This window comes from Caballeronia jiangsuensis, from assembly GCF_046030135.1.
Taxonomy (GTDB): domain Bacteria; phylum Pseudomonadota; class Gammaproteobacteria; order Burkholderiales; family Burkholderiaceae; genus Caballeronia; species Caballeronia jiangsuensis.
In genome coordinates this window covers 1-57,671 of the sequence record NZ_JAQQDB010000044.1, presented here as the reverse complement: position 1 = coordinate 57,671, position 57,671 = coordinate 1, and the positions used below count along the sequence as shown (strand labels likewise).

The following is a 57,671-nucleotide window of genomic DNA, read 5'->3' as shown; positions in this document are numbered from 1 at the left end:
GATCGGCGCCTTGCGGATCGCGGAATCGCGGTCGCGGAAGATCGCGAAGGTGGCGAGCGCCGCCGCGATACCGACCGGGATGTTCACGTAGAAGATCCACGGCCACGAGATGTTGTCGGAGATCCAGCCGCCGAGCACCGGGCCCGCGACCGGCGCGATGAGCGTGGTCATCGACCACATCGAGAGCGCCATCGGCGCTTTTTCGCGCGGATAGCTCGCGAGCAGGAGCGTCTGCGACAGCGGGATCATCGGGCCAGCGACGGCGCCTTGCAGCACGCGCGCGGCGAGCAGGAACGGCAGCGTCGGCGCGAGGCCGCAGAGCCACGACGCGAGCACGAAAAGGATGATCGAGCCGAGGAACAGCCGCACCTGGCCGATGCGCTGCGTAAGCCAGCCGGTGAGCGGTACCGAGATCGCATTCGCTACCGCGAACGACGTGATGACCCACGTGCCCTGATCCGACGACACGCCGAGGTCGCCGGAGATCGACGGAATCGAGACGTTCGCGATCGACGTGTCGAGCACGTTCATGAACACGGCGAGCGATACGGCAATCGTCCCGATGACGAGCTTTCCGCCCGACAGCGGCGGGTGAACGACGTTTTGCGAAGACATGAGGCGAATCCGCTTACATCAGCTTGGCGGCGGATGCGGACTTCGTCGCCTTACCGCGCGCCGACGACGGCGTGTTCTGCGCCGACGAACCCGCGCCCGTGCCCGCGTTCTGCTGGATGATGCGCGCGATTTCCTGATCGGCCTGCGCGCCGTAGTTGTCGAACACGTTGGTCTGGTAGACCGTGTTCTGCGCGTTGCCGAGCTGGCCGCCTTCCTCGTTCTTGATCGTCACGTCGACGTTCATCGAAAGGCCGATGCGCAGCGGATGCTGTTCCAGTTCCTTCGGATCGAGCTGGATACGCACCGGCAGACGCTGGACGACCTTGATCCAGTTACCCGTCGCGTTCTGCGCGGGCAGCAGCGAGAACGCCGAGCCCGTGCCGGCCGAGAAGCCGATGACCTTGCCGTGATACACGACGCTCGAACCGTACAGGTCGGCCGTCAGTTCCACGGGTTGCCCGAGGCGCATGTGCTTCAACTGCACTTCCTTGAAGTTCGCGTCGACCCACACGCCGTTGAGCGGCACGATCGCCATCAGCGGATTGCCCGGCGAGACGCGCTGGCCGACCTGCACCGAGCGCTTCGCCACATAGCCCGTCACCGGCGCCGGCAGCGTGTTGCGCGCGAAGTTGATGTACGAGTCGCGCACCTTGGCGGCGGCGGCGAGCACGTTCGGATGATCGGCGATCGTCGTGTTGGCCGTGAGCGAACGGTTCGACGCGAGTTCCTGCTCGGCGGAGTCGAGCGCGGCCTGCGCGCCACGGACCGCATCGCGGGCGTGCGAGATTTCTTCCTGCGACACCGCGCCCGTCTGCGCGACCTGCATGCGGCGCTTCAGATCGTCCTGCGCGCGCGACAGATCCGAGCGGCGCAACGCGATCTGCGCTTCGTACTGGTTGTTGTTCACGAAGAACGTGCGTACCTGACGCACGGTCTGCGCGAGATTCGCCTCGGCCTGATCGAGCGCGACCTTGGAGTCGGCCGGATCGAGCGCGACGAGCGGATCGCCGACCTTCACGGTCTGCGTGTCGTCCGCGTTCACCGAGATCACCGTGCCGACGACCTGCGGCGTGATCTGCACGACGTTGCCGTTGACATAGGCGTCGTCGGTGGCTTCGTGGAAGCGCGCGACGAGGAAGTAATACAGCCCGTACGCGACGGCGGCGATGATGATGACGAGCACGATCAGCGTCATCAGCCGGCGGCGTTTGCCGTTGCTTTGCTTCGGCGCGGGCGCGGCGGCGGTTTGTTGAGGGTCGCTCATGAAAGACTCCGAATAATCCGTATTGGTCTTGATGCGTGTTCTTGTGCGCGGCTTACTTCGACGGCGCGGCCTGATTTGCCGCTTGCGTGCTCGCCGGATTCTGCCCGTTACCGCCGATCGCGAGATTCGTGCTCGTCGCGTCGAAGCCACCGCCGAGCGATTTGATCAGCGCGATTTGCAGATCGGTGCGCTTCAGGCGCAGATTCGTCACGGTCTGCTCGTTGGCGAGGCGGTTTTCGTCGGCGTTGAGCACCTGCAACTGCGGCGACAGGCCGGCCTTGTAGCGGATCACCGCGAGCTGATAGGCGCTCGATGCCGCCGCGAGTGCGCGCTGGGCGTCGGCCATCTGCTTGTCGAGCGAGCGGATCGCGGAAATATTGGTCGCGACGTCGTTCATCGCATTGATGAGCGTCTGATTGTAGTTCGCGACGTCGCCCTCGAAGTCGGCGTAACGGCCCTTCAACTGGCCGCGCAGGGCGCCTGCATCGAAGATCGGCAGATGAATCGCCGGCCCGATCTGGATCTGGCGGCTGCTCGCCTGCAGGAAGCGGCCCCAGCCGAAAGCGTCGAAACCGAAGCCTGCCGCGAGGTTGATGTCCGGGAAGAACTCGGCCTTCGCTTCCTTGATATTGTGCGTCGCGGCTTCGACCTGCCAGCGCGCGGCGACGATATCCGGGCGGCGCGCGACGAGGTCGGCGGGGACGTTGTCGGGCAGCGCCACGTTGACGTCCGGATTGATCACGGGCTTGGCGATCTGCAGGCCGCGGTCCGGACCCTTGCCGAGCAGCGCGGCGAGCTGATAGCGGACGGTTTCGATCTGTCCGTCGAGCTCGGTCGAGTTCGTCTGGCTCGTCGCGACGTTGCCTTCCGCGGTGCGTCGCTCGACGTTGGTGTCGAGCCCGGCCGCGACGCGCCCGTTCGTGATGCGCCCGACGTCCTGGCGGTTCGCGATCTCGCGCTGGGCGACGTCGCGCAATGCGTAGAGCAGCGCAAGCTGGTTATACGTGCGCGCGACCGATGTCGCCAGCGTCACGCGCGCCTGCTGCATGTCCGCCTCGGCGGCTTTTTGCTGCGACACCGCCATGTTCAGCCGCGAGCGGTTCTTGCCCCACAGATCGAGTTCCCACGACGCGCTCGCGAGCACGTTGTTCTCGCTGTACCAGGTGCCGCCGTAGGGAGGCGGGAAGAGCGCGTTGGCCGAATACAGCTCGCGCGTCCACGAATACGATCCGTTGACCTTCGGATAGAGCGCCGAGCGCGACGTCTCGATATACGCCGACGCCTTCGCAATGCGCGACTGCGCCTGCGCGATGGTCGGATTGTCCGCGAGCGCCTCGTCGATCAGTTGCGGCAACTGCGGATCGCCAAACTGCTTCGCCCAGTCGAGCGCCGGCCACTGGCCGCCTTGTCCCGGCAGGCTCTGCGTGGCATCGAAGTTTTCAGGCGAGGCAATCTGCTTGTCGCTCGAAATGCCCGCGTAGTTCGCGCAACCCGCGAGCGCGAGCGCAGCCATCGCGGCAGCCACGGCGCTCTTCACGCGACGCTCGCCGGGCAGCGCGGACAAGGAAAGGTGGTTCATATCTCGTCTCTTGAGAAGAGAATTAAAGATGGACGTTGCAATCATTTTGTAGGCTCGCGATGACAAATTTGCTTGTCATCGCAATGACGTACCAGGCTTATCGTTGGCATGAAGCAGCGACGCGACGGAAGGATCGCAGGAATTTGCCAGAATCCGCCGCAGCATACTTTTCAGGAAGCCCACTTCTTCGGGCGTGAAGCCCGCGAGCAGGTTATCCAGCACGCGCGTAAAGATGGCGGGAATCTTCTCGGCCGTTGCCTGGCCTTCGTCCGTCAGCGCGAGGCGCACGACGCGCCGGTCTTCCTCGCTGCGTACGCGCGAGAGCAGGCCGCGCTTTTCCAGCCGGTCGATGAGGCGCGTCACGGCGCTCGCGTCGATCCCGTATTCGCGAGCGATGTCCGCGGCCGTCAGGCACTTGCCGACTGCCAGCATGAAGAGGATGCTTGCCTGTGTGCTCGTGATGCCGAGTTCGGATGTCGTGTGTTGCGTGACCATGTTCCACATGGTCGAGCGCACCCGGCCTATCAGGTAGCCGACGCTCTCGGCGAACACATAGTCGCCGATGGCCGCAGATTTCGGAGCGTCGCTCATGGAAATAATTGTGCGATTGCAATAGTTGACTAGGCAGGATTATAGGCAAGCGTTTCAGTCGCTGCAAGACTCTTTTCTGAAACCGCTTAACAATCGACCCTGCGCGGCTGCGACGCGCAGGGTCGAGACCCAAGACTTACGGGTTGAGTCCTATTGCAAGGGAACGACATCCATGCGTGCTATAATTTACGGTTCTCACCGCGCCGGGCCCGCATAGTCATGCTTGCATGACGGTTTCAAGGGGGGTTTGCCGAGCCATGAAGTCTCGCTGAAGAGACTCGCTCCGACGGCGCACAACCAAGACATCTCTATATGACTCGCGCCCTCCGCAATATCGCCATCATTGCCCACGTCGACCACGGCAAGACCACGCTCGTCGACCAGTTGCTCCGCCAGTCGGGCACGTTCCGGGAAAACCAGCAGGTCGCCGAGCGCGTCATGGACTCGAACGACATCGAAAAGGAACGTGGCATCACGATTCTTGCGAAGAACTGCGCCGTCGAATACGAAGGCACGCACATCAATATCGTCGATACGCCGGGCCACGCCGACTTCGGCGGTGAAGTGGAGCGCGTGCTGTCGATGGTCGATTCCGTGCTGCTGCTCGTCGACGCCGTCGAAGGCCCGATGCCGCAGACGCGCTTCGTCACGAAGAAGGCGCTCGCGCTGGGTCTGAAGCCGATCGTCGTCATCAACAAGGTGGACCGTCCGGGCGCGCGTATCGACTGGGTGATCAACCAGACTTTCGATCTCTTCGACAAGCTCGGCGCGACCGAAGAGCAGCTCGACTTCCCGATCGTTTATGCGTCGGGTCTGAACGGCTACGCGGGCCTCTCGCCCGAAGTGCGCGAAGGCACGATGCGTCCGCTCTTCGAAGCCATTCTCGAACACGTGCCGGTTCGTCCGGCCGATCCGGACGGCCCGCTGCAACTGCAAATCACGTCGCTCGACTACAACTCGTACGTCGGACGTATCGGCGTGGGCCGTGTCGCGCGTGGCCGCATTCGCCCCGGCATGCAGGTGGCGGTGCGTTCGGGGCCGGACGGCGCGATCATCAATCGCAAGATCAATCAGGTGCTGTCGTTCCACGGTCTCGAGCGCGTGCAGGTCGAAGAAGCGCAGGCCGGCGATATCGTGCTGATCAACGGCATCGAGGAAATCGGCATCGGCGTGACGATCTGCTCGCCGGACAATCCCGAAGCGCTGCCGATGATCACCGTCGACGAACCGACGCTCACGATGAACTTCCTCGTGAATTCGTCGCCGCTCGCGGGCAAGGAAGGCAAGTTCGTGACGAGCCGCCAGATTCGCGACCGTCTCACGAAGGAACTGAACCACAACGTGGCGCTGCGCGTGAAAGACACCGGCGACGAAACCACGTTCGAAGTGTCGGGCCGCGGTGAACTGCATCTGACGATTCTCGTCGAGAACATGCGCCGTGAAGGCTACGAACTCGCGGTGTCGCGTCCGCGCGTCGTGCTGCAGGAAATCGACGGCGTGAAGTGCGAGCCGTATGAAAACCTGACGGTCGATATCGAAGACCAGCATCAGGGCGGCGTGATGGAAGAACTCGGCCGCCGCAAGGGCGAAATGCTCGACATGACCTCCGACGGCCGCGGCCGCACGCGTCTCGAGTACAAGATTTCGGCGCGCGGTCTGATCGGCTTCCAGAGCGAGTTCCTGACGCTCACGCGCGGCACGGGTCTGATGAGCCACACGTTCGATTCGTACGCGCCGGTGAAGGAAGGCTCGGTCGGCGAGCGTCGTAACGGCGTGCTGATCTCGCAGGACGACGGCGCCGCCGTCGCCTATGCACTGTGGAAGCTGCAGGATCGCGGCCGCATGTTCGTGTCGCCGGGCGATGCGCTCTATGAAGGCATGATCATCGGCATTCACAGCCGCGACAACGACCTCGTCGTGAACCCGATCAAGGGCAAGCAGCTGACCAACGTGCGCGCGTCGGGCACCGACGAAGCCGTGCGCCTCGTGCCGCCGATCCAGCTTTCGCTGGAATACGCGGTCGAGTTCATCGACGATGACGAGCTCGTCGAAGTGACGCCGCAGTCGATCCGTCTGCGCAAGCGTCATCTGAAGGAGCACGAGCGCCGTCGCGCGAGCCGTGAAGCGAACGCCGAGTAAGTTTCAGGCGTCGGTCGCATCGGCAGAACAAAAGCCGCCTTCGGGCGGCTTTTGCTTTTTTCGTCGGCATGCAAGAGACCCTTGCGTATCTCATAAAAGCCCGCACATGCTTGTTGCGTAAAGGATGACGACGGCAGGCACATGCGGCGATCCGTCATATGACTATTCGTTCTGTGCTATGCTTCTTCGATTAGCTGTCGCTTTTTAGGTCCTTCCAAGCAGACTTGATTCGCGCAATCCGCTAAACGGTCAGGCCGTGGCGCGGAAGGTTTCTTAACCCGCACTTCCTCGAGAAACTCGAAGAAAGGTGAGCGTAAAATGATGAAGCAATTCCAGTCGAACTCTTATCTGTTCGGCGGTAATGCTCCGTACGTCGAAGAGTTGTACGAGCAATATCTCGATAATCCCGCGTCAGTGCCCGAGACCTGGCGAGCCTACTTCGATGCGTTGCAGAACGTGCCCGCATCGGACGGCACGGCTCATAACGACGTGGCCCACGGCCCCATCGTCGAGTCGTTTGCTCAGCGCGCAAAGGCGAACGCCTTCCTGCCGCGCGAAAGCACAGGCGACCTCACCACCGCGCGCAAGCAGGTCTACGTCCAATCGCTGATCGGCGCGTACCGCTTCCTCGGCACGCAATGGGCGAACCTCGATCCGCTCAAGCGCCGCGAGCGTCCCGCGATCCCCGAACTCGAACCCGGCTTTTACGACTTCACCGAAGCCGACATGGATCAGGTGTTCAACGCGAACAACCTGTACTTCGGTTTCGAGCAGGCATCGCTGCGCGACATCGTCAAGGCGCTGCGCGACACGTACTGCGGCACGATCGGCGCCGAATTCATGTACATCAGCGATCCGGAGCAGAAGCGCTGGTGGAAGGAGAAGCTCGAGTCGATCCGCTCGACGCCGAACTTCACGAACGAAAAGAAAAAGCACATCCTGAACCGCCTGACGGCCGCCGAAGGCCTCGAGCGTTTCCTGCACACCAAGTATGTCGGCCAGAAGCGCTTCTCGCTGGAAGGCGGCGAGAGCTTCATCGCGTCGATGGACGAAGTCGTCCGTCACGCGGGCAAGAGCGGCGTGCAGGAAATCGTCATCGGCATGGCGCACCGTGGGCGTCTGAACGTGCTGGTCAATACGCTCGGCAAGATGCCGGCGGACCTGTTCGCCGAATTCGAAGGCAAGCACGTCGATGACCTGCCGGCCGGCGACGTGAAGTATCACAAGGGCTTCTCGTCGGATGTCGCCACCGAAGGCGGCCCGGTTCACCTGTCGCTCGCGTTCAACCCGTCGCACCTGGAAATCGTGAATCCGGTGGTCGAAGGTTCGGCCAAGGCGCGTATGGATCGCCGCGGCGACGAAGAAGGTCTGCAAGTGCTGCCGGTGCAAGTGCACGGCGACGCGGCCTTCGCGGGCCAGGGCGTCGTGATGGAAACGCTGAACCTCGCGCAGACGCGCGGCTACGGCACGCACGGCACGCTTCACATCGTCATCAACAACCAGATCGGCTTCACCACGTCAGACCCGCGCGATGCGCGCTCGACGCTGTACTGCTCGGACGTCGTCAAGATGATCGAGGCGCCGGTGCTGCACGTGAACGGTGACGATCCCGAAGCCGTCGTGCTCGCCACGCAGCTCGCAATCGACTTCCGCATGAAGTTCCACAAGGACGTGGTCGTCGACATCATCTGCTTCCGCAAGCTGGGCCACAACGAGCAGGACACGCCGGCGGTCACGCAGCCGCTGATGTATAAGACCATCGCCAAGCATCCGGGCACGCGCGCCGTCTACGCGGAAAAGCTCGTGCAGCAAGGCGTGATCACGGCCGACGACGCCGACCGGTTCATCAAGGAATATCGTCAGGCGATGGACGAAGGCCATCACACGATCGATCCCGTGCTCTCGAACTACAAGAGCAAGTACGCGGTCGACTGGGTGCCGTTCCTGAACCGCAAGTGGACCGACGCGGCTGACACGGCGGTTCCGCTCGCCGAACTGAAGCGTCTCGCCGAGCGCATCACGACGATTCCCGAGAACTTCAAGGTTCACCCGCTCGTCGAGCGCGTGATCAACGACCGCCGCGCGATGGGTCTCGGCGAAGCCAAGCTCGACTGGGGCATGGGCGAGCATCTCGCGTTCGCGTCGCTGGTCGCATCGGGCTACGCCGTGCGTCTGACGGGCCAGGACTCCGGTCGCGGCACGTTCACGCATCGTCACGCGGTGCTGCACGATCAGAACCGCGAGCGCTGGAACGACGGCACCTACATTCCGCTGCAGAACATCGCGGAAGGCCAGGCCAAGTTCACGGTGATCGACTCCGTGCTGTCCGAAGAAGCGGTGCTCGGCTTCGAGTACGGTTATTCGACGGCCGAACCGAACACGTTCGTCGCGTGGGAAGCGCAGTTCGGCGACTTCGTGAACGGCGCGCAGGTCGTGATCGACCAGTTCATCTCGTCGGGCGAAGTGAAGTGGGGCCGCGTTTCGGGTCTCACGATGATGCTCCCGCACGGCTACGAAGGTCAGGGTCCGGAGCACTCGTCGGCGCGTATCGAACGCTTCCTGCAACTGTGCGCGGACCACAACATGCAGGTGGTCCAGCCGACGACGCCGGCGCAGGTCTTCCACCTGCTGCGCCGTCAGATGATCCGCCTGTTCCGCAAGCCGCTCATCATCTTCACGCCGAAGTCGCTGCTGCGTCACAAGGAAGCCGTGTCGGATCTGACGGAACTGTCGAAGGGCTCGTTCCAGCCGGTCATCGGTGAAGTCGAACAAGGCATCGAGCCGAAGAAGGTCAAGCGCGTGGTCGTGTGTTCGGGCCGCGTGTACTACGACCTCGTCGCGCATCGCCGCGAAGCGAAGAGCAACGATGTCGCCATCGTGCGTATCGAGCAGCTGTATCCGTTCGCGCACAAGCAGTTCGACGCGGAAATCAAGAAGTACGAGAACGCGACGGAAGTGGTCTGGGTGCAGGACGAGCCGCAGAACCAGGGCGCCTGGTTCTACGTCGAGCACCATCTGCGCGAAGGCATGCGCGACGGCATGAAGCTGGCCTACAGCGGCCGTCCGGCTTCGGCGTCGCCGGCAGTCGGCTACTACGCGAAGCACTACGAGCAGCAGAAGGCGCTCGTGGAAGGCGCGTTCGGCCGCCTGAAGGGCGCGCAGATCATCGCGAAGTAAGCAACGCTCGAGAGACCGGGCGCGCACGCCGCAGCCCGGTCCCGACGCTCGAACACACAGACACGCATTAGGACAATACAGAAATGGCTATCGTAGAAGTCAAGGTTCCCCAGCTTTCCGAGTCGGTCTCGGAAGCGACCATGCTGCAATGGAAGAAGAAGCCGGGTGAGGCTGTCGCCCAGGACGAAATCCTCATCGAAATCGAGACCGACAAGGTCGTGCTGGAAGTGCCTGCGCCGTCCGCGGGCGTTCTGGCGCAAGTGATCAAGCACGACGGCGATATCGTCACCGCCGATGAACTCATCGCGAAGATCGACACCGAAGCGAAAGCGGGCGAAGCGCCTGCCGCCGTCGCCGCTGCCGGCGACGCCGAAGTGAAACCCGCGCCGGTCGCGGAAACGACCGCCGCCGCTGCCCCGGCTGCTGCGCAAGCGTCGGCGGGCGGCGCTGCTTCGCCTGCCGCGACGAAGATTCTGGCCGAGAAGGGCGTTTCGGCGGATCAGGTTTCCGGCTCGGGCCGCGACGGCCGCATCACGAAGGGCGACGCGCTCGCCGCTTCGGCATCGGCTCCGGCGCCTGCCAAGGCCGCTGCTCCGGCTCCGGCCGCCGCCCCCGCGCGCGCCGCCAAGCCCGCGCTGCCGCAAGTGTCGGCGCCGGCATCGGCCGATCAATGGCTCAAGGACCGTCCGGAACAACGCGTGCCGATGTCGCGTCTGCGTGCGCGTATCGCCGAGCGTCTGCTCGAATCGCAGCAAACCAACGCCATTCTGACGACGTTCAACGAAGTCAACATGGCGCCGGTCATGGATCTGCGCAACAAGTACAAGGATCGCTTCGAGAAGGAACATGGCGTGAAGCTCGGCTTCATGTCGTTCTTCGTGAAGGCCGCCGTGCATGCGCTGAAGAAGTTCCCGCTCGTGAACGCGTCGATCGACGGTAACGACATCGTCTATCACGGCTATTTCGACATCGGTATCGCGGTCGGTTCGCCGCGCGGTCTGGTGGTGCCGATCCTGCGCAACGCGGATCAAATGAGCCTCGCCGACATCGAGAAGAAGATCGCCGAATTCGGCCAGAAGGCGAAGGACGGCAAGCTGTCGATCGAGGACATGACCGGCGGCACGTTCTCCATCTCGAATGGCGGCGTGTTCGGTTCCATGCTGTCGACGCCGATCATCAACCCGCCGCAGTCCGCGATTCTCGGCGTGCACGCGACGAAGGAACGCGCCGTGGTGGAAAACGGCCAGATCGTGATCCGCCCGATGAACTACCTCGCGCTGTCGTACGACCACCGCATCATCGACGGCCGCGAAGCCGTGCTGTCGCTGGTCGCGATGAAGGACGCGCTGGAAGATCCGGCCCGTCTGCTGCTGGACCTGTAAGAAAAAGCAATTCGCCTCGATGCGCGCGATAGGCTCGCGCGCATCGCACGAGGCTGCTCTGCATGAGCGGAGCCAGACCAAAGGAAAGTCATGTCCAAGGAATTTGATGTCGTCGTGATCGGCGCGGGCCCCGGCGGCTATATCGCGGCGATTCGCGCAGCGCAGCTCGGCAAGACGGTTGCGTGTATAGAGAAATGGAAGAATCCGGCGGGCGCGTTGAAGCTCGGCGGCACGTGCCTGAATGTGGGCTGCATTCCGTCGAAGGCGCTGCTCGCGTCGTCGGAAGAATTCGAAAATGCGTCGAAGCATCTGGCCGATCACGGCATCAGCGTGTCGGACGTGAAGCTCGACGTGTCGAAGATGCTGGCGCGCAAGGACGGCATCGTCGAGAAGATGACGAAGGGCATCGAGTTCCTGTTCCGCAAGAACAAGATCACGTGGCTCAAGGGTCATGGCAAGTTCACCGGCAAGAATGCTGCCGGCGTGCAGATCGAAGTGTCGGGCGAAGGCGAGACGGAAGTCGTCACGGCGAAGAACGTGATCATCGCGACGGGCTCGAAGGCGCGTCATCTGCCGAACATTCCGGTCGATAACAAGATCGTCGCGGACAACGAAGGCGCGCTGTCGTTCGACGCCGTGCCGAAGAAGCTCGCCGTGATCGGCGCGGGCGTTATCGGTCTGGAACTCGGCTCGGTGTGGCGGCGTCTCGGCGCGGACGTGACCGTGCTCGAAGCGCTGCCGCAGTTCCTCGGCGCGGCGGACGAATCGCTCGCGAAGGAAGCCGCGAAACAGTTCAAGAAGCAGGGTCTCGATATTCACCTCGGCGTGAAGATCGGCGAAGTGAAGACGTCGGACAATGGCGTTTCGATCGCTTACACGGACAACGCGGGCAACGCGCAGACGCTGGAAGCGGATCGCCTGATCGTGTCGATCGGCCGCGTGCCGAACACCGATAACCTCGGCCTGGAAGCGATCGGCCTGAAGGCGAACGAGCGCGGTTTCATCGACGTCGACGACCATTGCGCGACGAGCGTGCCGAACGTGTACGCAATCGGCGACGTGGTGCGCGGCCCGATGCTCGCGCACAAGGCGGAAGACGAAGGCGTGGCGGTGGCGGAGATCATCGATGGTCAGAAGCCGCATATCGACTACAACTGCGTGCCGTGGGTCATCTACACGGAACCGGAAATCGCGTGGGTCGGCAAGACGGAACAGCAGCTCAAGGCCGAAGGCCGCGAGATCAAGACCGGCCAGTTCCCGATGATGGCCAACGGCCGCGCGCTCGGCATCGGCAAGGCTGAAGGCTTCGTCAAGATGATCGCCGACGCGAAGACCGACGAGATCCTCGGCGTGCACGTGATCGCGGCGGACGCATCGGATCTGATCGCGGAAGCCGTTGTCGCGATGGAGTTCAAGGCGGCGTCGGAAGATATCGGCCGCATTTGCCATCCGCATCCGTCGCTGTCGGAAGTGATGCGTGAAGCGGCGCTGGCCGTCGACAAGCGCGCGTTGAACATGTAATCGAGCTCGGCTTCGGGCAGTCAGGCATCGCACACGAAGGCGAGCGGATCAAACCGCTCGCCTTCGTCACTTCAAACGGCAGAAGATGAACGTCACCGAATACTACGAAAGCGAACTGCGCACGCGGGGTTATCAATCGGACGAGGCGCAGCTCGCGGCGGTCGCGCGCCTGCAGCAGTGCTACGAAGAGTGGGTCGCATACAAGTCGCGCCGCTCCAACGCGCTCAAGAAGTTTCTCGTGCGTCCGGACCTGCCGCGCGGTGTCTACATGTGGGGTGGCGTCGGACGCGGCAAGAGCTTCCTGATGGACAGCTTCTATGCCGTCGTGCCGGTGCAGCGCAAGACGCGGCTGCATTTTCACGAGTTCATGCGCGAAGTGCATCGCGAGCTGGAAGAGCTGAAAGGGCAGGCCGATCCGCTCGACGAACTGGCGAAACGCATCGCCAAACGATACAGGCTGATCTGCTTCGACGAATTCCACGTCTCGGATATCGCCGACGCGATGATTCTCTATCGTCTGCTCGACCGCCTCTTCAAGAACGGCGTGCAGTTCGTGATGACGTCCAATTACGAGCCGGACACGCTGTATCCGGAAGGGCTGCATCGCGATCGTCTTCTGCCCGCGATCGAACTCATCAAGGAGCATCTCGACGTGCTCAACGTCGATGCCGGCACCGACTACCGCAAGCGCACGCTCTCGCAGGTGAAGGCGTATCACACGCCGCTCGGTGCGGCGGCGAGCGAAGCGTTGCGCGCGGACTACGCGAAACTCGCGGCCGTGCCCGACGAGAGCCCGATCCTGCACATCGAAAAGCGCGAGATCAAGGCGCTGCGTAAGGCCGACGGCGTCGTGTGGTTCGACTTCGCGACGCTCTGCGGCGGCCCGCGCTCGCAGAACGACTATCTCGAGCTGTCGAACCGGTTCCATGCGGTGATCCTGTCGGACGTGCCGCAGATGACGCCGCGCATGGCGTCCGAAGCGCGCCGCTTCACGTGGCTCATCGATGTCTTCTACGACCACAAGGTGAAGCTGCTGATGTCGGCGGCCGTTCCCGCGGAAGAGCTGTACGTGGAAGGACCGATGGCCAACGAATTCGCGCGCACGGTTTCGCGCATTATCGAGATGCAGTCGAAGGAGTATCTGGAGGCGCCACGACGCGTCGCGGATATCTCGCTCACCTAATACGAGTATCAAAAATCTGCGGTTAGCCAATCGGCATAAGGCTTTGGGGGCTATTTCAAGATTCGGATCACTCCGATTTGCCGGCTTTCGGGTACTCGGTATCGTCGATGCCGGTTATCAGTCAGCAAATTGGAGAAACTACCGTGAAGCCCTACCGCGACATGTCCGACGAAGAATGGCAGATGGTCGCACCGCTGCTTCCCGAACTGCGCCCGCGTCTGGAGTTGCGTGGCCGGCCGCTCGCCAACACCCGCGCCGTGCTCAACGGTGTGCTCTGGGTGATGTACAGCGGCGCGTCGTGGTCCACGCTGCCGCGCAAATATCCGTCGTATCAGACGTGTCATCGGCGTTTCAAGACGTGGCACGAGTCGGGCGTCCTGCTGCGCGTCATGTCGCAACTGTTCGGGCCGGCGGGAGAGTCGCTCTATGCGTTGATGACATCGCGCATGCGCGTGCCGCCGGAGTTCAAGCCCGAGAGTGTCGGCTTGCCCGAAGGCGTGCAAGTGGTCGAGGTGCATCACCGTCACGCCGCATGATCTCGTCGAACTAACGCACGAGATAAAGCAAAGCCGGTCGAAGACATATAGCTTCGACCGGCTTTGTCCTTTCTGGAACTTACTGCTGGCGCAGCCAGGTCTGCGAACGCCCCAGCAACGACACGCCGATATACCCGCGCACGACGAGCTTCTGCCCGCCGTCCTCCATCTTCATCTTGCACTTGTAGAGCTTGCCGTTCTCGGGATCGAGAATCTGGCCGCCGTCCCATGCATCGCCGTTCTGCCGCATGCCGGTGATGATCGTCATGCCCTTGACCAGTTGATCCTTCCGCTCGTCGGTGCAGGCCGTGCAGCGTCGCTCGGGATGATCGAACTCGCCGATGCCGCGCACGACTTTGCCCGACAACTGGCCGCTCCCGTCGTCGACGATCTGGATGATCGCTTTAGGCTTGCCGGTCTGATCGTCGATGGTTTGCCAGGTGCCGACGGGCGTCGCCGCTTGCGCAAAAACGCTCGCGGCGAAGGTGGCGCAGAGCGCGCCGAGCATCACGCGCGCGCCGCGCGAGCCGATGGAACGGGTCATGTCGTCTCCTTGTTGTGATCGCCCGAGCATACGAGAAGCGACCGCTCCCGTCTGGGAGGAAACGTTCTAGCGGCGCGCGTTCAAGACTCAGACGCCGCCTTTCAGACCCGCTTCGAGTGTGGCGAACGTGCGCTCGTCGGTGCGATCGAAATGCAGCGGCGTGACCGAGACCCGGCCGGACGCGACCACCGCCGTTTCGCTATCGGGCGAATTCGGGCGCGGGCCGCGCTGAAAGCGCAGCCAGTGATAGTCGATGCCGCGCGGATCGACGAGCGGCAGCACATCGATGCCTTCCACGAGGCCGACGCCCTGCCGCGTCACGGTCAGCGGTCCGGCGGCGGCCGCATCGCAATCAGGGAAGTTGACGTTCAGGCACGTGGGCGCGTCGTGGGAGATCGCGAGCAACTGCCGGATCACGCCTGGCGCGAGCGCGCGCGCCGTATCCCAGCGCACGTTCTCGCGGTCGGTGAAGGTCTGGCTGAGTGCGATCGAGGGCAGGCCGAGCAGCAGGCCCGTCATCGCCGCGCCGACGGTGCCGGAGAACATCGTCTCGACGCCGAGATTCGCGCCGCGGTTGATGCCCGAGAGCACGAGCGTGGGCGGCGCGTCCTTCATGATATGGCGCGCGCCCATCACGACGCAGTCGCCGGGCGTGCCCTGCACGCCGTAGCGCCGCTCGCCCTGGCGCGACACGCGCAGCGGCGAATGCAGGCTGATGGAGTGCGACGTGCCGCTTTGATCGTGCTCGGGCGCGATGACCCAGACTTCGTGCGCGAGTTCGGCGGCGACGGCTTCCAGCGCGGCTAAGCCGGGCGCGTCGATGCCGTCGTCGTTGGTGATGAGCACACGCTGCACGATGGGTGAGAGGGCGGACATCGCGAATCGCTCCTTGGTCGATGGTGAAAAGTATCGACCGATTATTACAGAGTTCGCGTATTCGGGCGTCCGCTGCCCGGTTCTTCCTGACGCCTTACTTTACGCCCAGGCCGCGCAGCACCGCGTTGCCGTCTTCGGTCAGACGCAGTTTCGGCGCGCCCATGTCCGGCGACACGATCTCGACATAGCCATATTCCTGCAACGAGGCGACGTCGGGCGTGGCGGCCATCACGTCGATGGGCGCGTGAAACAGCAACAGCAACGTTGCGATTTCGTGATGGCTCAGAAGCCTTTTGATGGCTCGCACGGGTGCGGAAGCCGGACGGCGGAGGTTCATGAACGAATTCCTCAAGTTTGCATGACGATGTGCGGCGCTTCTGGCGCGGTGCCTCTGCGCGGACCTTGATGTCGATGGAGTGCGGGAAGGTTATCGGCCGACTCTTAGGCGAAACTTAAAACACGCGGCGCGCGACGCGGCACGTTGTTACATCCGATGTCACGAGTTCAGCGTTCATTTCATCGGCGTGCCGCTCAGAAGCGATAGTCAGGATTCTTCGGGTCGAACGTCAGATCATCGAAGGGTTTGATCTCGATGCGCTCGAACACGACGCTTTCGAAAATATTGCCGTCGTTGTCGTACGACTCCACCGTGCGGAAAACCGGCCGCTCGAGGTCGAGCCCGAGCACTTCCTTCTTCGCGTAGAACTCGGGCTGTCCCGTGGGCGTTTCATACGTGAGCGCGACGGCGCGCAGTCCGTCGATCATCTTCACCTCGATATTTGACGGCTTCGTGATGCCCGCTTCGGCGAACCTGCGCCCTTCGTCGATGAAGCGCTGCGTGATCGCGACGATGCCGAGCTCGCGGATCGAATGATTCGATTGCGCGCGGGCGAAGGCGCCGTTCACCGACGTCCACATCGGCACGACGCCCAGCAAGCCGCCCAGATGACCGTAGAGCTGGTCGGGGCGTTTGGAATCGTCGTAGATGACTTCCTGGCCCGCATGCGCGCCATCGGGCAGCCATTTTGCGTAGATGCGCAAGGGCTCGCGCGTGACGCGCACGAGCATGTGATCCGCGCGCTTCGGCCACTTGCCTTTGATGCGCTCGCGCCGGCGCATCGTGAATTCGCAGGACTGGAAGTCGTCCAGGCCTTCCTGCAAATAGCGCGGCAGCGTGCGCGCGTCGAGCGAGTGAAACAGGGCGACGAGTTGCGCGTCGTCGAGTTTCGCGAGCGCGCCGCTTTCGGCCGAGCGCGAGAGCCATTGCGCCTGCTGCTCGACGCTCAGGTCACCGACGCGCGCGACGTCATCGATTGCATCCGCGCGCGCACCCGAAGACGCGAGCGCGAGCACGAGACACAACAGGCCCGCGCACGCGAGCAGCAAGTCAGAAGCTTGGCGGCATCGCGCACGCGGCATGAGCATCTCCGAAAGTCAGTCCTGCGATTTTCGTGGTTTTAATTCGGCGTCGCGCAATTCGCGTCTGAGGACCTTGCCGATCGTCGTGAGCGGCAGCGTGTCGCGGAACTCGACGTAGGATGGCACCTTGTAGCCGGTCAGGTGTAAACGGGCGAACTTCAGCAGTTCTTCCACCGTGAGCGCGTCGTCGCGACGCACGACGAACGCCTTCACGCGCTCGCCCGTCACCGGATCGGGCACGCCCACGGCGGCCACCGCGCGCACTTTGGGATGCGCGGCGAGCACTTCCTCGATTTCGTTCGGATACACATTGAAGCCCGACACGATCATCATGTCCTTCTTGCGGTCGATGAGCCGGATGATGCCGCGCGCGTCCATCACGCCGATGTCGCCGGTCGCGAGCCAGCCGTCCGGATCGATGGCTTTCGCCGTGTCCTCGGGACGGTTCCAGTAGCCTTTCATCACTTGCGGGCCCTGCACGCAGAGTTCGCCCGGTTCGTCGACGTTCGCCCATGCGCCATCGTCGCGGCGCATGCGCACGAGCGTGGAGGGCACCGGCACGCCGATGGTGCCGTCGAATTCGCTCGCGCCGTGAGCATCGAGCGGCGTCGCGGCGACGAGCGGCGAACATTCGGTGAGGCCGTAGCCTTCGACGAGCGTCTGGCCGGTCATCGCCCTGAAGCGCTCGGCGATCACGCGCTGAGTCGCCATGCCGCCCGCCATCGCGAGCTTGAGCGCCGAGAAGTCGCGCTCTCGGAACGCGTCGTTGTCCATGAGCGCGCTGTAGAGCGTGTTGAGCGCGGTGATCGCCGTGAAGTTTTCGTGACGCAGCGTGCGCATGAGCGCGTCGATATCGCGCGGATTGACGATCAGCACGTTGCGCGCGCCGATCGCGAGAAAGGCGAGCGCATTCACCGTCAGCGAATAGATGTGATAGAGCGGCAACGGCGTGACGATGATTTCCTCGCCATCGACGAGCTGTCCGCCTGCCCATGCGAGCGCCTGCAGCAGATTGGCGATGACATTGCGATGCGTGAGCATCGCGCCCTTCGCGACGCCCGTCGTGCCGCCGGTGTACTGAATGAACGCGATGTCGCCATGACCGACGCGCACCGGCTCGAACTTCTGCCGCGCGCCGCGCGCGAGCGCCTGCGGCAGACGGACCGCATCGGGCAGCGCGTACGCGGGCACCTGCTTCTTCACATGACGCAGGAACAGATCGATTGCGCGGCCTTTCACATTGAGGCCGTTGCCGAGCAGATCGCCGAGCCCGGTCACGACGATATTCCTCACACGCGAGCCCGGCTGCGCGTCCTGCACGGTCTTCGCGAAGTTCTCGAACACGACGACCGTCTGCGCGCCGCTATCCTTGAGCTGATGGCTCAGTTCGCGCACCGTGTAGAGCGGATTCACGTTGACGACGATCGCGCCCGCGATCAGCGTGCCGAAAAGCGCGACGGGATAGACCAGCGTGTTGGGCATCATCAGCGCGACGCGATCGCCGGGCTTCACGCCGATGCTTTGCAGATACGACGCGAACGCATGCGCCTTCTCGCCGAGCGTAGCGAATGTCAGCTCGGAGCCGAGACTCACGAACGCGACGCGATCCCGAAACCGCTCGACGCACTCGTCGAAGAAATGCGCGAGCGAGCGATAGCGCGAAGGATCGATGTCTCGCGTGACATACGGCGGATACGACGCGTACCAGATGCCGTCCGTCGCGTGCGGCGTAAAAGCCCCGCGCGGCGCTGTCTGTCCCGGGCTCATGTGGTGTCTCCGTCGGCGCGCTTCGTTTTCGTCGACTGGCGCGCCTTATTTTTTGCTTCTTCCGCTTACCGCTCCAGTATCGCGACGACGCCCTGGCCGCCCGCCGCGCAGATCGAGATCAGTCCGCGCAACGGCTTGCCGTCGCTGCGTTCGGGCGCTTTCGCGAGCATCTTCGCCAGCGTGCCGACGATGCGCCCGCCCGTCGCCGCGAACGGATGACCGGTCGCAAGCGAGCTTCCGTTCACGTTCAGCCGCGCGCGGTCGATCGAGCCGAGCGGACCGTCCAGGCCCAGCGCGGTGCGGCAATATTCATCGTCTTCCCACGCGGCGAGCGTGCACAGCACTTGCGCGGCGAACGCCTCGTGAATTTCGTAGAAATCGAAGTCCTGCAACGCGAGCTTGGCGCGCGTGAGCATCGACGGCACCGCGTAGGCGGGCGCCATCAGAAGGCCTTCGCGCTTGTCGAAAAAGTCGACGGCCGCGGTCGCGGAGAACGTGAGGAACGCCTGCACCGGCAGTCCGCGCTCGGCGGCCCATTGCTCGGAGGCGAGCAGCACGGCCGATGCGCCATCGGTGAGCGGCGTCGAGTTGCCTGCGGTGAGCGTGCCGGCGTCGCGATCGAAGACGGGTTTCAACTGCGATAGCTGATCGAGCGTGACATCGGGGCGCAGGTTGTTGTCGCGCGCGAGCCCCTTGTACGGCGTCATCAGATCGTTGAAGAAACCGCGCCCATAAGCAGCCGCGAGCTTGCGATGACTTTCCTCGGTCAGCGCGTCCTGCGACTCGCGCGAAATCTTCCAGCGCTTGGCCATCAGTTCGCAGTGCTCGCCCATCGAGAGGCCCGTGCGCGGTTCCGCGTTACGCGGCAGGAGCGGCCGGAAGAACATGCCGGGCCGCAGTTTCGCGAGCGCGCCGACACGCTGACCCGCCGAGCGTCCGCGATTCGCTTCGAGCAGGATCTTGCGCATGCGCTCGTTCACGGCGATGGGCGCATCCGACGCCGTATCGACGCCGCCCGCGATGCCCACGTCGATCTGTCCGAGCGCGATCTTGTTGGCGACCAGAATCGCAGTTTCGAGGCCGGTGCCGCACGCCTGCTGCACGTCGTAGGCGGGCGTTTCCTTCGCGAGCGTGGTCGAGAGCGCGGCTTCGCGCGTCAGGTTGAAGTCGCGCGAATGCTTGACGACCGCGCCGGCGGCCACTTCGCCGAGACGCATGCCATGCAGATCGAAGCGATCGACGAGACCTTGCAGCGTAAAGGTCAGCATGTCCTGATTCGACGCGCTCGCGTAGGCCGTGTTCGAGCGCGCGAACGGAATCCGGTTGCTGCCGATGATCGCGACCCTCCGCGCTTCGCTCATGGCAGCTCCCATTCGAAATGACCACGCAGATGCGGCCGGTCGCCCGCGAGATCGCGCACTTCGAAATCGCGCGCGGCGGGCGAGGGCGCGGCGGTCCAGAGCGTGGCGTCGCCGGGCAGATAGAGCGGCGACTTGAAATCGCCGTGCGCGTGTCCGGACGCGAGCGGCTTGATCGGATGCAGCGCCGCGAGCGTGCGCGCAAGCGTCCACATGCCATGCGCGATCGCGCGTGGAAAGCCGAACGCTTTCGCGCTCAGCATATGCAGATGGATCGGATTGAAGTCGCCCGATGCCTTCGCGTAGTCGCGTCCGAGCTGCGGCGGGAGCTGCCAGCGCGCTTCGCGTGCGAGAAGCGGCACGCGCGCATCGGAAGCATCGGCGATTTCTATCGACGGTGCGGCGCTTTCGCTGCGCACGCCGCGCTTCAGATAGACGCTGTCGCCTTCCCACACGGCCTCGCCGCGCCGGTAGATACGCGTATGCAGCGTGAACGCCTGACCTTTCTGATGCGGCATGAGCGGCCCGCATTCCACTTCGATGCGCAAGCCCTGGCCCGCCGTGAGCGGACGGCGCAACCGCACGCTGTTGGACAGATGCACGACGCCGAGCGCGGACCACGGGAACGATGGATCGGTGAGCATCATCAGATGCAGGGGGAACGCGAGCACGTGCGGGAAGGTGAGCGGCACGCCATGCTCGGGGATGAATCCGCAGACGCGCGCATAGCGGCCGACCTGCTCCGCGTCGAGCTTGACGTCCGGACGCACGAGCCTGAGCGCGGGCAACTCCGGCGAGCGTGCGCGTCTGAAGAGCGCGGGCAGCGCGCGTCCGTAGAGCTTCGCGGGCGGCGGCAGGGTATCGATGACGACGGTGCGGGCGCGCGGCATGGTCGGTGCGTGCATGCGGTCGCCCCTCACGCGCCGATCAGGCTTTGGCCGCACACGCGCACCACGTTGCCCGTGATGCCCGCGCTGCCCGGACTCGCGAGCCACGCGACGGTCTCGGCGACATCGACGGGCAAGCCGCCTTGTCCCATCGAATTGAGCCGTCTGCCGGCCTCGCGCACGCCGAAGGGCATGCGCGCCGTCATGTGCGTTTCGATGAAGCCGGGCGCGACCGCGTTGATCGTGATGCCGCGCGCGCGCAGCGACGGCGCCATCGCGCGCACGCGACCGATCACGCCGGCCTTCGAGGTCGCGTAATTGGTCTGGCCGCGATTGCCCGCGATGCCGCTGATCGACGACACCGCCACGATGCGTCCCTGCTCGCGCAGCACGTTTTGCGCGAGCAGCGCGTCGTCGATGCGCTCCTGCGCCAGCAGATTGATGTCGATCACGCTGTCCCACATCTCCGGGCTCATGCGGGCGATGGTCTTGTCGCGCGTGATGCCCGCGTTGTGCACGACGATATCGATGCCGCCCGAGGCGGCAAGCGCCGCGGCGATATCGGCGGGTGCTTCGGGTGCGGCGATGTCCGCGACGAGCGCCGTATGCGCGCCGCCCGAGGGCGATGCGTCTTCGATCGACAGCATGGTCTGATCGAGCGCGTCGCGGGCGGCGTCGATATCGATCCCGGTGACGATCGCGCCATGCTCCGCCAGCACCGCCGCGATCGACGCGCCGATGCCGCGCGCCGCGCCCGTCACGATCGCGCGCTTGCCCGCGAGCGGCTTCGTCCAGCTTTCGGGTGCGGCGGCGGGCGCGTCGATGGTCACGACCTGGCCCGAGACATAGGCCGAACGCGGAGAAAGGAAGAAGCGCAGCGCCGATTCGAAATCCGCGCCATCGGCCACGCGCAGCAGATTCGACGTGATGCCGTTGCGCGCTTCCTTGCCGAGCGAGCGGGTCATGCCTTCGAGCGCGTGCTGGGCGGTGGCGGCTTTCACGCTTTCGCGCGTGGCGGGCGGACGCCCGATGACGACGATGCGTCCGTTCCTGGCGAGCGAGCGCAGCGCGTCGTGGAAGAACGCGTACAGCGAATGCAACTGGCCGCTTTCGTCGATGCCGGTCGCATCGAAGATCAATGCTTCGACACGATCGCTCGCGGATGTGTCGCGGGCGCGCGGCTCGAAGCGGCCGCTCATCGCGCCGTGGCGGGCGGCGACTGGCAGCCAGCCGGACGCGCTTTCATGCGCGATGCTCGTCATGCCGATGGCGGACAGCACGGCCAGCAGGTCATCGAAGAGCGCGGGCGACGGTCCCGCGCCGATGGCGGCCATGCCGCCGAATTCGGCGCGATCCGCGCGATGGCGGCGCAATACCTCGGGACGCGGCAGGCCGAGCGAGCGCGCGATGCTCGTGCCGAAGGGCGAATTGACGAAGTCGAGATAGCGGTCTTTCATCGATTGGCGATCGGTCGTCGGGGCGCGCGCGGCGTGGCCTCGGGCCTGCGTGGTTCAGGCGACCGTTTCCGGCCATTGCCGTTCGAGTGCCGCGCTGCGCTTTTGCAATGCTTCGAGGATACCGAAGTCTGCGGAAAAATCATCGACTTTCACCGCTTCGCGCGCATGAGCCGCCCATTCGGCCAGAAGCGCGTGCTCGCTTTCGTCGATCAATCCGCGCTCCGAGGCCGTTTGCGCCCACGCCGTCACTTCCTGCGGGCTTTGCGGCAGCGCTTCGGCCCGGCCCGCCTTGACGGCATCGCGCAGACGCGCTTCCAGCGCCGCGACGGCGGGCGTGAGCGCGAGCAACTTTTCTCCGCGCGCGATCGGATCGGTTTCGAATGCCGAAACGTGCGAGCCCGCGACGAGGCGCTCGCGGGCCTCGCCGGGCGTTTGCATCAGCATCGCGATGTCGTTGCCGAGGACATCGGCGCTCGGCGCGTGCGGCAGGCCGAACGGGAACGCGAGCGCGCGCAGCAACGCGGCGGCGGCGCGGTTCGGATAGTTCGCGAGCAAGCCTGCGAACGCGGCGCTCGCCTGATGAAGCGCGTCTTCGGCGCCCCAGCGCACGAGCGGCAGGTCGCTCTCGGGCCGGCCGTCGTCCTCGAAGCGTTTGAGTGTCGCGGACAGCAGATACAACTGCGAAAGAATGTCGCCGAGCCGCGCCGACAGACGCTCACGGCGCTTGAGTTCGCCGCCGAGCGCGAGCATCGACACGTCGGCGAACAATGCGAACGCGCTCGACAGGCGTGTGGCGGCGCGGTAGTAAGGCAGAAGACGCGCATCGGCGCGCGCGGGCTTGCGCAAGAGCGCGGCGCCGCCGAACGCGTACACGAGGCTGCGCATCGCGTTCGACGCGAGAAAGCTCGCGTGACCGAAGAATGCGTCGTCGAAATCGCGCAGCGCGCGGTGCGGATCGGCTTCGCGCGTCGCGGCCATTTCCTTGAGCACGTACGGATGGCAACGGATCGCGCCCTGTCCGAAGATGATCAGGCAGCGCGTCAGAATGTTCGCGCCTTCGACGGTGATCGAGATCGGCATCTGCTGATACGCGCGCGCCAGAAAGTTCGACGGTCCCATGCAGATGCCCTTGCCGGCGACCACGTCCATGCCGTCGTTGATCACCTTGCGCGCGCGTTCGGTGATGTGATATTTCGCGATCGCCGAGATGACCGAGGGCTTCTCGCCGAGATCGACGGCCTGCGCGGACAGGCGGCGCGCGGCGTCCATCACGTACAGATTGCCACCCATGCGCCCGAGCGCTTCCTGAATGCCTTCGAAGCGGCCGATCGACGTGCGGAACTGGCGGCGCGCGGCGGCATAGGCGCCGGTGCCGCGCACGGCGAGCTTCGCCATGCCGACGTTCGACGAGGGCAGCGAGATCGCGCGCCCGGCGGCGAGACATTCCATCAGCATGCGCCAGCCGTTGCCTACCTGCGCGCGTCCGCCGATGACCCAGTCCATCGGGATGAAGACATCGTCGCCCCAGTTCGGGCCGTTCTGGAACACGGCGTTGAGCGGCCAGTGGCGTCGTCCGATGTTGACGCCGGGATGGTTCGTCGGAATGAGCGCGCAGGTGATGCCGGGCGTTGCGTCGTCGCCGAGCAGGTGGTCGGGGTCGAGCGCGCGAAAGGCGAGGCCGAGCACGGTCGCGATCGGCCCCAGCGTGATGTAGCGTTTTTCCCATGTGACGCGAAAGCCGAGCGTCTCGCGACCCTCGTGAAGGCCGCGGCACACGACGCCGATATCCGGAATGGCGGCGGCATCCGATCCGGCGTACGGGCTGGTGAGCGCGAAGCACGGAATTTCGTCGCCGCGCGCGAGACGCGGCAGATAGTGGTTCTTCTGTTCCTCGGTGCCGTAGTGCAGCAGCAGTTCGGCGGGACCGAGCGAATTCGGCACCATCACCGATACGGCCGCCGCCGACGAATGCGTCGCGAGCTTCATGATGACCTGCGAGTGCGCATACGCGGAGAACGCCTTTCCGCCGTAGCGCTTCGGAATGATCATGCCGAGAAAGCCCTGCTCCTTGATCCAGGCCCACGCTTGCGGCGACAGGTCCTGCCAGATCGCGGTCGTGTCCCAGTCGTTCGACAGCTCGCACAGGCGCGCGCATTCGTTGTCGATGAAGCTTTGCTCTTCAGGCGTCAGCTTCGGTGCGCCGTGTTCGAGGAGGCTGTCCCATCGCGGGCGGCCGGAGAAGAGTTCTGCGTCCCACCATACGGTGCCGGCTTCGATGGCGTCACGCTCCGTCAATGACATCTCCGGCAGGATCTTGCGGAAGATGGCGAGCACGCGGCGACTCACGATCGAGCGGCGCAGCGGCTTGATGGCGAGCATGAGCGCCGGAAGCACGAAGACGATCGAGAGCAGCGTGACGCCGATAGTTCCCGTCACGCCGATGACTGGCCCGACGGCCACCCAGATCGCCAGCCCGATGAGCCAGGCGAGCGCGGGCGCCTGCAGGAAGGTGAGAGTGCCGGCGAGCAACAGGAAGGCGATGACGTAGAGCGCGGGCATCACGGGTCTCCGGAGTTTCCTGCGAGGAAGCATCCTTCATACCACGACGTCAGCTTTCAAGCAGGATCGATGCGATTAGAGCTTTCGTTCGAACCTCTTCCTGTTTAAGACCTTCACACTTCAATGCACAATAATGCGCGAGCTATTCTTTTTGCTCATATCAGAAATGAAATAATGGAATTATTGGTTCGAACTGCTAAACAAATGGGGAGGGACAGCATGAGTCTTGACGCCCCGCCTGAGCGGGGCGTCAAAGGGCGCTGTGGGTGAATCTTCGCGGGATGCGCCACAGCAAGTCACAACGCCGGGCTTCATATTGTGACCACCTGCCACGCGCATGGTGGCCACGGGAGCTTATTTGGAAATGGAGACACCGGATCACCTGGTCAGACTAAACATTGGCACGGCGCCCGAAGAACATGGCGTTACGGATTGGGTTTTTATGTTGGGCGACTTGCTTTACATGCTGATCCGCTCTGATGGAGAGGTCAGCTATCTGCATGTCCCCGTGGATATGGAGATGCTCAGCAGAATACGAGAATCGAGCGAGGGCGCAGCACACGGCATATATCGGAATATCAACGGCGAACCAACACAACTGGCGATATATCTTGCGCTGGTTTTTCTGGAGCACGATGTGTCCGCCTCGACGATCAGGCATGAACTCGGAATGTCCGAAGCGGCGATGAAATGGTTGCTCGGCGTCTGGCAATGTATCGCCGGCGTTATCGACCGAAACAATCGACTCGAACTGATTCGCCTCTTGGCATTCGATGGACATAGCTGAAACGAGCCTTGGGGATTATCGCCATATTGGTTTAATTCGGAACCTTCTGGTTGGGATCGAAACTCGACGCGCCGAAAATACAGACCGCTCGCGCGACGATCTCGCCGGTCGGGGCGCGCGAGTGGTGTCGATCCCGGGTTCGCTTGCGCAGAACCGGGACCAGTAGGAGATGTCGTGAGCGAGTTGGCGGACCCGCTCATGACGATCGCAAAACTACAGAATGCTCCTGTAGGCAGCAACCACCTGCCCTGAAATAGCGGCAACAGGAGATTAAGTGTTCCTAAACAAAAGTGTTTACCCGGTAGAGCTAAATATAAACTCTCTATTCAGAGAGGTTGCCGCAATTGATCGGAGCTACATCTACGACGACAGGCTGTTCGTGTTCAGCAACGAAGCGGACGGCTACGCTTACCGCACAAGGTCGCTCGACGGAGAGACGATCGATAACCTGCACAAGGACATTCGCGTGATCGAGGCATCGCCGGGCGGAAATTTCGGAGGACGAATCGATCCGAAACGGAAGTTTCAGGCTTTGGCGTTGCTGCGTGATGGCGCCTCGGTGGCAGCGGTTTCGCGCGGCGTGAACTTGTCGACGACGACGGTGTATCGATATCGCAAAGAATTGCAAAAGGTCGTCGCGCTGCGTCCCCGGAATACGAATTTCCTGCTGCGGATGCTTGCCTTTCCGTCCGCGCGCGTCCGTGAACGTAGCGCCGCCGGATTGCGTTCCCGCCACCGCGTTTGAATTCGCCGAGGGCGCGATTATCCTGGCGCGCCCGCTTCCCGCGCTGTGCGCGTCATATCGATGCCTCTGCGCTCGCGGCTGAAGAAAATCAGCGCAGCGATAACAACGGCGACGACGCCCGCGACGATCGCCATCGCCATGCCGTAGTCGTTGCCGTGCGACGCGGCGAGCGACGCCTGCATCGTCGCGTTCACCGCCGCGAGCAAGTTCCCGAGTTGATACACGAGGCCCGGAAAAGTCGCGCGAATCTCATCGGGCGAGATTTCGTTCAGATGCACCGGAATCACGCCCCATGCGCCTTGTACCGAAATCTGCATGAGGAACGCGCCCAGCGCGAGCATGACCGGCGTCGTCGAGAATGCCCACAGATACAACACCGGCAACGCGATCAGCGCGGCGATGAAAATCGTCACCCGCCGGCCGATCTTCTCCGACAGCGCCCCGAAAAGCAGCCCGCCGATGATCGCGCCGATATTCAGCGTGATCGTAATGAGCGAAACGGTATGCGGATCGAAATGATGCTGCTCGCGCAGGAAGGTCGGATAGAGATCCTGCGTGCCGTGCGAGAAGAAGTTGAACGCGGTCATCAGTACGATCGCGTAGATCGAGAGCGTCCAGTTCCGCTTGAGCGTCGCGAGGAGGCCGGGGCGCGGGCGCTTTTCCATCGCGCGCCACGCCGGCGATTCCGGCACGTGCGCACGCACGTACATCACGAGCAGCGCGGGCGCGACACCGATAAAGAACATCCCGCGCCAGCCGATGAGCGGATACACGACACCGAACGCAATCGACGCAAGCAGATAGCCGCTCGGATAGCCCGCTTGCAAGAGCCCCGAAACGATGCCGCGCGCTTTCGGCGGCACGGTTTCCATCGTCAGGGCAGAACCGACGCCCCATTCGCCGCCCATCGCGATGCCGAAAAGCGCGCGCAGGATGAGGAGCGTCATGAGGTTGGGGGATAGGCCGGAAAGCAGCTCGAGCAGCGAATAGCACGCGATATTGATCATCAGCGTGGGACGGCGGCCGAACTTGTCCGCGAGCCGGCCGAAGATCAAGGCGCCTAGCGGGCGCATCGCCAGCGTGAGCGTGATCGCGAAAGCGACATCCGGGATTTTCGTATTGAATTCGGCGGCGATATCCTTCAATACGAAGACCATCAGAAAAAAATCGAATGCGTCGAGGGTCCAGCCCAGATAGGCGGCAACCGTCACGTTTCTCTGTTCGCGCGTCCAACTCATGGCCAGATTCTCCGGGTCGAATAATCGATTGGCGAGTGTTGCCATGCGACGGAGCAATTAACGAACCGGCCACGGGCGCGTCGGGGCGGGCTCGCCGAGGTTCGTGCGATCGAGTGCGTGCGGCTGGATAATCGAGGCCGGGTGATCAATTCATTTACCGTTCGATGCAGAAATAATCGAATCAGAAACGAAAGAAGATCGAATTGAAAATGAAGGCGGAAAACAAAAAACCCCACGTCGATGCGTGGGGTTTTTGCGTGCGATGCGCTCGAACGAGCGTCTCGCGAAAGAGGGACCTTGGTGCCCAGGAGAGGACTCGAACCTCCACGGTGTTGCCACCGCTAGGACCTGAACCTAGTGCGTCTACCAATTCCGCCACCTGGGCCAAGGGGTACAGCAAGCCCGCTATTCTAGCGGGAACGGGCACCGTGTCAACCGTAAAGTCATATGACTTGTCGGAATCAAAAGCACGGTCTCCGCATAAAACAGAAAAGCCACCCGAAGGTGGCTTTTCCGAACATCTGGTGCCCAAGAGAGGACTCGAACCTCCACGGTGTTGCCACCGCTAGGACCTGAACCTAGTGCGTCTACCAATTCCGCCACCTGGGCAAGGGTGCGTGTACTGCAATTCGCTGCAATTCGTTTTGCGTCAGCAGCAAAGAACGCCATTATAGCGACCCCATTGTGACTGTCAAGCATTTCGACGCAATGCGTGTAACGGCGCGCCGGCCGCGCCGTATCGGCTCGCCGGCCCCGTGAGGCCTAAAAGACGGGTGTTAGAATGGCCCGCAACGATGTCCGCATTATTGGTTGCAAAGCACCGCAAAAGTCCCATCCAACGAGAAAAAACACGACTACGCCCTTGAGCAAATATCCGTATCCGATTCCGAGCCGCGAAGAAATTCTCGGCGTGCTGCGCACGAGCGAGACACCGCATGCCGCGAACGACATTGCCGAGGCGCTGTCGATCAAGCGCCAGGAGCGCGAAGGATTTTTCAAGCGACTGGCGGCAATGGAACGCGACGGGCAAATCCGCCTCGACAAGCGCGGCCACTATCAACTTACGCATCCGTCGAATTTCGTGGCGGGCCGTGTGCAGGGACATCGCGACGGCTTCGGCTTCCTGATTCGCGACGACGGCCAGGACGATCTCTTCCTGCCCAACGGCGAAATGCAGAAGGTCATGCATAACGACCGCGTGCTCGCGCGCATCGTCGGCTATGACCGGCGCGGTCGGCCGGAAGGGCATATCGTCGAAGTGACGGATCGCGCGAACAAGCGCATCATCGGCCGCCTCGTCAACGAGAACGGCGCGCTCATTCTCGTGCCGGAAGACAAGCGCATCGGTCACGACATCCTCATCACGCAGAATCCGAAGAAGGCGAAGGTCGGGCAGGTGGTGTCCGTCGATCTGACGGATTTCCCGAGCCGTCACTCGCAGCCGCTCGGGCGCGTGGCCGAAGTGATCGGCGATATCGACGATCCCGGCATGGAGATCGAGATCGCGGTGCGCAAATACGGCGTGCCGCATGAATTCAGCGACGCCGCCCTGGCCTCGGCCGCCAAGCTGCCCGACGAAGTGCGCCCCGTGGATATCCGCCATCGCGTCGATCTGCGCGACGTGCCGCTCGTCACCATCGACGGCGAAGATGCGCGCGATTTCGACGACGCCGTCTATTGCGAGCCGGTCGCCGTCGGGCGTGGTCAGGGCTTTCGCCTGCTGGTCGCGATCGCGGACGTATCGCACTATGTGAGCCCCGGCGAGCCGCTCGACGTCGATGCGCTAGATCGCAGCACATCGGTCTATTTCCCGCGTCGCGTGATTCCGATGCTGCCGGAAAAGCTGTCGAACGGTCTCTGTTCGCTGAATCCGAATGTCGACCGCTGCGTGCTCGTGTGCGACATGGTCATCACGGCGCGCGGCGAAATCAAGGCTTATCAGTTCTATCCGGGCGTAATGCATTCGGCGGCGCGGCTCACGTACACCGAAGTCGCGGCCGTGCTCACCAACACGAAGGGTCCGGAAGCGGCGAAACGCGCCGATATCCTGCCGCAGTTGCAGGACCTCTACGGCGTCTACAAGTCGCTGCATGCCGCGCGTCAGAAACGCGGCGCGATCGATTTCGATACGACCGAGACGTATATCGTCGTGAACTCGCAGGGCAAGATCGAGCAGATCGTGCCGCGTCACCGCAACGACGCGCATCGGCTGATCGAAGAATGCATGCTGGCCGCGAACGTCTGCGCGGCGGATTTTCTGAAGCGCAACAAGCATCCGGGTTTGTATCGCGTGCATGCGGGGCCGACGGAAGAGAAGCTCGAGAATCTGCGCACGTTCCTGCGCGGCGTCGGCCTGACGCTGACGGGCGGCGCCAAGCCGCACGCGAGCGACTACGCCGCGCTGATCGCGCAGATTCGCGACCGGCCCGACGCGCAGATGCTGCAATCGATGGTGCTTCGCTCGATGCAGCAAGCCGTGTACAGCCCGGACAATATCGGCCATTTCGGTCTCGCATATGAGGCGTACGCGCACTTCACGAGCCCGATTCGACGCTATCCCGACCTGCTCACGCATCGCGCGATCTACGCGATTTTGCAGGGCAAGAAGTATCTGCCGGACGTCGGTCACGATGTGTCGCTGAGCACCGGTCTCACGAAGGCCGCGCGCGAGATGCAGAAAGCCGACGACACCGCGCGTGGCCGTGCGCGCAACAGCGTCGCGATCTGGGAAGAACTGGGCCTGCATTGCTCGTCGAACGAACGCCGCGCCGATGAAGCCTCGCGCGACGTCGAGGCGTGGCTCAAGTGCTACTTCATGCGCGACAAGCTCGGCGAGGAGTACGGCGGCATGGTGAACGGCGTGACGTCGTTCGGCATCTTCGTGCAGCTGGATTCGCTTTTCATCGAAGGTCTCGTGCACGTGACCGAACTCGGCTCGGATTACTTCCAGTACGACGAGATCAAGAACGAGCTGCGCGGCGAGCGCACGGGCATCCGCTACCGGATGTCGGATCGCGTGCGCGTGCAGGTGGGCCGCGTCGATCTCGATGCGCGCAAGATCGATTTCCGGCTCGTCCGCGATACGCCGGTGAAGCCGCCGTCGCCGCGTCCGTCGGCGGGTGCGGGCGATGTCGCGAGCGTCGGCAATGGCGCAGCGGGACCGCGCATTCGCCCCTTCAGCGACGACGACGCGCCGAGCACGCGCGCTCGCGGTGGCACGAAGAAGGGCGCGCCGCTATCGGCAAGCCCGCGCGGCGGCGCGGCGGCTAAGAAGCGTGGAGCGGCGTCGAAGTCGGCGCCGCAGGGGCGGCCGGCGCGCAAGAAGCGTTAGGGCGGCGCGCAACACTGCCGCCATCGAATACGCGCGGTCCGAAGCTTCGTGCATCGGACCGCGTCGTGCTTTTCAAGATTTCAAAGGTTCGAATCAGTCATGTCACGTCTCAAGGTTCTATACGGATTTCACGCAGTGACCGCACGTTTGCGCGCGGATGCATCCTCGATCGAGGAGGTGCTGTACGACCCCACACGCAAGGATCGACGCATGCAGGACTTTCTGCGGACCGCGAAGGAAGCGGGCGTGCGGCTGATCGCGGCGGACGAATCGCGTCTGTGGGGGCTCGCGGGCAATATTCAGCATCAGGGCATCGTCGCGCGCGCGAACGATCTGCCGCTCGCGCAGAACCTCGCCGAACTGCTCGATGGCATCTCGGGCACGCCGTTGCTGCTGGTGCTCGATGGCGTCACCGATCCGCATAACCTCGGCGCGTGCCTGCGCGTCGCGGATGCGGCGGGCGCGCATGCGGTGATCGCACCGCGTGACCGTTCCGCCGGGTTGAATGCGACGGCGGCGAAAGTGGCGAGCGGAGCGGCGGACAGCGTGCCGTACATCACCGTGACGAATCTGGCGCGGGCGCTGCGCGAGCTGAAGGACGCGGGCGTGTGGGTGATCGGGACGGCGGGTGAGGCGACGGCGTCGCTCTATGAGACGAAGCTCGATGGTCCCGTGGCGATCGTCGTCGGCGCGGAAGGCGAGGGCATGCGACGTCTTACGCGCGAAACCTGCGACGAGGTCATGAATATCCCGATGGCGGGGACGGTCGAGAGCTTGAATGTGTCAGTGGCGAGCGGGGTTTGTTTGTTTGAGGCGGTGCGGCAGCGGGGGGTGAAGAAGTAAGGGCCGATGTCGGTCTTCACATCGTCCATTGAAAGCATCGAACATCGTTCATGGCGTTGAATCGACTTAGTGATCTGCTCGCCGCCGAGAGCGTGTACACGCGCGAGCAGTTGAAGGGCGTCCTCGATTCTCAGGACGCGACGATCAACACGGGCGTATTCCGTCCTGCAGGTTTCGATTCGGTCATGTTGTTCGTCACCGAAAAGAAAACGCCGGATCGAGTTCAGTATGTCGATAAGCTCGAAGGCGATATCCTGCACTGGCAAGGGCAGAACGCCGGGCGTACCGACTCGTGGATCGTGGAGCATCGGGCGCGTGGGCTGGAACTGTTGCTGTTCTATCGCACGAAGAAGTACGAGTACCCGGGCGCCGGATTCAGGTACAAAGGTCCCTTCGACTACGTCTCGCATCAGGGCGCATTGCCCGCGAGTTTCACGTTGCGGCGGGCAGGCGAGAACCTCGCCCAGGTGGAACTCAGAGCGGAAGCCGAGGCCGAAGCGCAAGTCGAAGCAAGCGGCGCTTTCGATCCTTCGAGTATCGAAGATGCCCGCAAGAAAACATTCGCCGCCATCGTCACGCGTCAGGGCCAGCCCGCGTTCCGCCGGGCGTTGCTCAACGCTTATGAACATCGTTGCGCGCTGACCGATTGCGATGTCCCGCAGGTTCTCGAAGCCGCCCACATTTGCGGCTACATGGGCCCGGAAACCAACGACGTTCGCAACGGACTCCTGCTACGCGCCGACCTGCACACGCTTTACGACTGCATGTTGATCGCGATCGATCCGGCGACTCACGAAGTGTCGATCGCTCCGGAGCTGCGAGAAAGCGAATACGCTTCGCTCGAAGGACGTTTGCTGCGTCTGCCGAAACATCCCGGGCAGCGACCAAGTCCCGAAGCGCTGCAGGTCCATTGGATGCACGTGCGTTCGATCCGGGAAGGGCAATCGTGACGGGTATGAAGAGAGCGCTCGGACTGGCCGCATCGATATCGATGTGCATCCTCACCGCCTGCACCACCACGACGCAAGACCGCGGAACCTACATCGCCGACACCCAGCATCACGCCAAAAACGCCGACTCCCGCATCCGTTTCCTCGTAATGCACTACACCGAAATCGACGAAGCGCGATCGCTCACGGTCCTGACGGGCGATGAAGTCAGCGTCCACTACGTCGTCCCCGACGCGCCGCGCATCGAAAAAGGCGAGCCGGTCGTCTACCAACTGGTGCCCGAAGACAAGCGCGCCTGGCATGCCGGCGTGAGTTCATGGCAAGGCGCGACGGAACTCAATGCGTCGTCGATCGGCATCGAGAACGTGAACCTCGGGCCTATCGGCGAGAAAAACGGCGAGCGCGTATGGCAGCCGTATCCGCCCGCGCAAGTCGACGCGCTCATCAAACTCTCGCGCGATATCGTCGCGCGCTACAACATCCCGCCGACGCGCGTCGTCGGCCACAGCGACATCGCGCCGCAACGCAAGATCGACCCGGGACCGCTTTTTCCGTGGCGCGCGCTCTACGATGCCGGCGTGGGCGCATGGCCCGACGAAGCGACTGTCGCGGCTTATCTCGCCGGACGCGATCCCAAAGCCCCGGCCGACGTGCGCGCGCTGCAGGAAAAGCTGAAGCGCTACGGTTACGACATCGCGACCGATGGCGTGCTGGACGACAAGACCCGTCGCGTCTTCAGCGCATTCCAGATGCACTTCCGTCCGTCGGACTACGCGGGCAACGCGGACGCGCAAAGCGACGCCATCGCCCAAGCCTTACTCGACAAGTACTTCGCCAACTAAAAGGGAGCTCGCGATGGGCGACTATTTCCTGCCGCTGCGCGCGTTGCACATGACCTGCGCGGGCCTTTCCATCGCCGGTTTCGTGCTGCGCTGGATCTGGATGCTGACGAATCCGCAGCTTCTGAGCGCGCGCGCGACGAAAATCCTGCCGCACATCATCGATACGCTGTTGCTCGCGAGCGCCATCGCGCTGGTCGCGATCATCGGCTTCTGGGCGAACGCCGCGTGGCTCGGCGCGAAAATCGCGGGCCTCGTCGCCTATATCGTGCTCGGCACGTTCGCGCTGAAGCGCGGCCGCACGAAGGGCGCGCGCGCCGTTTATGGCGTCCTGGCGATCGTCGTGTTCGCGTTCATCGCATCGGTCGCGCGCACGCACGATCCGCTCGGTTTCCTGCACGCGATTGCATGATCGGCGATGCGCCTCGCGCGCTCCGATAAAATCTCAGTTTTCTCCGATAAGCAGCACCGCTCCCATGACTCAAGACGAACTCAAGCAACTGGTCGGCCAGGCCGCCGCCGACTACGTGAACGCGAACGTGCCGGAAGGCGCGATCATCGGCGTCGGCACAGGATCGACGGCCAATTGTTTCATCGACGCCATCGCGAAGTCGAAGGCGCGTTATCGCGGCGCGGTGTCGAGTTCGCTCGCGACCACCACGCGGCTCGAATCGCACGGCTTCAAAGTGTTCGATCTGAACGACATCGAAACGCTCTCGATCTACGTCGACGGCGCCGATGAAATCGATGCGAGCGGCGCGATGATCAAGGGCGGCGGCGGCGCGCTCACGCGCGAGAAAATCGTCGCATCGGTGGCGGACGTGTTCGTGTGCATCGCCGATGCGAGCAAGCGCGTGCCGGTGATGGGCACGTTCCCGTTGCCCGTCGAAGTCGTGCCGATGGCCCGCACCGCGATCGGCCGCAAGCTCGCGGCGCTGGGCGGCGTGCCGATCGTGCGCGTGGCGAAGGACGGCGCGCCTTTCATCACCGACAACGGCAACGAGATCATCGACGTGAAAGGTCTTTCGATCACCGATCCGCGCGCGCTCGAAGCGCAGATCAACACGTGGCCGGGCGTCGTGACGGTCGGGCTGTTCGCCGCGCGCGGCGCGAACATCTGTCTGCTCGGCACCGAAACGGGCGTCGAGCGAATCGACTACAAGTAAAAACAAAGCCCGGCGATGCAGGCATCGCCGGGCTTTCTGCGGTCGCATCGATCAATACGCGTTGCGTCCGATGAATCCCTTGAACATCGTCATCGCGACGATCTTGATGTCGAACCAGAACGACCAGTTGTGAATGTAGAACAGGTCGAACTTCACGCGGCTCTGCATCTTCTCCACCTTTTCCGTCGCGCCGCGATAGCCGTTCACCTGCGCCCAGCCCGTGATGCCAGGCTTGATGCGGTAACGGAACATGTAGCCGTAGACGAGATCCTTGTAGAGATCGTCATGTTCGAGCGCATGCGGGCGCGGACCGACGACCGACATATGCCCGAACAGCACGTTCAGGAACTGCGGCAGTTCGTCCAGACTCGTGCGCCGCAAGAATGCGCCGACCTTCGTCACGCGCGGATCGTTGCGCGTCGCCTGCGTGACGCTGCCCGTGGTCTCCCGATGCACGCCCATCGAACGGAATTTGTAGATGCGGAACGGCCGTCCGTCCGCGCCCTTGCGATGTTGCGTGAAGAACACCGGACCCTTCGATGTCGCCTTCACGGCGATCGCGATCGCGATCAGCAGCGGTGAAAGCGCGAGGAGCGCGGTCGCGGCGAAGAGGCGGTCGAAGAGCAGCTTCGGCCACATCTGCAAAGTGCCGAGCGGGGACGTCGTCAGATCGATGGTCGCGAGACCGGCGACATCGGTCATCGAATGATTGAAGAGCGAGATGCTGCGCGTGTCGGGAATGAGCCGCAGATTCACGAAGTCATGCCGCAGCGCGTGCACGAACCGGTAGATCGTGTGTTCCTGCGATAGCGGTAGCGCGAGCCACACTTCGTCGATCTCCTCGGCGCGCACTTTCTCCACCAGCTCGTCGAAGTCGGTCAGCACGGGCAAACGATTGCCTCCGGTGCCGATTGCTGTCGTCGGAGGGTTCACGCCGTCGGCGCCGGTTGCCTGCAGTTCCGTGTCGCCGGTCGTGTCGAGCACGCACACGGGCGTGAAGCCCTGCTCGGGCGTGCTGCCCAGATGCGCGAGCAAGGTCCGCGAGAAACCCTGCGCGCCGACGATCGCCACCGTGCGCTGGTTCAGGCCGCGTCCGCGCATCAGCCGCAAGCCCGAATACACCAGCAGTTTCGCCGCGATGATGAGCGCGCCGGAGATGAGCGTCGAATAGCCGAACCACAGACGCGACACGGCGTCCATGCGATGCAGCGTGAATGCGAGCAGGAGGCCCGCTGCGACCACGGCCATCCACGCCAGCGTGACGCGCGCGAGCATCATGGCGAGCGGCTTGCCACGCCAGGTCTCGTACACGCCGAACGCGGGGAACAGCAGAAGGGCGAGTGCGGAGTTGAACGCGATCAGCAGCCTTTCGATATCGCTGAAATCGAGCGATGAAAAGCGTACGTCATGCGCGATCAATCCGCCCGCAATGATGAGACAGACATCCAGACAACGTGCCAGCCATGAAAACAAATCGTGATTTTTTTCTTGCATTAATCCAAGCCGTTAAACACTTGAGGCCGATACCGCCTCGGTTGCACGAAGACGCGGGAGCAGACGGTCGAACTCTCGCTTGACGAGCCCGTAGCATTCGCAGGCGCGGGCTTCGAGCCCTTCGCGATCCACGACCTTGATGCAGCCGCGGCTGTGATGAATCAGACCCGCGTCGTGAAGTTTGCCCGCCGCTTCGGTCACGCCTTCGCGGCGCACGCCGAGCATGTCGGCGATCAGTTGCTGCGTGACTTGCAGTTCGTTGGACGCGGTACGATCGATTTCGATCAGCAACCAGCGGCAAAGTTGCTTGTTCAACGAATGATGCCGGTTGCACGCGGCCGTCTGCGCGACTTGCGTAAGCAGCGCTTGCATATAGAGCAGCATCAGGCGGCGCAGGAAGTCCGAGCGGCCGAATTGCTCGCGCAGCGCTTGCGCACTCATGCGATACGCGAAGCCGGGACATTGCACCTGCACGCGCGTCGGCATCGTTTCGCCGCCGGTCAGCACGGGCACGCCCGTCATGCCTTCGCGGCCCACCGCGGCGATCTCGACCGAGCCGCCGTCTTCCATCGTGTGCAAGAGCGAGATGATTGCCGTCGTCGGGAAGTAGACGTGATGAATACGTTGGCCCGAGTCGCAGAGCAGTTGCTCGGTGCGCAGTTGTACGAGTTCGAGATGCGGTGTGAGCGCCTGCCATTCGTGCGCCGGAAGTGCGCCAAGCAGATGATTGCCGTGCAGGTCGGACTGGAGGGTCAGCATGATTTGTTCTCTCTCGTAACTTCGCGCGTTGCGCTTCAATTTTTATTTACTGGTGTGACCGTTTTCGAATGTCGTCGCTTTCGACCAACTCGATGAAGCATCACTCCAGCCCCGTAGCGGCCCGTTTGCGCATGAATTCGAGTTTGTTGTTCGCGCTGTTCCGGGTTGCGGGTTTCTATTAGCGAGGACTGTGCCAGTGCGGGCAATCGCAATGCTGGCGGGGCCTCATAACTCATGCACTTTTCGTGATGCAGCGCAGCGCAGCGTTTTTGTTTCAGTCTTGAACATCGGTGGTCTTAGGAATGCCTGAGAGCACCGATGAGTTTCATCAGCGCAATCCCCCCGAATGACGGTTCAGGCATTTCCGACTACCGTGCGACAAGCCTCACAGGTCGACATCCCTTCGACAGCACACCTGCTTTCGTAGGGACAATGAAAAATGATTCATCCGTGTTGCATGGGCTTCGTGGGCTATCGAACGCGCGTTATTTTCGTCAGCGCTTGATTACCCGCGAAGCCTTGCCGGACGGGGCTTTGCGGGCGAGCGGAAAAGTCTGCCGCCGTGCGTTGCATGAAGCGGAAACGTTGCGCCGATTGCACGAAGTGAAAAGTCGGTGCGTGATGCCTCGCTTGTTCGCGCCCAAGAAGCGTGTATTCGAGCGTGCAATAGCGCACACAGGGCTTGTGGGGACCCCCAAAGCGCCGCAACGAGCGGCATTTAGCCGTAAAACGTTTGCGCGTGTTTCGTCGGATCGATCGTTTCGAATATGTGTGTTCGACTGGAAGCGAGGCGCCGCGAAATGTTTCATCGGGGACAATTTCATGCGGAACCGATTTACGCGCGCGAAACGAGCTTCGCCAAAATTGCAGCGAAGACATAACGAGGTCACGGAGCGAATATACGGCGCGAACGTAAGCGAGTGAAAAACCCCTTGAAACAAGGGCTCAAGTATGTTTTTACCGAATGCGTTTTGCTTATACGAATCGACGAGTAATCCCTGCGTGCTCGAGCGATCAGCACACGATATTCGCAAGAGGCGGAATCACGCGTTCATACGCATCCTCGATGGCGTCGAACGATGCTTCGCAAAGGTCGTGACGGCCACGCGAAAGCGCGCGCGCGAGCCGGCACTGCATGACCATCGTTTCGCTCGCGATCTTGCGTGCGCCCGCGTGGGTCTGAACGGGAATATCGAAGCCCTGGTCGCGCATCCATTGCAGGTAGTGCGCGAGCAGTTCGAAATTCGCGCCGAGCTGCCTCATCATGTTGAACGCATAAACGCGCGCATACGCTTCGCCGCGCGTGATCATCGTATCGACATGCTCGGGAAACGCCGCCCGCCAGCGGGTGATGGGGCTATGCATCGGGCGGCGCAACAGATGCGCGCACAGCGTATCGGCGGAGACTTCGGCGAGTGAGGTGCCTGACATCGGGTCCCGTACGCGCTTGACGAATTCGACGTGCGGAAAAAGCGCCGGCTGCGGCGCGTGCAGACGCAATACGCCGTCGTAATCGTCACCGTCGAGAAGGTGATAACCCGTGTGATGAAAGTAGCCGAGCCGCCGCGCATCGGGATCGATCACATCAATGCCGATGGTCGTCTTCTCATGCTCGCGATGATAAGAAACCGTGCGCATGTCGGGCAGGAAGAACGCATCCACTTCGACGAGCACGATGTTCGAGCGGCGTGTCTGCACGAGCGCGCGTTCTTCGAGCGAATCGAACACGGATAGCTCCTGCACTTGCAGGCCGTAAAGCTTTTCGATGTCGTCCGGCGGCAGCTTGCCGAGCGTGAACTGATCGGCTTCGAAGTCCTGAGCAACCGTGAAGGCCAGCGCGGCGCGCGGTTCGAGGCCGTTGCCGTGCAGGATTTCTATCCATAGATCGGCGGGCGCGACGGCTTCGCGCCAGATGCGCTCGCCGCGATGCAGCGCATGCGCATGATGGCGTCGCGCACGCATGCGCAAGGGATCGAGCGACACGACGCGGGAACGACTCGCGCCTGAATCCGTCACACCGCTCGTATGGAACGCGCTCATGCCGTGACCTCGGGCCGGCAAGGCCGGCGTTCGATACCGCGCGCGCGGGTGAGCGAGTGTCCTTTTCGTTGTGCGTCTCTGTCGCGTTCGATGGCGGTATGCATTGTGATTTTCCCATGAAGGTGCCGTATTACGCGAGCGCTATCGACGCGTGCCGACGCGCGCGACGGCCCGTTTCAGCGGGCTGTCGCGCGGTCGTTTCGTTCGTCGGGCAGGCGTCTTTTTCCCCGGGACGCCTTTTTGCGTGTGGTCGGGCCTATTTGAAAGGCGCGCGAGGCCTGGGTCGGTGCGATGGCGCACCGATTTCAGGCGGGTTGGCACGTAACGTTTAATCGTCGCAACGCCGGTAATTACCGGTAAAGCATGGAGATAATCGATGAACTGGAAAACGCTGGATTTCGAACAACTCACTGCGCGTGAGCTTTATTTGATTTTGCGCGCGCGCAGTGCGGTGTTCGTCGTCGAACAGTCGCATGTCCATCTCGATCCGGATGGCCGCGATGAAACCGGCACGCACGTATTCGCGGCCGAAGACATGAGCCGTTCGATGCCTGTCCTCGCCTATGCGCGCATTCACGAAGGCGATGCCGACGATCCCGAGGTCGTGGTGGACAAGATCTTGACGAGCCCGCTGCGCCGCGGCGATGGCACCGCGCACGCGCTCATCGAACGCGTGCTCGCGGTGACCGCCGAGCGCTGGCCGGGCCGCGGCGTGCGCCTGACGGCGCCCGTGAGCCTGCGAGGCTTTTATGAGGCGTTCGGCTTTCGCAAGACCGAAGGTCCGTTTCTCGAGCACGGCATGCCCTTCATCGGTCTGACGAGAAAGAGCCGACAGCCGCGCGAGATGGCCGGCACGAGCAAGACGCTGTTCGCGCCGAGCGAGCACGCCACCACGTACGAGTTGCTCTAAGCGCCACCAGCGACGTGCCGCGTGCGCCGCAACCCGCGCGCGCGGCGACAGAAGCCAACGCATCAGTCATCACAAGGCGTGGACCGTCCGGGCATCGAGGCAAGAACAACGCAATAACATCGATCGAGGTGGCGCAGGCCGTCTCGAAGCGTGTCCTCGAAACAATAAGATCGACGCCGCCGGCCAATACCGGCGAGCGTACAAACAGCCTATCTCATGCGAATAGTCCATCTCGCCAATCACGCGCAGACGATCGGCAACGGCACCGTCAACATGATGGTCGATCTCGCCTGCATGCAGGCGAGCATGGGTCAGGACGTCGTGGTCGCATCGTCGGGCGGTGGCTTCGAGCCGCTGTTGCGCCGTCACGGCATCACGCATGTGCCGCTACAGCAATCGCGGCAGCCCTGGCGCGTGCCGTCGATGATCGCGGGCTTCAATCGTCTCATCGATCGCTTCGATCCCGAGATCGTCCATGCGCACATGATGACGGGCGCGCTCATTTCGCGTTTCGGCAGCATGCGCCGCCGCTTCGCGCTCGTGACGACGGTGCATCACGAACTGCAGAAAAGCGCATCGCTCGTGCGCGCGGGCGATCGCATGGTGGCCGTGAGCCGCGCGGTCGCGATGGATTTGCAGGCGCGCGGTATCGATCCCGCGCGCATGTCGATCGTGCTCAACGGCGCGGTGGGCGCACCGCGGCTCGTATGCAGGCCCGCCGCGAAGCCGGTGCGCCTGAAGCATCCGAACATCGTCTGCGTGGCGGGCATGTATCGCAGGAAGGGCATCGCCGATCTCCTGCACGCGTTCGCGCTCGTGCGCGAGCAGTCCGCGAGCGAGCGGGAGTTCATGTCCGAGCCGCATCTGTATCTCGTCGGGGATGGTCCCGAGCGCGCTTCGATGGAAGCGCTCGCGGCCGAACTCGGCATCGCGGAGGCCACGCACTTCACCGGCTTCGTCGCCGATGCGCGGCCCTATCTGGCGAGCGCGGATATCTTCGCGCTCCTGTCGCGCGAGGATCCGGGGCCGCTCGTGATCGCGGAGGCGCGCGAGGCCGGCTGCGCGATCGTCGCGACACGCGTGGGAGGCATTCCCGAAATGCTCGACGACGGCGCGGCGGGCGTGCTCGTGACCGCGGGCGACATCGAACAGGCGGCGGCGAAGCTGCGCTGGCTGCTGCTCGACCGGCAGGCACGCGGCCAGCTTGCGGCGCGTGCGCGGCAAAACCTGCAGCCGCTTTCGGTCGAAAGAGTCTGCAGCGAGTACATGGCGGTCTACCAGCAGACGCTCAAGGAGCGCGAATCGATGAGCCGCCGGCAGCTCGCGCTCGATGCGCGAAGGCCCCGTACGACAGATGGCGCGATTTAAGCATAGCGCTGACAAATCACCGCGCTCGCACCGCGCCACGGTACTTTCGCCCAAACCTTCCGATCATACAAAAGGACTTTCCCATCGGCCTTCCGTTCGCGTTCGCACAGAACGCCTACGAGATGCTTGCTCAAATGAGTGCATGATCGGTCCGAGGAGATCAAGGACTGCAAAAAACGCACTTGCCGCGCTGCGACGCCGCCATTCTTCAGTTTCCCTGATGAATGACTGCGCGCGCGCGGCGCGAGCGCAGCAGATACACGCGAAAGCAGAAGAAAGAAAAAAACGAAATATCGATATCGAGGTCAGAGGGATTACCCTGTCAGGAATTTCCCAACTGGCATTCGAAGCAACGAAGACGCAACGTATCTAGCACGACGAATGGACCTGTCGGGAACTCGTCGTGCCTTTCGCAGCCCGGGGAAAGCGAAAGCGATGCGCTCATACATACGGCTACGGAACAGGCGAGAAGGGGAGAAGCGAGATGGATGACAACAAAGAGCGATCGCTGGTGGCGAAGGTCATGGACGGACTGGTTTCCGGCATCGTCGAGCAAAAATATGGCGCGATACTGCCACCGCAGGACATCCTCTCGAAGGAGTTCGACGTGAGCCGCACCGTCATGCGCGAGGCGCTCTCGATGCTGCTCGCGCGGCACATGCTGGACGTGCGGCCGAAAACGGGCACGCGGATTCGTCCGATGAGCGACTGGCGTCTCATCGACGAGGATGTTGTGAGCTGGAGATTTCGCGCCAAGCCGGATCAGACATTTTTGCGCGATGTAATCGAATTCCGCATGCTGATCGAGCCGCGCGCGGCCGCATTGGCGGCGGCGCGGGCGACACCGGACGAAATCGCCGGAATCCGCGACGCGTTCGACACGCTCTCGCGTTTGCAGGTCGGCGAGCCGGAATATCAGGCGGCCGACGAAGTTCTGCACACGCGCATCGTGGCGGCGAGCGGCAACCAGTTCTTTCGCCAGATGACGGCGATCGTGCGCGGCGCGCTGGTGACGGTCAATCCGATCGTCGACGGCATCGAATCCGTGCGCGAGGCGACGCTCGCGGCGCAAAAAAGCGTCGTCGAGGCGATCGAGGCGAAGGATTCCGCCGCGGCCGAATCCGCGACGCGCGCGCTCGTCGATCTGGCGGCGGAAGAAGTGGGCCGCGCGTTCTCGCTAGAACGGGTGAACAGCCAGCCCGCCGCGCCGAACGTGAATGCATCCGCGGGGGTGTAACGCGTTCGTAGCACGTCGGTCGATGATGGATGAGCCGCAAGCATGGAGCCGGGACATGTCCCGGCTTTTTGCCGTCTGCGCGCGCCGTGCGAAGTCGTCATGCGATGCAATCAGGCACAATGCGTCGCACCACGAACCTGGCGCATGGAGGAAGGATTGACCGATACGAACATCGACGCAGCAACGATACGCTGGGGCATCGTCGGCGCGGGACGCATCGCGCGGCGCTTCGCCGACAGTCTCACGCATGTGGAAGGCGCGCGGCTCGCGGCCGTCTGGTCGCGCCGCGAGGAAACGGCGCGTGCGCTCGCCGATGCATTCGATGCCCGCGCATTCGCCGATTTCGACGCGATGCTCAGCCATGTCGACGCGCTCTACATCGCGACCTTGCAGGACAGTCACCCGGAATACGCGTTGCGCGCCTTCGCGGCGGGCAAATCCGTGCTGTGCGAAAAGCCCGCGGCCGTCAACGCGCGCGATTTGCAGCGCATGATCGACGCGGCGCGCGAGGCGAAGCTGCTGTTCATGGAAGCGATGAAGCCGCCGTTCTATCCGCTATATCGCCGTCTGCGCGAGCATCTGGAGCGCGATCCGATCGGCGAGATCGGGCTCGTGCGCGCGGGATGCTCGATGGCGAACGTGCCGCTCGATCATCCGTCGTTCACGCTCGAAGCGGGCGGCGGCGCGCTGCTCGACATCGGCATCTACGAGGCGTTTCTCGCGGTCGACTGGCTCGGCGAAGCGCTCGACGTGCAGACTATCGGCCGCCTCGGCGCGACCGGCGTCGATGTGTTCGCGAGCCTGAATGTGCGCCACGAACGCGGCATCGCGCAATTGTTCTGCGGACTCGATCTGCAAGGCCGCGGCGATGCGCTCATCGGCGGCACGCTCGGCACGGTGACCATCCACGAAAACTGGTGGAATCCGGCGCGCGCGACCATCGCTTACACGGACGGACGCAAGGTCGAACTCGACGAGCCTTTCACGGGCGGCGGCCTCAACTACGAAACCGCGCATTTTTGCGAGCTGCTGCGCGCGGGACAGACGGAAAGCCCGGTGATGCCGCACGCGATGTCGATGCGCATGATCGCGATCATCGACGCGGCACGGCGCGATCTGAATCTGCGCTTTCCCTTCGAGACCGACTGATACGAAAAAGCCGCTTTTCAGCGGCTTTTCCTTAATGTCGCCCGGGCAGCGCGAGACGCCGCTCGAAAATCCGCTGCACGAATTCGAGCACGCTGCACAAGATCCAGTAGACGAACGCCGCCGCGAGATAGAGCGGCAGCGGCTGATAGGTCGCCGCGATCACTTCCTGCGCGCTTCGCAACAGTTCGGTCACGGTGATGACCGACACGAGCGACGTGTCCTTGATCAGACTGATGAGACTGTTCGACAGGCTCGGCACCGCGATGCGCAGCGCCTGCGGCCCGATCACGTAGCGCAGCGTCTGCGTGCGCGACAACCCGAGGCTATAGGCCGCGAGCCACTGGCCGGCGTGGATGCCGAGAATCGCGCCGCGCATGCTTTCCGACAGATACGCCGCGACATTCGCCGACAGCGCGATCACGCCGGCGGGCGTCGGTTCGAGTGAGATGCCGAGGCTCGGCAGGCCATAGTAGATGACGAAAATCTGCACGAGCAGCGGCGTGCCGCGCATCACGCTCACGTACAAGCGCCCGATCGCGACGAGCGCGCGATTCTGGCTGATGCCCATCAACGCCAGGACGACGGCCGCGATGAGGCCGAAGAACATCGAGTAGAGCGCGAACTTGATCGTCAGTAGCGCGCCTTGCGCCAGCACGGGCGCCGATTGAACGAGCAGGGAAGTCGTGGACATGAACGGGAATGCGGTGAGGAGCCGGCGCGCGAATTGGATCGATCGGCGCGCGCAAAGCGCACATCATAAACCGGCAGCGAAAAAACGAAGGGCGGCACCGTCATCCGATGCCGCCCCGGCCAGCAGAACAATGCTGACTTACTTTGCCGGCTTCGTCACGTCGATGCCGAACCACTTGTCCGAGATCTTCGTGAACGTGCCATCGGCTTCGAGCTGGTTCATCGCGTCGTCGATGGCCTTCGCGAACTTCGGATTGCCCTTCTTGAACGGAATGCCCGAGGGGTTGCCCGCACCGACATTCGCGCCCGTGCGCAGCGGCAGTTGCGAATTCTTCAGCAGATACGCGAGCATCAGGCGGTCATTGAGCGCGGCATCGAGACGGCCGGCGGCGAGGTCACGCAGATACTCGGGCGCGCCCGGATACGTCTTCACGTCGATGCCCGGCACCGACTTCGCCATGTCCATGTAGTTCGTGCCGAGACCGACGCCGAGCTTCTTGCCCTTCAGCTCGTCGAGCGTCTTGAACTCGCGCTTGTCGTCCGAACGCTGGATCAGTTGCGCGTTCGAATACGTGTACGCCGGCGAGAAGTCGAGCGTCTGCTTGCGCGCATCGGTGATGCCGACCTGGTTCACGATGACATCGAACTTGCCTGCCTGCAGGCCCGCGATGATGCCGCTCCATTCGGTCGTGACGAATTCGGGCTTCACGCCGAGCTTCGCGGCGACGGCCTTGGCGATATCGACATCGAAGCCGACCAGCTCGCCGTTCGGCGCTTTCGAATTGAACGGCGGGAAGGTGCCTTCCAGGCCGACGCGCAGCGTGCCGCGCTGTTTGACCTGATCGAGCAGGTCGTCGGCGTGGGCTGCCGTCGTGACGGCCGTGAATGCCGCGCCGATCAGGCTGGCGGCGACGAGCTTCTTGAGCGTGGACAGTTTCATTGTGTTGTTTTCCTCTTGATGGGCACAGCGTCTTTATCAGATGCGGCGATCATAGTAAGAATGCAATCGCCGCGTCATATCGTTTGTTCATGTCTATATGCGCGATCAACGGCATCACGCGAGCGCTTCGACGCATTCGCGTACGAGCGCCGGGCCGCGATAAATCAGCCCCGTATAAATCTGCACGAGCGACGCGCCCGCCGCGAGCTTCGCGCGCGCATCCTCGCCCGAGAAAATCCCGCCTACGCCGATGATCGGCACGTCGGTCCCGACTTCCGCGCGCAGCTTGCGGATCACCTCGTTCGACGCATCGAACACCGGGCGTCCCGATAGCCCGCCGGCTTCGTCGCCGTGCTTCATGCCGGTCACGGCGGCGCGCGACAACGTTGTGTTCGTGGCGATCACGCCGTCGATCTTGTGCGCCAGCAACGTGCCCGCGATCGACTTGATCTGCTCGTCGTCGAGGTCGGGCGCGATCTTGAGCGCGAGCGGCACGAGCTTGCCGTGCAGGTCGGACAGCCGCGTCTGCTTCTCCTTCAGCGCGCCCAGCAGCGAATCGAGTTCGCCCGCGCCCTGCAACTGCCGCAGATTCTTCGTGTTCGGCGACGAAATGTTGATCGTCACATAGCTCGCGAACGGATAGACGCGTTCGAGACAGTAGAGATAGTCCTCGGCGGCGCGCTCGATCGGCGTATCGGCGTTCTTGCCGATGTTCAGGCCCAGCACGCCGCGATAGTGCGCCGCCTTCACGTTGGCGACGAACTGATCGACGCCGCCGTTGTTGAAACCCATCCGGTTGATGAGCGCGTTCGCGTCCGGCAGACGGAAGATGCGCGGACGCGGGTTGCCCGGCTGTGCGCGCGGCGTCACGGTGCCCACCTCGATGAAGCCGAAGCCGAGCGCGGCGAGCCCGTCGATGCACGCGCCGTCCTTGTCGAGGCCCGCCGCGAGGCCGACCGGGTTGCGGAACGTGATGCCCATGACGGTGCGGGGCGAATCGGGGCCGCGCTTGGCGAGCATGCCTGCGAGTCCGGTGCGGCCGGCGGCGCCCAGCATGCGCAGCGTCAGGTGATGAGCGTCTTCCGCGTCCATCTTGAAAAGATGCGAGCGCGCGATCGGATAGAGGGAACTGAACACGAAATGAAAGCCGGCGACGGCGGATTTTTTTAAGACCGCTATTTTAGCGGCTTTGGACGGCGGGCCGGTCGGGCTCTGCCGGAAGTGCTCGGGCGGCTATTTCGGCTGGCCCGGACCGTGGATGCGCCCGGGCATCGGCAGCGCGCCGGCGGACTGCGTGTTCGCGGGATCGAGCAGCGTCCAGTGTCCGTCGATCAGGCCTTCCAGCGGCCGGAAATTCGCCTTGTAGGCCATCTTCTCGCTTTCGCGAATCCAGTAGCCCAGATAGACGTGCGGCAGGTCGAGGCTCTTCGCCTGCTCGATCTGCCAGAGAATGTTGAAGGTGCCGAAGCTCGTCTTCGGCATGTCCGGCTCGAAGAACGTATAGACCGACGACAACCCGTCGCCGAGGATGTCGATCATGCTGATCATGCGCAGCACGCCGGGCGTATCCGGATGCGCCGGATCGACGGGCTCGCGGAACTCGACGAGACGCGAATTGATCCGGCTCTGCAGCAGGAACTGCTCGTACTGGTCGCGGCTGTCGCGGTCCATGCCGCCGCCCGCATGCCGCGCCGACTGATAGCGCATGTAGAGCGCGTAGTGTTCTTCGTCGTAATGCAGCGGCGCGACGCTCGCCACGAGATCGCCGTGCTGCTTCCACACGCGACGCTGCGTGCGGTTCGGCACGAAGCGCGCGACCGGCACGCGCACCGGCACGCAGGCGCGGCAGCCGTCGCAATACGGACGATAGGTGAACACGCCCGAGCGCCGGAAGCCGGCCTTGACGAGTTCGGTATAGACGTCGGAGTTGATCAGATGGCTCGGCGTGGCGACCTGCGAGCGCGCGACGCGCCCTTCCAGATAACTGCAAGGATAGGGCGCTGTTGCATAGAATTGCAGCGCGGAAAGCGGTGACAGCGGCAGCTCGTTCGGATGTGTCACGTTGGCGGCTCTCGCAGGCGTCGTCTCGTCGTTGCCGACCGGCGCGCGCAATCCTCTTTGGGGCGCGCGCATGGCGGCTGCATTACGTTTGTCGCTCGGGCGTCGCGCGAAGCGTTCAGCGCGCCAGCACGTCGAGCAGGACGGATTTGTCGAAGCGCCAGCCGATCGCCGGTTCCGCCGTGGCCCGCCGGAGATGCGCGACGAACGCGCGGCGCGCGATCTCGCGGCCGCCCAGCGACGCCAGATGCGACGTGTTCTGCTGGCAGTCTATCATCTCAATTTGATTGCGGCGCAAGTGTCCGACGAGCGCTGCGAGCGCGATTTTCGACGCATCGGTTCTGTGCGCAAACATCGATTCGCCGAAGAACATGCGCCCGAACGACACGCCGTAAAGTCCGCCCACGCGCACGCCGTCGTACCACGTCTCGACGCTGTGGGCGTTGCCCGCGCGATGCAAGGTGGTGTACGCATCCACGATGTCCGAGGTGATCCAGGTGCCGCGCTGGCCGTCGCGCGGCGTGTCCGCGCAGGCGCGCATCACGGCGGAAAAATCGTCGTCGACGCGAACTTCCCAGATTGGATCGCGCACGACGCGCTTCAGGGTCTTGCGCAGGGAATCCGACACCTTGAACTCGGCCGGAAAGAGCACCATGCGCGGATCGGGACTCCACCACAGCACGGGCTGACCATCCGAATACCACGGGAAGATACCGCGCCCATAGGCGTCGATGAGCCGTGAGGGCAAAAGATCCGCGCTCGCCGCGAGCAGGCCCGGCGCGCCGCTCGCCGCATCGAGCGCGCGCTCGACGGGCGGGAAGGGATCGTCGTCGGCGAGCCAGGGAACCATGTTCTCGGGTGGGCGGCGTTCTGTGATGTCGGCGAGCGTGCGATCAGCCGTCGCGCAGCGTGCGGAAAATGTCGCCCGTATGCAGCGTGAAGTTGCCGGCGGCGCGGTCGGCGAAGAAAAAGCGCAGCGTCTGGCCGACCGTCGGAAACGCGATCTCGTCCCACGGAATCTCGCTTTCCTCGAAGAGCTTCACTTCCAGGCTTTCCTCGCCGGGATCGACTTCGATATCGAGCAGCCGCGCGAGATAGAAGAGATGCACCTGATGCACGTGCGGCACGTTGAGCAGCGTGAAGAGGCTCTGGATCTCGACGCGCGCGCCCGCTTCCTCGAGCGTTTCGCGCGCGGCGCCTTCGCTCGTCGTCTCCTGCATTTCCATGAAGCCGGCGGGCAGCGTCCAGTAGCCGTAGCGTGGCTCGATCGCGCGGCGGCACAGCAGCACCTTGTCGTCCCACACCGGCACGGTGCCCACGACATTGCGCGGATTCTGGTAATGAACCGTGCCGCAATTGTTGCAGACAAAGCGCTCGCGGTTGTCGCCAGGCGGAATGGCGAGACCGACTTCGTGGCCGCAGACGGAGCAGAATTTCATGGAAATGGACGTGGGAAGTGTGCCTGCGAGTGTATCACCGTGCCGCTGCGGCTTTGAGGCACGCACATGGTTTGCGGCATCAGTCGCGCCGCATGACCGGTTTGCCCGGAGCCGACAGTGCGACGCCTGCCTTCTCGCTACAATAGTTGACCGGAATTGCAGTGTCCCTTTTCACGATGAACTCCATGTCAACCACGCCAGCCGCTTCCAGCCGTCCTCCGATGCTCGCCACCGCCGAGGCGCTCGGCCGTCTGCTCGACGCCGCGCGTCAGGTGGACGGCCGCGAGCGCGTCGGCACGCTCGACGCGCTGAATCGCGTGCTCGCCGCCGACGTGAACTCGCCGCTCGACGTCCCGCCGATGCACACCAGCTCGATGGACGGTTACGCTGTCCGCGCCGCCGATCTCGCCGGCGCGAGCGAAGGCGCGCCCGTCGCGTTGCCGGTGTCACAGCGCATTCCGGCGGGCCACGCGGCCGGGCCGCTCGCGGCGGGCACGGCCGCGCGCATCTTCACCGGCGCGACGGTTCCGCCCGGCGCGGATACCGTGGTCATGCAGGAAATGGCGCACGCAACGGACGACGGGCGCGTCGCGTTCGCGCAGACGCCCGCGGCAAGCGAGTGGATCACGCGGCAAGGCGCGGATATCCGGCGCGATTCGGTGATTCTGCCCGCGGGCACGCGCCTCACGCCGCAGGCGCTCGGGCTGGCGGCGTCGGTCGGTTGCGCTGATCTCGATGTCGTGCGCCGGGTGCGCGTCGCGATCTTCTTCACCGGCGACGAACTGCGCATGCCCGGCGAGCCGCTCGAACCCGGCGCGATCTATAACTCGAACCGCTTCACGCTGCGGTCGCTGCTCGCGAAGCTCGGCTGCGAGGTGACGGATCTGGGCATCGTGCCGGACCGGCTGGATGCGACGCGCGAAACGCTGCGGCGCGCCGCCACCGACCACGATCTCATCCTGACGTGCGGCGGCGTGTCGGTGGGTGAGGAGGATCATGTGAAGCCGGCGGTGGAGGCCGAAGGACGCATTTCGATGTGGCAGATCGCGATGAAACCGGGCAAGCCGCTCGCCTTCGGCGCGGTGCGGCGCGGCGACGAAGGAAGCGAGGCGTTTTTCATCGGCTTGCCGGGCAATCCGGTGTCGAGTTTCTGCACGTTTTTGCTGTTCGTGCGCCCGTTCCTGTTGCGTCTCGCGGGCGTGACGAACGTCACGCCGCGCGTCCATTCGATGCGCGCCGACTTCAGCCAGAAAAAAGGCGATCGCCGCAATGAATTCCTGCGCGCGCGCGTGAACGAGTCGGGCGGGCTCGATCTTTTCGGCAACCAGAGTTCGGCCGTGCTGACATCGACCGTCTGGGGCGACGGTCTCATCGACAATCCGCCGAATCATGCGATCAGCGCCGGCGAGATCGTGCGCTTCATCCCATTTTCAGAACTGATATGAAAGTCGAACTGAGGTTTTTCGCGAGCGTGCGCGAGGCGCTGGGCGTCGCGAACGAGACGGTCAGCGTGCCGGACACGGTAGTCAATGTCGGCGATGTGCGCGCCTGGCTGCGCATGCGCGGCGGTGTGTGGGAAGAGGCGCTCGCCGAAGGCCGCGCGTTGCGCATGGCGTGCAATCACGTGATGACGAATCCGGGCCAGCGCATCACCGAAGGCTGCGAAGTCGCGTTTTTCCCGCCGGTCACGGGTGGCTGACATGTCGACGCGTTCCAAAGTCCGCGTGCAGGAAGCCGATTTCGACATCAGCGCGGAAGTGGCCGCGTTGCGCGCCGACAATCCGAAGGTCGGCGCGGTCGCGTGCTTCGTCGGCACGGTGCGCGATCTGAACGAAGGCAGCGCCGTCGAAACCATGGAGCTGGAGCATTACCCCGGCATGACGGAAAAATCGCTCGAAGCGATCGCCGATCAGGCGCGCGAGCGCTGGCGCGGCTCGGACGTGCTGATCGTGCATCGCGTGGGGAAATTGAAGCCGCTCGACCAGATCGTGCTCGTCGCGACGACGGCGATGCATCGCGCGGACGCGTTCGAATCGTGCGCCTTCGTGATGGACTATCTCAAGACGCAAGCGCCGTTCTGGAAGAAGGAAAAAACCGAGGCGGGCGAGCGCTGGGTCGACGCGCGCGACTCCGACGATGCGGCGCTCGCGCGCTGGAAAAACGATCCGTCCTGATCCGCGTTACTTGTCGTCGGCCGATCTGCCGATGAACTTCGCCGGAAACGGCTCCGCGTCCGGACGCTCGGGAAAGCGCGGTTCGGGCGCGTCACCCGTGCGCTGGCGCTTGAGCGCCGCGAGCAGTTCCTGCTGCTCGACGGGAATCTGATATTCCCAGCCGAACTTGCTGAGTTGCAGGCTCTGCGCGATCCGTAGCGCCGGTTCCATGAACTGCACGGCGGCCGCCGGCTCGTAGCGCGACTCGACCGTATTCAGAAACAGCGACAGCCAGCGCGCGAAGTGGCGCGGCTCGATATCGTCGATCGGACGATGCGCTTCCTGAACGTTTCCCCGATATTGCTTCGAGCCGAGCACGAGGCTCGACCAGAACGTCGTCATCTTGGCGAGATGCTCGTCCCAGCGCCCCGTGAGCGCGCGCGAAAAGATCGGTCCGAGCAGCGGATCGTCGTCGACGCGGCGATAAAAGGCTTCGACCAGCGCGCGGACGTTGGCTTCGCTGGGTTCGCGCTCACGTGGCGTGTCGGTGGCGGGGTGTTCGGTGGTCATCGTCGATCTGCGAAACAATGAAAGAGTTGATCGGATATTTTGCTGACGGAGGATATCAAGATGACGCAAAATGGTGCTTCCGTGCTCAGGCGCCCTCGGTTGTCCGAAACGCATGGACGTTCGTTTGCGTTTCATGCAGCGTCGATTTAAACATCGCTCCCTGTCCTTGCGCGGATTTTTTGACGAGACGCGCGTTCCGTCAAATCACCGATGCGCCTTTGCATCCAACTCTATACGCGCGAAATCATGCGACTCACCGATTACACCGATTATTCGCTGCGTGTTCTGCTTTATCTCTCCGTTCGACCTTCGGGCCTTTCGACGATTCAGGAAATTTCGGATGCGTACGGCATCTCGAAGAATCACTTGATGAAGATCGTCCAGCAGCTCGGCGAGCTCGGCTGGGTCGAAACCGTGCGCGGCCGAAATGGCGGCCTGCGGATCGCATCGCGATCGCGCGATCTCACGATCGGCGACGTCGTGCGCAAGACCGAAAATGATTTCGCGATCGTCGGTTGCTTCGCGGATCAGGGCGATGCAACGCGCCAGCGCTGCGTGATTCAGCCGAGCTGCCGTCTGCGCGGCGTGCTCGCGGCTGCGCGCGACGCCTTTCTCGCCGAACTCGACAAGCATACGGTCGGCGAACTCGCGCATCCGGCGAACGAACTCGCGCGGCTGCTCGGCATCGTCAGCATCGCGCCGGTTCCGGCGGGCGCATTCGTGCCGGTGCGCGCATCGTCCTGACGCGCCGGGACGCATCGCGCGCTGAACAAAACCGGAATGCCGCAGTCAATCCTGAGCTTGGAGTCCGTCGACGCCGTCATTGTCGAAGAGCAAAAAAGTGCACTTTTTGAGCCAAAGCGTGCTTGAAAGTGACAAAAAGCGCCTCATTTTGGTCGTATTCAGAATTGGAGCTTTCAAAAAATGAGAATCGACAAACTCACCACCAAATTCCAGGAAGCGCTTTCCGACGCGCAGAGCCTGGCGGTCGGGCGTGATAACCAGTACATCGAACCGGTGCACCTGCTTGCGGCGCTCATCGCGCAGCAGGACGGCTCCGCGCGCTCGTTGCTGTCGCACGCGGGCGTGCAGGTCCAGGCGCTGCAGACATCGCTGAACGACGCGATCAACCGTTTGCCGCAAGTGCAGGGCACGGACGGCAATGTGCAGGTGAGCCGCGAACTCGCGGGCCTGCTGAACGCCGCCGACAAGGAAGCGCAGAAGCTCAACGACACGTACATCGCGAGCGAAATGTTCCTGATCGCCGTCGCGGACGACCGCGGCGAAGCGGGACGTCTCGCGAAGCAGCACGGCCTGTCGAGGAAAGCGCTCGAAGCGGCGATCAACGCCGTGCGCGGCGGCGCGCAGGTCAATAGCCAGGACGCCGAAAGCCAGCGCGAGGCGCTCAAGAAATACACCGTCGATCTGACCGAGCGCGCGCGCGCGGGCAAGCTCGATCCCGTGATCGGCCGCGACGACGAAATCCGCCGCTCGATCCAGATCCTGCAACGCCGCACGAAGAACAATCCGGTGCTGATCGGCGAGCCGGGCGTCGGCAAGACGGCGATCGTCGAAGGGCTGGCGCAGCGCATCGTCAACGGCGAAGTGCCGGAAACGCTCAAGGGCAAGCGCGTGCTGTCGCTCGACATGGCGGCGCTGCTCGCGGGCGCGAAGTATCGCGGCGAGTTCGAAGAACGTCTGAAGGCGGTGCTGCACGACATCGCGAAGGACGAAGGCCAGACGATCGTCTTCATCGATGAAATTCACACGATGGTCGGCGCGGGCAAGGCCGAAGGCGCGATGGACGCGGGCAACATGCTGAAGCCGGCGCTCTCGCGCGGCGAGCTGCACTGCATCGGCGCGACCACGCTCGACGAGTACCGCAAGTACATCGAGAAGGACGCGGCGCTGGAGCGGCGTTTCCAGAAAGTGCTCGTCGATGAACCGTCGGTCGAAGCGACCATCGCGATCCTGCGCGGCTTGCAGGAAAAGTACGAGCTGCACCACGGCGTCGAGATCACGGATCCGGCGATCGTCGCGGCCGCTGAACTGTCGCATCGCTATATCACGGACCGCTTTTTGCCGGACAAGGCCATCGATCTGATCGATGAAGCCGCGTCGCGCATCAAGATGGAAATCGATTCGAAGCCCGAAGAGATGGACAAGCTGGACCGCCGTCTCATCCAGCTGAAGATCGAACGCGAAGCCGTGAAGAAGGAGAAGGACGAAGCGTCGCAGAAGCGTCTGCAACTGATCGAAGAGGAAATCGACCGGCTGAACCGCGAGTATTCCGATCTCGAAGAAATCTGGACTGCCGAAAAAGCGGCCGTTCAGGGCAGCGCGCAATTGAAGGAAGAAATCGAGAAGGTGCGTGCGGACATCACGCGTTTGCAGCGCGAAGGCAAGCTCGAGAAGGTCGCCGAATTGCAGTACGGCAAGCTGCCCGAACTCGAAGCGCGCCTGAAGCAGGTGACGCAGGCCGAATCGCAGGAGCAGAACAATCCGACGCGTCCGCGTCTTTTGCGCACGCAGGTCGGCGCCGAGGAAATCGCGGAAGTGGTGTCGCGTTCCACCGGCATCCCCGTATCGCGGATGATGCAGGGCGAGCGCGAGAAGCTTCTGCAGATCGAGATCAAGCTGCATGAGCGCGTCATTGGCCAGGACGAGGCGATCGGCGCGGTGGCGGACGCGATTCGCCGCTCGCGTGCGGGTCTGTCCGATCCGAACCGTCCGTACGGCTCGTTCCTGTTCCTGGGTCCGACGGGCGTCGGCAAGACCGAACTGTGCAAGGCGCTCGCTTCCTTCCTGTTCGATTCGGAGGATCATCTCATCCGCATCGACATGAGCGAGTTCATGGAGAAGCACAGCGTCGCGCGTCTGATCGGCGCGCCGCCGGGATATGTCGGGTATGAAGAAGGCGGTTATCTGACCGAAGCCGTGCGCCGCAAGCCTTACAGCGTGATTCTGCTCGACGAAATCGAAAAGGCGCACCCGGACGTGTTCAACGTGCTCTTGCAAGTGCTCGACGATGGCCGCATGACCGATGGCCAGGGCCGCACCGTCGATTTCAAGAACACGGTGATCGTGATGACGTCGAATCTCGGTTCGCAAGTCATTCAGGGCATGGTCGGCGAGCCGCAGGAGAGAGTGAAGGATGCCGTCTGGGAAGAAGTGAAGCTGCACTTCCGGCCGGAGTTCCTGAACCGTATCGACGATGTCGTCGTGTTCCATGCGCTCGATCGCACGAACATCGAGTCGATCGCGAAGATTCAGTTGCAGCGTCTGCAGGAGCGTCTCGCGAAGCTCGATATGCAACTGGAGGTGTCGGATACGGCGCTGGAGCAGATCGGCAAGGTCGGCTACGACCCGTCGTTCGGCGCGCGGCCGTTGAAGCGCGCGATTCAGCAGGAGATCGAGAATCCGGTCGCGAAGCTCATCCTCGCGGGGCGTTTCGGACCGAAGGACGTCATTCCGGTCGATGTGCGAGAAGGGAAGTTCGTGTTCGATCGCGTCGTGCACTGAGGCGCGCTCGGGTCGTCCCGGATGCGGGACGGCCGTTCATACAAAAGGGCAACGAAGCGATTCGTTGCCCTTTTTTTCGTTCGCTCGAAACGCGATCCGAAAAGCAGAAGCCCCGCGCGGCGCGATGCCTGCGGGGCTTTCTTTCGATGCGAAGCGAAACAGCGCGCTTAGCCCTGCTTCGGCTCTTCGCTCTTGCCGAAGAGGCCTGCGAGTCCGCCGAGCGAGCCGAGCACGCCGGTCAGATCGAGCTGGCCTTCGGGCGGCACTTCGCCATTGGGCGTCGCGCGATCGACGATATGCGGCAGCACCGTGGCCAGCATGCCCGAGAGTTGATCGCCCGAGACGCCGGCTTTTTGCGCGAGCGCGCCGACGTTGTCCTGACCCAGCACGTTGGTGAGCGTGTCGGGGCTGATGGGCTTGTTCTCGCCGGTGCCGATCCACGACTGGACGACATCGCCCGCGCCGTGTTGCTGGAAGCGCTGGATCAGGCCCATGATGCCGCCCGGCTGGCTGTTGACGAACGCGAGCGCCGCCGCGATCAGCGCGGCTTGGCCGGACTGGCCCTGCTGGCCGCCTGGTTGTTGCGACGAATTGCCGAGGGAGGAGGCGAGGATATCGATTAGGCTCATGGCAGTCTCACTACGAGAGGTTGCGGGGGTGGGTTCGCCCGCGCCGCCGCGTCCGGCTCGGAACCGGGCGTGGCGGCGCGGGCATCGGCCGCGAGCGGCCGTTCAAGGATGGTCAAACGAAGGCAATTTCCCTTCGACAAGGTTCCCCGAAGAATTACTGACTGGCGGCCGCGGCGCTGGCGGCCTTATCTTTCTTGCTGCGCTTCGATTTGGCGGGCTTCGCGTCGCTCGCGGCCATCGTGCCCGATGCGCTCGTCGTCGCTGCTGCCGCGCTTTCCTTCTTCGATTTCTTCGACGCCTTCGTGCCCGATGCCGGAGCAGCGGGTGCCGTGGCCGGCGTCTGCGCCGTGGTGGCCGCTGGCGACGTCGCGGCGGTGGCAGCCGTCGATGACTTCACCGTGGAGTTCGGCGCGGCGCTGCCGCCTTGCGTCGATGAGGTCGCGGGCTTCGACGTCTTGCCCGTGGGCGGCAGCGACGAACCGCCGATCGTCAGGCCGTTCTGCTCCAGATTCGCCACCGACTTGGTGCCGAGCCCCTTGACGCGGGTCGCGAGATCGTCGGCGTCCTTGAACGGGCCGTTCTTCGTGCGCTCGTCGACGATCGCCTTCGACTTCACCGGACCCAGACCCTTCACCGCTTCCAGCGCGGCTTGATCCGCGGTATTGACATCGACCGCGGCGAAGGCCGCTCCCATCGACAGCATGAACGCTAAGCACAGCATCAGCAGCTTTTTCAGCATGACGGCACTCCGGGCTAAAGAGAAAGGATGAATCGATAAGTTCGGGCCGATTGGGAAGATGCCGTTAAGGATAGGGCAAAAACCTGTTCCGAACGAAAACGGATCGCATTGTGCACGACCCCCGCCGCGCGCACTGCGCTTCCGCACAATCTTTAACGTTGCGATACGCCGGATGGATGACGCGCCGTTTCTGCCGACGTTCGCGTCGCGCATCACTTCGACGCGCCCGCCGCCGTTTTCGCGAACGCGCCGCGAACCTCGAAGCCGACCTTATCGACGATCGCGCCTTTGGCATCGACCAGTTCGAGCACGTGACGGCCCGGCCAGGGCAGCCACGCCGCGCGGGCGTCGTGGCCGTAGGGCTTGCCATCGAGCCGCCACGCGAGGCGCGCGCCGCTGTCCGCGCGCTCGAACCATACGCGCTGCCGCGCGGGCGGAATGTCCGGGTCGAGCGCGAAGATCGTGCCGTCCGTGGGCGCGCCGATGCGTGCGGCCTGTGCGTCCGCATTTCCACCGCGCGCATTCTGCGACGCATTCGCCGTGAGGCCGATGGCGCTCATCTGTGTGCCGCGCACGAACCATTCGCTGCGCGCGGGCTCGATATCGTTCTGATACGTGACACGCGTCGTCACGACGCCCGGCGGCGCTTGCGGCGGGCGGCTATCCGATCGCCGGTTCAGATAGTTGACGATGGCGTTCCATGCCGGCGCCGCGCCCGTCACGCCGGACACGTCCCACATCGGTGCGCCGTCCGCATTGCCGACCCACACGCCCACGGTGTATCGCGATGTGAAACCGACCGCCCAGTTGTCGCGCATGTCCTTGCTGGTGCCGGTCTTGACCGCGCTGAAGCTGCGTGTCGCGAGCACGCTGTCGAAGCCGAAGGTGCGCGTGCGCGCGTTGTTGTCGGCGAGGATGTCGGTGACGATGAAGCTCGCTTCCGCGCTGAAGACGCGCCTCTCGGCGTTCGTCGGCCGATGGTCGGCGAGATCGAAGAAGGGGCGCGCGATCCCGCCGTTCGCGAGCGCGCGATAGGCGTTGGCGAGCGTCGCCAGCGTGACGTCGGCGCTGCCGAGCGCGAGGCTGAAGCCGTAGTAATCGCCCGCCTGCGACAAGGGAATGCCGAGCGCGACCAGCGTCTTCGCGAACCGATGCGGCGTGACCATCACGAGCGTGCGCACCGCCGGCACGTTCAGCGCCGCGCCCCGCGCCGGGCGCCCC

49 protein-coding genes, 2 tRNA genes and 1 pseudogene (1 of these 52 running past the window's edge) are annotated in these 57,671 nt (G+C 63.5%); 23 read left to right on the top strand and 29 right to left on the bottom strand.

All coding sequences use genetic code 11. The features are described 5' to 3' along the window. The 4 genes from PQR08_RS32210 to PQR08_RS32195 form a co-directional block, all read right to left on the bottom strand. Window positions 1-615: the 5' portion of a DHA2 family efflux MFS transporter permease subunit gene (locus tag PQR08_RS32210; RefSeq protein ID WP_238292997.1), read on the bottom strand. It extends 945 nt beyond the left edge of the window; 615 of the gene's 1,560 nt are visible here — the first part of the coding sequence; it begins with the start codon at window positions 613-615; its stop codon lies off the left edge, out of view. Window positions 616-628: 13 nt separating this feature from the next. Further along, a complete protein-coding gene (locus tag PQR08_RS32205) occupies window positions 629-1,879 on the bottom strand; it encodes an HlyD family secretion protein (RefSeq protein ID WP_238293001.1) in 1,251 nt (416 codons plus the stop codon). Window positions 1,880-1,931: 52 nt separating this feature from the next. Then, the gene (locus PQR08_RS32200) at window positions 1,932-3,458 is read right to left on the bottom strand and encodes an efflux transporter outer membrane subunit (RefSeq protein ID WP_250483718.1); all 1,527 of its coding nucleotides are present in this window, start codon (window positions 3,456-3,458) and stop codon (window positions 1,932-1,934) included. A gap of 75 nt (window positions 3,459-3,533) precedes the next feature. Continuing rightward, window positions 3,534-4,049: a MarR family winged helix-turn-helix transcriptional regulator gene (locus PQR08_RS32195; RefSeq protein ID WP_187604563.1), complete on the bottom strand. Its 516-nt coding sequence runs from the start codon at window positions 4,047-4,049 to the stop codon at window positions 3,534-3,536. A 312-nt stretch (window positions 4,050-4,361) separates the two neighbouring features. On the opposite strand from PQR08_RS32195, the gene typA reads away from it, so the two are divergent. From typA to PQR08_RS32165, 6 genes are all read left to right on the top strand, one after another. Further along, a complete protein-coding gene (typA, locus tag PQR08_RS32190) occupies window positions 4,362-6,188 on the top strand; it encodes a translational GTPase TypA (RefSeq protein ID WP_035501110.1) in 1,827 nt (608 codons plus the stop codon). A gap of 318 nt (window positions 6,189-6,506) precedes the next feature. Next, window positions 6,507-9,365, top strand: a complete 2,859-nt coding sequence (locus PQR08_RS32185; protein WP_238214297.1) for a 2-oxoglutarate dehydrogenase E1 component — start codon at window positions 6,507-6,509, stop codon at window positions 9,363-9,365. Between the two features lie 83 nt (window positions 9,366-9,448). Beyond that, complete coding sequence (gene odhB, locus PQR08_RS32180; protein WP_187604565.1) at window positions 9,449-10,747, top strand: 2-oxoglutarate dehydrogenase complex dihydrolipoyllysine-residue succinyltransferase; 1,299 nt, start codon at window positions 9,449-9,451, stop codon at window positions 10,745-10,747. 90 nt (window positions 10,748-10,837) lie between these two features. Continuing rightward, the gene (lpdA, locus tag PQR08_RS32175; protein WP_238214299.1) at window positions 10,838-12,268 is read left to right on the top strand and encodes a dihydrolipoyl dehydrogenase; all 1,431 of its coding nucleotides are present in this window, start codon (window positions 10,838-10,840) and stop codon (window positions 12,266-12,268) included. 85 nt (window positions 12,269-12,353) lie between these two features. After that, window positions 12,354-13,451, top strand: coding sequence for a cell division protein ZapE (gene zapE, locus PQR08_RS32170; protein WP_187604567.1), 1,098 nt, complete (start codon window positions 12,354-12,356; stop codon window positions 13,449-13,451). 143 nt (window positions 13,452-13,594) lie between these two features. Next, window positions 13,595-13,987, top strand: a complete 393-nt coding sequence (locus PQR08_RS32165) for a transposase (RefSeq protein WP_035501104.1) — start codon at window positions 13,595-13,597, stop codon at window positions 13,985-13,987. A gap of 79 nt (window positions 13,988-14,066) precedes the next feature. On the opposite strand, the gene PQR08_RS32160 is transcribed toward PQR08_RS32165, so the two are convergent. The 9 genes from PQR08_RS32160 to PQR08_RS32120 all read right to left on the bottom strand — a co-directional run bounded on the left by PQR08_RS32160 (window position 14,067) and on the right by PQR08_RS32120 (window position 24,854). Beyond that, window positions 14,067-14,531 carry a DUF2147 domain-containing protein gene (locus PQR08_RS32160; protein WP_250483717.1) on the bottom strand — a complete coding sequence of 155 codons (465 nt, stop codon included), beginning with the start codon at window positions 14,529-14,531 and terminating at the stop codon, window positions 14,067-14,069. Between the two features lie 87 nt (window positions 14,532-14,618). Further along, window positions 14,619-15,407: a 5'/3'-nucleotidase SurE gene (gene surE / locus PQR08_RS32155; RefSeq protein WP_250483716.1), complete on the bottom strand. Its 789-nt coding sequence runs from the start codon at window positions 15,405-15,407 to the stop codon at window positions 14,619-14,621. A 94-nt stretch (window positions 15,408-15,501) separates the two neighbouring features. Beyond that, window positions 15,502-15,744, bottom strand: a complete 243-nt coding sequence (locus tag PQR08_RS32150; protein WP_238214301.1) for a hypothetical protein — start codon at window positions 15,742-15,744, stop codon at window positions 15,502-15,504. A gap of 194 nt (window positions 15,745-15,938) precedes the next feature. Then, window positions 15,939-16,826: a DUF1571 domain-containing protein gene (locus PQR08_RS32145; protein WP_250483715.1), complete on the bottom strand. Its 888-nt coding sequence runs from the start codon at window positions 16,824-16,826 to the stop codon at window positions 15,939-15,941. A gap of 15 nt (window positions 16,827-16,841) precedes the next feature. Then, entirely contained in the window at window positions 16,842-18,593 is a 1,752-nt protein-coding gene (locus PQR08_RS32140; RefSeq protein WP_250483714.1) for an AMP-binding protein, read from the bottom strand. A 65-nt stretch (window positions 18,594-18,658) separates the two neighbouring features. Beyond that, entirely contained in the window at window positions 18,659-19,954 is a 1,296-nt protein-coding gene (locus PQR08_RS32135; protein WP_250483713.1) for an acetyl-CoA C-acetyltransferase, read from the bottom strand. Then, on the bottom strand, window positions 19,951-20,856 hold the full coding sequence (locus PQR08_RS32130; protein WP_250483712.1) for a MaoC/PaaZ C-terminal domain-containing protein: 906 nt from the start codon (window positions 20,854-20,856) through the stop codon (window positions 19,951-19,953). Before PQR08_RS32130 ends, PQR08_RS32135 begins: the two co-directional genes overlap by 4 nt. A gap of 11 nt (window positions 20,857-20,867) precedes the next feature. Further along, window positions 20,868-22,295, bottom strand: coding sequence for a 3-oxoacyl-ACP reductase (locus PQR08_RS32125; RefSeq protein WP_250483711.1), 1,428 nt, complete (start codon window positions 22,293-22,295; stop codon window positions 20,868-20,870). Between the two features lie 54 nt (window positions 22,296-22,349). Next, window positions 22,350-24,854: an acyl-CoA dehydrogenase gene (locus PQR08_RS32120; protein WP_250483710.1), complete on the bottom strand. Its 2,505-nt coding sequence runs from the start codon at window positions 24,852-24,854 to the stop codon at window positions 22,350-22,352. Window positions 24,855-25,218: 364 nt separating this feature from the next. Here PQR08_RS32120 and PQR08_RS32115 point away from each other — a divergent pair, with 364 nt between their 5' ends. Then, window positions 25,219-25,641 carry a hypothetical protein gene (locus PQR08_RS32115; protein WP_250483747.1) on the top strand — a complete coding sequence of 141 codons (423 nt, stop codon included), beginning with the start codon at window positions 25,219-25,221 and terminating at the stop codon, window positions 25,639-25,641. A 274-nt stretch (window positions 25,642-25,915) separates the two neighbouring features. Further along, a complete protein-coding gene (locus PQR08_RS32110; protein ID WP_250483709.1) occupies window positions 25,916-26,386 on the top strand; it encodes a helix-turn-helix domain-containing protein in 471 nt (156 codons plus the stop codon). A 17-nt stretch (window positions 26,387-26,403) separates the two neighbouring features. On the opposite strand, the gene PQR08_RS32105 is transcribed toward PQR08_RS32110, so the two are convergent. From PQR08_RS32105 to PQR08_RS32095, 3 genes are all read right to left on the bottom strand, one after another. Further along, window positions 26,404-27,630: an MFS transporter gene (locus tag PQR08_RS32105; RefSeq protein WP_187605045.1), complete on the bottom strand. Its 1,227-nt coding sequence runs from the start codon at window positions 27,628-27,630 to the stop codon at window positions 26,404-26,406. A gap of 292 nt (window positions 27,631-27,922) precedes the next feature. Further along, window positions 27,923-28,009 (bottom strand) — tRNA-Leu (locus tag PQR08_RS32100). A gap of 137 nt (window positions 28,010-28,146) precedes the next feature. Further along, a tRNA-Leu gene (locus tag PQR08_RS32095) sits at window positions 28,147-28,233 on the bottom strand. Between the two features lie 253 nt (window positions 28,234-28,486). Between PQR08_RS32095 and rnr the strand changes: the two genes are divergently transcribed. From rnr to rpiA, 6 genes are all read left to right on the top strand, one after another. Further along, complete coding sequence (gene rnr / locus PQR08_RS32090; protein WP_250483708.1) at window positions 28,487-30,955, top strand: ribonuclease R; 2,469 nt, start codon at window positions 28,487-28,489, stop codon at window positions 30,953-30,955. Window positions 30,956-31,054: 99 nt separating this feature from the next. Then, the gene (rlmB, locus tag PQR08_RS32085) at window positions 31,055-31,798 is read left to right on the top strand and encodes a 23S rRNA (guanosine(2251)-2'-O)-methyltransferase RlmB (protein ID WP_187604579.1); all 744 of its coding nucleotides are present in this window, start codon (window positions 31,055-31,057) and stop codon (window positions 31,796-31,798) included. A gap of 50 nt (window positions 31,799-31,848) precedes the next feature. Beyond that, entirely contained in the window at window positions 31,849-32,748 is a 900-nt protein-coding gene (locus PQR08_RS32080; protein WP_250483707.1) for an HNH endonuclease, read from the top strand. A 5-nt stretch (window positions 32,749-32,753) separates the two neighbouring features. After that, window positions 32,754-33,590, top strand: a complete 837-nt coding sequence (locus PQR08_RS32075; RefSeq protein ID WP_250483706.1) for an N-acetylmuramoyl-L-alanine amidase — start codon at window positions 32,754-32,756, stop codon at window positions 33,588-33,590. Between the two features lie 13 nt (window positions 33,591-33,603). Next, window positions 33,604-33,999, top strand: coding sequence for a SirB2 family protein (locus tag PQR08_RS32070; protein ID WP_250483705.1), 396 nt, complete (start codon window positions 33,604-33,606; stop codon window positions 33,997-33,999). 64 nt (window positions 34,000-34,063) lie between these two features. Continuing rightward, window positions 34,064-34,753 (top strand): ribose-5-phosphate isomerase RpiA, encoded by a 690-nt coding sequence (rpiA, locus tag PQR08_RS32065; RefSeq protein WP_250483704.1) that lies wholly within the window; start codon window positions 34,064-34,066, stop codon window positions 34,751-34,753. A 51-nt stretch (window positions 34,754-34,804) separates the two neighbouring features. Here the strand turns inward: rpiA and PQR08_RS32060 are convergent, their stop codons facing one another. The 3 genes from PQR08_RS32060 to PQR08_RS32050 form a co-directional block, all read right to left on the bottom strand. Further along, a complete protein-coding gene (locus tag PQR08_RS32060) occupies window positions 34,805-36,226 on the bottom strand; it encodes an undecaprenyl-phosphate glucose phosphotransferase (protein ID WP_238214418.1) in 1,422 nt (473 codons plus the stop codon). Window positions 36,227-36,259: 33 nt separating this feature from the next. Beyond that, a complete protein-coding gene (locus PQR08_RS32055; RefSeq protein ID WP_016345545.1) occupies window positions 36,260-37,006 on the bottom strand; it encodes a Crp/Fnr family transcriptional regulator in 747 nt (248 codons plus the stop codon). 1,014 nt (window positions 37,007-38,020) lie between these two features. Then, window positions 38,021-39,046, bottom strand: a complete 1,026-nt coding sequence (locus PQR08_RS32050; protein ID WP_250483703.1) for a DUF1839 family protein — start codon at window positions 39,044-39,046, stop codon at window positions 38,021-38,023. 376 nt (window positions 39,047-39,422) lie between these two features. On the opposite strand from PQR08_RS32050, the gene PQR08_RS32045 reads away from it, so the two are divergent. From PQR08_RS32045 to PQR08_RS32030, 4 genes are all read left to right on the top strand, one after another. Next, a complete protein-coding gene (locus PQR08_RS32045) occupies window positions 39,423-39,956 on the top strand; it encodes a GNAT family N-acetyltransferase (protein ID WP_238214322.1) in 534 nt (177 codons plus the stop codon). Between the two features lie 216 nt (window positions 39,957-40,172). Continuing rightward, complete coding sequence (locus PQR08_RS32040) at window positions 40,173-41,324, top strand: glycosyltransferase family 4 protein (RefSeq protein WP_250483702.1); 1,152 nt, start codon at window positions 40,173-40,175, stop codon at window positions 41,322-41,324. 484 nt (window positions 41,325-41,808) lie between these two features. Beyond that, the gene (locus tag PQR08_RS32035) at window positions 41,809-42,561 is read left to right on the top strand and encodes a FadR/GntR family transcriptional regulator (protein ID WP_035501066.1); all 753 of its coding nucleotides are present in this window, start codon (window positions 41,809-41,811) and stop codon (window positions 42,559-42,561) included. 144 nt (window positions 42,562-42,705) lie between these two features. Beyond that, complete coding sequence (locus PQR08_RS32030) at window positions 42,706-43,710, top strand: Gfo/Idh/MocA family protein (protein WP_250483701.1); 1,005 nt, start codon at window positions 42,706-42,708, stop codon at window positions 43,708-43,710. 31 nt (window positions 43,711-43,741) lie between these two features. Here PQR08_RS32030 and PQR08_RS32025 read toward each other — a convergent pair whose 3' ends face one another. From PQR08_RS32025 to PQR08_RS32000, 6 genes are all read right to left on the bottom strand, one after another. Further along, the gene (locus tag PQR08_RS32025) at window positions 43,742-44,401 is read right to left on the bottom strand and encodes an amino acid ABC transporter permease (protein ID WP_250483700.1); all 660 of its coding nucleotides are present in this window, start codon (window positions 44,399-44,401) and stop codon (window positions 43,742-43,744) included. 138 nt (window positions 44,402-44,539) lie between these two features. Continuing rightward, complete coding sequence (locus PQR08_RS32020; protein WP_187604588.1) at window positions 44,540-45,340, bottom strand: cystine ABC transporter substrate-binding protein; 801 nt, start codon at window positions 45,338-45,340, stop codon at window positions 44,540-44,542. A 114-nt stretch (window positions 45,341-45,454) separates the two neighbouring features. After that, on the bottom strand, window positions 45,455-46,477 hold the full coding sequence (locus tag PQR08_RS32015; RefSeq protein ID WP_035501059.1) for a quinone-dependent dihydroorotate dehydrogenase: 1,023 nt from the start codon (window positions 46,475-46,477) through the stop codon (window positions 45,455-45,457). 96 nt (window positions 46,478-46,573) lie between these two features. Continuing rightward, window positions 46,574-47,401: an arginyltransferase gene (locus tag PQR08_RS32010; RefSeq protein ID WP_187605047.1), complete on the bottom strand. Its 828-nt coding sequence runs from the start codon at window positions 47,399-47,401 to the stop codon at window positions 46,574-46,576. Between the two features lie 115 nt (window positions 47,402-47,516). After that, a complete protein-coding gene (gene aat, locus PQR08_RS32005; protein WP_035501057.1) occupies window positions 47,517-48,248 on the bottom strand; it encodes a leucyl/phenylalanyl-tRNA--protein transferase in 732 nt (243 codons plus the stop codon). Between the two features lie 43 nt (window positions 48,249-48,291). Continuing rightward, window positions 48,292-48,837 (bottom strand): NUDIX hydrolase, encoded by a 546-nt coding sequence (locus PQR08_RS32000; protein WP_035501055.1) that lies wholly within the window; start codon window positions 48,835-48,837, stop codon window positions 48,292-48,294. Between the two features lie 221 nt (window positions 48,838-49,058). Between PQR08_RS32000 and PQR08_RS31995 the strand changes: the two genes are divergently transcribed. Genes PQR08_RS31995 through moaE form a run of 3 tightly spaced genes read left to right on the top strand, consistent with a single transcriptional unit; the run spans window position 49,059 to window position 51,011 of the window. Continuing rightward, entirely contained in the window at window positions 49,059-50,282 is a 1,224-nt protein-coding gene (locus PQR08_RS31995; RefSeq protein WP_408163611.1) for a molybdopterin molybdotransferase MoeA, read from the top strand. Beyond that, window positions 50,279-50,536: a molybdopterin converting factor subunit 1 gene (moaD, locus tag PQR08_RS31990; RefSeq protein ID WP_035501053.1), complete on the top strand. Its 258-nt coding sequence runs from the start codon at window positions 50,279-50,281 to the stop codon at window positions 50,534-50,536. Before PQR08_RS31995 ends, moaD begins: the two co-directional genes overlap by 4 nt. A 1-nt stretch (window position 50,537) precedes the next feature. Continuing rightward, window positions 50,538-51,011: a molybdopterin synthase catalytic subunit MoaE gene (moaE, locus tag PQR08_RS31985; RefSeq protein ID WP_187604591.1), complete on the top strand. Its 474-nt coding sequence runs from the start codon at window positions 50,538-50,540 to the stop codon at window positions 51,009-51,011. Between the two features lie 6 nt (window positions 51,012-51,017). Here the strand turns inward: moaE and PQR08_RS31980 are convergent, their stop codons facing one another. Further along, window positions 51,018-51,560 carry a group III truncated hemoglobin gene (locus tag PQR08_RS31980; protein ID WP_250483698.1) on the bottom strand — a complete coding sequence of 181 codons (543 nt, stop codon included), beginning with the start codon at window positions 51,558-51,560 and terminating at the stop codon, window positions 51,018-51,020. A 246-nt stretch (window positions 51,561-51,806) separates the two neighbouring features. Here PQR08_RS31980 and PQR08_RS31975 point away from each other — a divergent pair, with 246 nt between their 5' ends. Beyond that, window positions 51,807-52,304, top strand: a complete 498-nt coding sequence (locus tag PQR08_RS31975; protein WP_238293055.1) for an Rrf2 family transcriptional regulator — start codon at window positions 51,807-51,809, stop codon at window positions 52,302-52,304. Window positions 52,305-52,484: 180 nt separating this feature from the next. Continuing rightward, window positions 52,485-55,082 carry an ATP-dependent chaperone ClpB gene (clpB, locus tag PQR08_RS31970; RefSeq protein ID WP_250483697.1) on the top strand — a complete coding sequence of 866 codons (2,598 nt, stop codon included), beginning with the start codon at window positions 52,485-52,487 and terminating at the stop codon, window positions 55,080-55,082. A 167-nt stretch (window positions 55,083-55,249) separates the two neighbouring features. On the opposite strand, the pseudogene PQR08_RS31965 reads toward clpB, so the two are convergent. The 3 genes and pseudogenes from PQR08_RS31965 to PQR08_RS31955 all read right to left on the bottom strand — a co-directional run. Then, a pseudogene (locus PQR08_RS31965) lies at window positions 55,250-55,735 on the bottom strand (YidB family protein); the annotation flags it as partial. Window positions 55,736-55,865: 130 nt separating this feature from the next. Then, complete coding sequence (locus tag PQR08_RS31960) at window positions 55,866-56,450, bottom strand: ComEA family DNA-binding protein (protein WP_035501046.1); 585 nt, start codon at window positions 56,448-56,450, stop codon at window positions 55,866-55,868. Window positions 56,451-56,662: 212 nt separating this feature from the next. Beyond that, a partial coding sequence (locus PQR08_RS31955) for a penicillin-binding transpeptidase domain-containing protein (protein WP_408163600.1) occupies window positions 56,663-57,671 on the bottom strand: 1,009 nt, incomplete at its 5' end.

Excerpts from the sequence above, each read along its gene's own strand:
- PQR08_RS32205 (WP_238293001.1), bottom strand. The coding sequence starts at position 1,879 with ATGAGCGACCCTCAACAAACCGCCGCCGCGCCCGCGCCGAAGCAAAGC.
- PQR08_RS32200 (WP_250483718.1), bottom strand. The coding sequence starts at position 3,458 with ATGAACCACCTTTCCTTGTCCGCGCTGCCCGGCGAGCGTCGCGTGAAG.
- PQR08_RS32195 (WP_187604563.1), bottom strand. The coding sequence starts at position 4,049 with ATGAGCGACGCTCCGAAATCTGCGGCCATCGGCGACTATGTGTTCGCC.
- typA (WP_035501110.1), top strand. The coding sequence starts at position 4,362 with ATGACTCGCGCCCTCCGCAATATCGCCATCATTGCCCACGTCGACCAC.
- PQR08_RS32185 (WP_238214297.1), top strand. The coding sequence starts at position 6,507 with ATGATGAAGCAATTCCAGTCGAACTCTTATCTGTTCGGCGGTAATGCT.
- odhB (WP_187604565.1), top strand. The coding sequence starts at position 9,449 with ATGGCTATCGTAGAAGTCAAGGTTCCCCAGCTTTCCGAGTCGGTCTCG.
- lpdA (WP_238214299.1), top strand. The coding sequence starts at position 10,838 with ATGTCCAAGGAATTTGATGTCGTCGTGATCGGCGCGGGCCCCGGCGGC.
- zapE (WP_187604567.1), top strand. The coding sequence starts at position 12,354 with ATGAACGTCACCGAATACTACGAAAGCGAACTGCGCACGCGGGGTTAT.
- PQR08_RS32160 (WP_250483717.1), bottom strand. The coding sequence starts at position 14,531 with ATGACCCGTTCCATCGGCTCGCGCGGCGCGCGCGTGATGCTCGGCGCG.
- surE (WP_250483716.1), bottom strand. The coding sequence starts at position 15,407 with ATGTCCGCCCTCTCACCCATCGTGCAGCGTGTGCTCATCACCAACGAC.
- PQR08_RS32150 (WP_238214301.1), bottom strand. The coding sequence starts at position 15,744 with ATGAACCTCCGCCGTCCGGCTTCCGCACCCGTGCGAGCCATCAAAAGG.
- PQR08_RS32145 (WP_250483715.1), bottom strand. The coding sequence starts at position 16,826 with ATGCCGCGTGCGCGATGCCGCCAAGCTTCTGACTTGCTGCTCGCGTGC.
- PQR08_RS32140 (WP_250483714.1), bottom strand. The coding sequence starts at position 18,593 with ATGAGCCCGGGACAGACAGCGCCGCGCGGGGCTTTTACGCCGCACGCG.
- PQR08_RS32135 (WP_250483713.1), bottom strand. The coding sequence starts at position 19,954 with ATGAGCGAAGCGCGGAGGGTCGCGATCATCGGCAGCAACCGGATTCCG.
- PQR08_RS32130 (WP_250483712.1), bottom strand. The coding sequence starts at position 20,856 with ATGCACGCACCGACCATGCCGCGCGCCCGCACCGTCGTCATCGATACC.
- PQR08_RS32125 (WP_250483711.1), bottom strand. The coding sequence starts at position 22,295 with ATGAAAGACCGCTATCTCGACTTCGTCAATTCGCCCTTCGGCACGAGC.
- PQR08_RS32120 (WP_250483710.1), bottom strand. The coding sequence starts at position 24,854 with ATGCCCGCGCTCTACGTCATCGCCTTCCTGTTGCTCGCCGGCACTCTC.
- PQR08_RS32115 (WP_250483747.1), top strand. The coding sequence starts at position 25,219 with ATGGAGACACCGGATCACCTGGTCAGACTAAACATTGGCACGGCGCCC.
- rlmB (WP_187604579.1), top strand. The coding sequence starts at position 31,055 with ATGTCACGTCTCAAGGTTCTATACGGATTTCACGCAGTGACCGCACGT.
- PQR08_RS32080 (WP_250483707.1), top strand. The coding sequence starts at position 31,849 with ATGGCGTTGAATCGACTTAGTGATCTGCTCGCCGCCGAGAGCGTGTAC.
- PQR08_RS32075 (WP_250483706.1), top strand. The coding sequence starts at position 32,754 with ATGAAGAGAGCGCTCGGACTGGCCGCATCGATATCGATGTGCATCCTC.
- PQR08_RS32070 (WP_250483705.1), top strand. The coding sequence starts at position 33,604 with ATGGGCGACTATTTCCTGCCGCTGCGCGCGTTGCACATGACCTGCGCG.
- rpiA (WP_250483704.1), top strand. The coding sequence starts at position 34,064 with ATGACTCAAGACGAACTCAAGCAACTGGTCGGCCAGGCCGCCGCCGAC.
- PQR08_RS32055 (WP_016345545.1), bottom strand. The coding sequence starts at position 37,006 with ATGCTGACCCTCCAGTCCGACCTGCACGGCAATCATCTGCTTGGCGCA.
- PQR08_RS32050 (WP_250483703.1), bottom strand. The coding sequence starts at position 39,046 with ATGAGCGCGTTCCATACGAGCGGTGTGACGGATTCAGGCGCGAGTCGT.
- PQR08_RS32045 (WP_238214322.1), top strand. The coding sequence starts at position 39,423 with ATGAACTGGAAAACGCTGGATTTCGAACAACTCACTGCGCGTGAGCTT.
- PQR08_RS32040 (WP_250483702.1), top strand. The coding sequence starts at position 40,173 with ATGCGAATAGTCCATCTCGCCAATCACGCGCAGACGATCGGCAACGGC.
- PQR08_RS32035 (WP_035501066.1), top strand. The coding sequence starts at position 41,809 with ATGGATGACAACAAAGAGCGATCGCTGGTGGCGAAGGTCATGGACGGA.
- PQR08_RS32030 (WP_250483701.1), top strand. The coding sequence starts at position 42,706 with ATGGAGGAAGGATTGACCGATACGAACATCGACGCAGCAACGATACGC.
- PQR08_RS32025 (WP_250483700.1), bottom strand. The coding sequence starts at position 44,401 with ATGTCCACGACTTCCCTGCTCGTTCAATCGGCGCCCGTGCTGGCGCAA.
- PQR08_RS32020 (WP_187604588.1), bottom strand. The coding sequence starts at position 45,340 with ATGAAACTGTCCACGCTCAAGAAGCTCGTCGCCGCCAGCCTGATCGGC.
- aat (WP_035501057.1), bottom strand. The coding sequence starts at position 48,248 with ATGGTTCCCTGGCTCGCCGACGACGATCCCTTCCCGCCCGTCGAGCGC.
- PQR08_RS32000 (WP_035501055.1), bottom strand. The coding sequence starts at position 48,837 with ATGAAATTCTGCTCCGTCTGCGGCCACGAAGTCGGTCTCGCCATTCCG.
- PQR08_RS31995 (WP_408163611.1), top strand. The coding sequence starts at position 49,059 with ATGCTCGCCACCGCCGAGGCGCTCGGCCGTCTGCTCGACGCCGCGCGT.
- moaD (WP_035501053.1), top strand. The coding sequence starts at position 50,279 with ATGAAAGTCGAACTGAGGTTTTTCGCGAGCGTGCGCGAGGCGCTGGGC.
- moaE (WP_187604591.1), top strand. The coding sequence starts at position 50,538 with ATGTCGACGCGTTCCAAAGTCCGCGTGCAGGAAGCCGATTTCGACATC.
- PQR08_RS31980 (WP_250483698.1), bottom strand. The coding sequence starts at position 51,560 with ATGACCACCGAACACCCCGCCACCGACACGCCACGTGAGCGCGAACCC.
- PQR08_RS31975 (WP_238293055.1), top strand. The coding sequence starts at position 51,807 with ATGCGACTCACCGATTACACCGATTATTCGCTGCGTGTTCTGCTTTAT.
- clpB (WP_250483697.1), top strand. The coding sequence starts at position 52,485 with ATGAGAATCGACAAACTCACCACCAAATTCCAGGAAGCGCTTTCCGAC.
- PQR08_RS31960 (WP_035501046.1), bottom strand. The coding sequence starts at position 56,450 with ATGCTGAAAAAGCTGCTGATGCTGTGCTTAGCGTTCATGCTGTCGATG.